This window comes from Segatella paludivivens DSM 17968 = JCM 13650, assembly GCF_000373185.1.
Lineage (GTDB): Bacteria > Bacteroidota > Bacteroidia > Bacteroidales > Bacteroidaceae > Prevotella > Prevotella paludivivens.
In genome coordinates this window covers 1-57,671 of the sequence record NZ_KB890684.1, presented here as the reverse complement: position 1 = coordinate 57,671, position 57,671 = coordinate 1, and the positions used below count along the sequence as shown (strand labels likewise).

Below are 57,671 nucleotides of genomic sequence, written 5' to 3'. Positions count from 1 at the left end.
TATTTCAACCTTTACACCTTTTGGTATTTTTGGTGTCGGCCATTTACCGTCAATAACCAATACTTTATAAGTACGTCCTGGATGTAAAGCATTTATTGCTTCTTGCAAAGTGAGATGATTACCACGACCTTCCGTTGAAACGACAGAATCATAATGCCTTATGTAAGGTTTGAGTTCTGGAACAACCTCACCAATTGCATCAGCTAAAGCTCCGGCAACTACTCTTGCACCATATATATTATAATGTGTATTGTCTTTTCTTCCATTTGGAATTGCTGAACACTCACCAGGTTTCAACCACATGTGAAGGTAACGACTACCCTGTATGCCATATTGTTGCTCAATCCTTGTTGTTATGGCATTGGCATCAACATAAGCTACATTTAGTCTACGAGCCACATTAGAGGCCGATAGTCTGTATTTTCCGTGAGTGTCTACAAGAGTATCACTATTTATCTTTTCATCGCCATAGGCAACGTTACGCAAAGCCTCATCTTCAGTAACCGTGTCTACGACATTATAGAAAGATCTGCGTGCAACAGGACTCATCAAAATTGGTGTAGCCCCCTTTGCCCTAGTCTCAGTAACAAAGCGTTCCAAGTTAGCATCAAACGTAGTTCCCGGATCTGTATGTCGATCAGGAGAAGGCTTAGAATCATTATGTCCAAACTGAATGACAACATAATCACCCGGTTTGAGTGCATCAAGCACTTTCTGCCATCTTCCCTCATTGATGAAACTCTTACTTGAACGACCGTTTACTGCATGGTTACTTACAGTAACATCTTCGGTGAAGAATCCTTGCAAGACCATGCCCCATCCACGTTCTGGATTATTTTGAAAATCACGTTTCTCAGCAGCCGTAGAGTCACCTATTATATATATAACAGGATGATGATTGTCTGCCGACATCATTACCATAAGAATGGCAAACAGAAATAATAATCTTATGATTCGTTTCATAGTATACAGTTTGTTTAAAAAGTATGGGTAGCGGAAAAATCCACTACCCATTATTTTATGTAATCAAATTATTTAGTTACAATAGCGATAAGTTCATCAGGAGTAACCATAGTCTGCTCTCCTGTCGCCATGTTCTTAAGAGTCAATTTACCCTCATTGATTTCATTCTCACCAGCAAGCGCAACAAAAGGAATGTTCTTCGCATTTGCATAGCCCATCTGCTTCTTCATCTTTGCACCATCAGGATACATTTCTGTTCTGATACCTGCCTTACGAGCCTTTGTTACAGAAGGCAGACAATATGCTGTTTCCTTCTCACCAAAGTTAATGAAAAGAAGTTGTGTTGTATTTACGGCTTCCTTAGGATATAAGTCGAGTGTATTCAACACATCATATATTCTGTCTGCGCCGAAAGAAATACCGACACCACTAAGTCCCGGCATGCCGAATATACCCGTAAGGTTGTCATATCGTCCACCACCAGTGATACTTCCCATAGGAGTATCAAGAGCTTTAACCTCGAATATGGCACCTGTGTAGTAATTCAAACCACGAGCAAGCGTAAGATCCAATTCGATTTCATTGTCAAGACCAGTCTTCTCTAATGCATCAAGAATGAAACGAGTTTCCTCAACACCTTTGACTCCTATCTCTGAATCTGCAAGAATCTTACCTATAACATCAAGCTTCTCACTGTTAGAGCCACTTAAAGAAATTATAGGCTGCAACTTCTCAATTGCCTCATCTGAAATACCATCTTCTTTAAGTTCGGCATTTACACTTTCAAGTCCAATCTTATCTAACTTGTCTATGGCTACAGTGATATCGACTATCTTCTCAGCCTCACCGATGATTTCTGCTATACCTGTAAGAATCTTACGGTTATTGATCTTAATCTGAACTCTGACGCCGAATTTAGTAAATACTGTATCAACAATCTGCATCAATTCAACCTCGTTAAGAAGAGAATCTGAACCTACAACATCAGCATCACACTGATAAAATTCACGATATCTACCCTTCTGAGGACGATCTGCACGCCATACTGGCTGAATCTGGTAACGCTTGAACGGTAGTTGCAATTCTTCGCGATGCATAACAACATAACGTGCGAAAGGAACTGTCAAGTCGTAGCGCAATCCCTTTTCACAAAGTTTTGCTGCCAGATGAAGTGAATTACTCTCGCGCAATTCATCATCTGATACCTTATTCATGAAGTCACCTGAATTAAGCACCTTGAAAAGCAACTTATCACCCTCTTCACCATATTTTCCCATAAGGGTCTGAAGGGTTTCCATTGCAGGTGTTTCTATCTGCTGAAAACCATAAAGGGCGTAAACGTCCTTTATGGTGTTAAAAATATAATTTCTCTTAGCCATTTCCATTGGCCCGAAGTCACGGGTTCCCTTTGGAATGGAAGGTTTCTGTGCCATATAATATTTATTTATAATACAATTGTCTGATCTCTGTCAGGACCTATTGAAACAACCTTTATTGGAGTTTCAAGGAAGTCTGCAAGGAACTTGATATAATTAGAGAATGCTTCTGGGAATTGCTTCTTATCAGTAAACTTAGTCATATCTGTCTTCCAACCTGGAAGTTCCTTATATACAGGTGTTACATCATCAATCTCGTATGGTAATTCTTCGGTTACTGTACCGTCAGGCAACTTGTAACCAACACATGCCTTAATTGTATCGAAAGTATCAAGAACATCGCTCTTCATAAGAATAAGCTTTGTTACACCATTGATCATGATTGAATAGCGTAGCTGAATCAAGTCAACCCAACCGCAACGACGCTCACGACCAGTAACAGCACCATACTCATGACCTAGGTCACGGATAGTCTTTCCTGTCTCGTCAAAAAGTTCTGTTGGGAATGGTCCTGCACCAACACGTGTGCAATAAGCCTTCATGATGCCATAAACATCGCCAATTCTATTAGGACCGATACCAAGACCGATGCAAGCACCTGCACAAATAGTATTTGATGATGTTACAAAAGGATAAGAACCAAAGTCAACATCAAGCATTGTGCCCTGAGCACCTTCACAAAGGATGTTCTTGCCAGAACGCAAGATATTATTGATTTCATGCTCAGAATCAACGAAATGGAACTGACGCATATACTCTATGCCCTGCATCCACTTCTTCTCAACTTCCTCAAATCCTTCAAAATCGTCCCATCCAAGAGCCTTAAGCATTTTCATGTGACGCTCTTTATGAGCAGCGTATTTCTTGTCGAAATTGTCAAGGACATCACCTACACGGAGTCCGTTACGACTTACCTTATCGGTATATGTAGGGCCAATACCCTTACCGGTTGTGCCAACCTTATTCTTACCCTTGGCAGCCTCGTAAGCGCGATCAAGAATACGATGTGTAGGCATGATTAGATGAGCCTTCTTAGAAATGTGCAGACGATCTTTCAATGCATGACCGCTCTTTTCCAAGTCTACGGCTTCGTCCATAAACAAATCAGGAGCCAAGACTACACCGTTACCGATGATATTCACTTTACCACCCTGGAATATTCCAGAAGGGATAGAACGGAGAACATATTTCTCTCCTTCGAATTCAAGTGTATGACCAGCATTAGGACCACCCTGAAAACGTGCTACGACATCATAGTTTGGCGTTAAGACGTCAACTACCTTACCTTTACCTTCATCGCCCCACTGGAGACCGAGCAGGACATCAACTTTTCCTGTTGTGTTCATTTTATTTGTAGATTATTGCTTTTTAGACTTATCCGACTTTCGAGTTTTCAGTCTTGCAAGCTTTGATTGACATTTACTGCACACACCGTTAACATAGAGCATGAAACTGTCTTTATGAAATCGTCCATATTTAGTTTCGTCTATTGCTTGTTTAATTTCGGGTGAAATGATCTCTGTTACCTTTCCGCATACGTTGCATACCAAATGTATGTGTCCGCTGTCTGTGTATGAAGCTTCGTACTTTATACCTTCAGGAAGATGATGTCTAACAACGAGCCTTAGTTTTAAAAACAGCTTTAGCGTATTGTATAAAGTGGCTCTGCTAACTCTGAAGTTCTTTTTTAATAACTGTTCACTGAGACTTTCAATGGAAAACCGTCCTTTCATAGCAAACACGGCATCAAGAACAGCATATCGTTCCGGAGTCTTGCGGTGCTTGTTTGTTTCTAGATATTTATCTAGAATTTCATGAACTGCTTGTATGACCTCTTTTTCCATTAAAACGCTTTAGTAACTTTAAGACGCACAAAATTACGAATTTTAAATCAAAATGAAGAATATAACAACACTTTTTTGAATTTAAATTTCTACAATGCCTTTTAACGTGACACGTGCTGCTTTTTCAAATGCATCTCCCAATTCCACAAATCTCATTACACTGTTTAGTGCGGCATGCTTCAAACCAGTATTATCTCCTCGCAAAGCAACAGCTACCTGATCAAGATATTCATCAACTCCTCTATCATTTGGTTCCTGACCATTCATGAAAAGACGTGAAAGAATACTATAACCACATATCTGATAAACATTGTTGTCTGACGCAATCCATTTATACGCTATTGCAGGCGCATAAGGTGTATGTTGCAACAGATTAAACGCCAACATCTCTGCTAGTTCCTGATTGTCTGTCTGCTCCATCCATAAATCAGCCAAGTCAGCTTCAAACTTCTCAACTGGCATTATCATTGTGGCAAGAATCTTACATTCTCTGATATTCTCTTTAAACAGGGCTATAGCTAAATCGTAATCTTTGCCATACTCTGCAGCCATATCACGCAATGTTGTGAAAGGAACGCCCCAATTAATCTTGTAGTTAAGTCCTTTCTCACGCATTGACTGCGATGCAGGTCCATTCATTACAAGTCTGAAACTCTGCTTTATATTCTTTAATTTATCGTTAGTTTCCATATTAATTGATTTCATTTATTAGTATTCACCAGAATATCTGAGCATCTGATGTGAATAGGTTTCAGTGTAATCTAATACAATATCCTTAATATTTCCATCAGCATCATATTGAGGTTTCATCCATGGATTAATGAATCCCTTATATGGAGCGATATTGAGTGACGCATATCTATCCAGTACTTCACGATGAAGATTCTGATTGAGCTTGATACCATATTTCTCTACAAGGCTCTTTGCCGCATCGAAATCGCCTTCACTCTTTATTCTCTGAATTTCATGAAGTTCCTGAGCAAAGATATTTCGTAACGCCTCATAGTCTTTGATTTCAACATAATGCTTACCATCACGTTCCACAATGCTAACAACGCGATTATCCTTATCCAAGTCAAGAGCCCAGTTTGCTATAAGAGCACGATTTCTCATGTGAGCCTCTTCAATATCAGAACCAAGACTAATACGCACCGACTGAGTAAGCAGACCATTCTGCATATAAGTATAATACTGGCTTTTATAAGCCTCTTTGTTTGGTACGAGTCCAAGCTCTATCAATTTATCATCAGCGATATAATAAAGTCCGAACAAATCTGCCCTAGCCTCCTCTATCGTATTTCCATAAGCCTTTAGTGCATCAGGATCTGTACCTTGGCGCAATCTTCCGCTACCATGTCCAAGACATTCGTGAAGGTCGGTATGTAAGTCATCACATATATCACCATATTTCTCAATCAAATCGTTTGTAGCCTTATCAATAACAAACTCCGACATGAAACCATTTCCATGAGCAGCCTTGCTATAAGCTTCGGTAAGATTACAGATAGTGATACTTTTTGATCCATGCTCCGCCCTAATCCAATCTGCATTAGGAAGATTGATGCCTATAGCAGACGCTGGATATTCATCACCGCCAAGCATTGCAGCACAAATAACGTTTGCTGTAACACCCTTTACCTTAGGTTTGCGGAATTCTGGTGCTACAGGAGAATAATCCTCAAACCACTGAGCATTATCACTAATGGATTTAGTACGCTTAGTAGCCTCAATGTTTTTATATTCTACAATACCTTCCCAAGAGCCTTTTAGACCAAGCGGATCACCATACACCTCAATGAAACCATTGATAAAGTCAACCATGCCATCCTGCTCTTTCAACCATTCAATAGAATATTCATCGAATATTCTTAAATCTCCTGTTTTATAATATTTTATGAGCGTTGATATAACCTTTTTCTGCTGATCGTTCTCTGCATATTCTGAAGCCTTACTAAGCCAATGAATTATATTGCATATCTTATCACCATACAAAGAATCAGCTTTACAAAGTAATTCTTTAATCTCTCCATTCTGCTTCACTAGCTTTGTGTTAAGTCCGTAAGATACAGGATGCTTATCATCTGAATCCTTCAACTTAGCATAGAACTGTTCAACTTCGTTTTGGTTGACTCCCTCATAATAATTGCAAGCAGATGTTTCAATCAAATCAGCACCATCAGCCTGATTAACTCTTTTAGACATAAAGTCTGCATCAAAGATTACTGGCAGAATATCTTTAAGAAGAGTCTCTCTGTCTTCGTCTGAATTTATGCCTAACTGTGAATCAGAAAGAGACTTAAAGGCATTAACAAAAAAGTCACGGGTAAACTCAGGAACGAATTTATTACATCCATAATGATGATGAATTCCACTTGAAAACCAGACACGCTTCAAATACACAACAAGAGACTTGAACTCTTCATCATCTCTATTGCCTGCATAGTTGATATATATAGACTCAAGAACTTTTCTTATTTTCAAGTTATATTTTCCGAATTGCTGGAATGTTATATCACGTCCGGCAAGAGTAGCTTTGGAAAGATAGTATATATATATTTTTTGTTTTAATGATAAATCTTCAAATCCTGAAAGCTTATATCTCAACATTTGCAAATCTGCAAATCTTTCATCATTATAATTCATTTTATTAATCACCTATTTAATTATAATCATTATTAACTCAAAAAAGTCCGCAGGAAAAGTTATTAACCCTTACCTGCGGACTCATTATTCAATTATTTTCTTCGCATTAATCTTTTGCGGAAGACTTTGCTTTGTTTTTAGAACCTGGCTTACGTCCACGTTTTTTAGGTTCTTCCAACAAAGTTGGATGCTGTTTAAGATGGAGCAGCTTGTAGTCTCTTGGAGTGCATCCATTCAACTTGAAAAAAGATGCATAGAAAGACTGTCTGTTTGAAAAGCCGACCATATCTGAAATATCTTCCATATTCAAATCTTTAAATCTTCTATCAACGAGCAGAGTCATAGCTTCTTCTATCCTATACTTATTGACAAAAGATGTATAGTTCATGTGAAATCTCACATTTACAACCGCAGAGATATAGCGAGTATTTGTTCCCAACTCCTCAGCCAATTTCTTGGCAGAGTAATCTTTATCCTTGTATTTTTTCTGAATCAGAATAATATCAAGAATCTTCTCTTTAAACTCATCCATGAGCCCGGGGCTAACAAGCGTGCGATAAGCAGCCTCTTTCTCCTTTTTCTCGGTAATGTTATATTTTGCCATAATTATTTAGATTAATTACCTCCTTTACATGTTGCAAATTTAAATATAAATAATTAATAAATCAAGTTTTAGTGCAACTTTTTTACAAAAAAAGCATTATCTTTGTTGAAATTTTAACTTTTATGGGTATTAAGGACATCTTAAAGAAGTATTTCGGGTATGATTTTTTTAGACCAAATCAACTAGAAATAATAAATAATATAATTTCAAGTAAAGACACCGTTGTTTTGATGCCTACAGGGGGTGGTAAGAGTCTATGTTACCAAGTTCCCGCACTGGCAATGAAAGGCACCGCCATTGTGGTTTCACCACTTATAAGTTTGATGCACGACCAAGTTGAGGCTCTTAAGGCAAACGGTATTCCGGCAGAAGCTTTGAACAGCGGAAATGACGAAAGTGAAGACGTGATTATCAGGCGAAGATGCATAAGCGGTGACCTTAAACTAATTTATGTTTCACCCGAACGTCTTATATCAGAAATTCCATATCTGTTTGCAAACATAGAAATAAGTCTGTTTGCAATTGATGAGGCTCATTGCATAAGCCAGTGGGGGCATGACTTCAGACCCGAATATAACCAACTTGGAATATTGCATGAGAAATTTCCAAATGTACCGGTTATGGCACTCACCGCTACTGCTGACAAGATAACTAGACTTGACATAATTAAGCAACTAAACTTAAGGGTTTCAGAGAAAGATATATTCATCAGTAGTTTTGACAGACCTAACCTATCACTAGACGTAAAGAGAAACTTTAACAAAAGACAGAAAACTAACTATATAGAGTCCTTTATAACTGGACATTCAAACCAAGCTGGAATCATATACTGCATGGCAAGAAAGACGACAGAAAGTCTTGCAACAGACTTACAAAAGATGGGTATTGAAGCGCAGCCATACCATGCCGGACTGAGCAATGATGAGCGAAACAGAATACAGAATCTATTTAAAATGGATCAAATTCAGGTTATCTGCGCAACCGTTGCTTTTGGTATGGGTATTGACAAAAGCAACGTGAGATGGGTAATACATTATAACCTACCAAAATCCATTGAGAGTTTTTATCAGGAAATCGGTCGTGCAGGAAGAGATGGTGCGCCAGCAGAAACGATTCTTTTCTACAGCATGGCTGACATAATAACTCTTAGAAAGTTTGCCCACGATAGCGGTCAGCAGCGCATAAACGAGGAAAAGCTTACCCGTATGCAGGAATATGCCGAAAGCCAAGTTTGCAGACGCAGAATTCTACTAAACTATTTTGGTGAACCAGCCGATCACGATTGTAATAATTGTGATGTTTGCAGTCATCCACCTAAGAAGTTTGACGGCACCACTACCATTCAAAAAGCACTTAGTGCAATAGTGAGAACCAACGAACAGGTACATGTAGGTACAGTCATTGAGATTTTAAGAGGCATGAACACTACAAGTGTATTGCGTAATGGTTACAATGCGATTAAAACTTACGGTGTGGGGAAAGACTTAAGCGTTTCTACATGGCAGGATTTTCTTTTGCAGATGCTTCAAATGGGATTCATCGAGATTGCCTACAACGACCATAACAAAGTGAAAATCACCACTTTAGGGAAAGATATCTTGTATGGACGTGAAAAGGCTTCTCTAATTATACCTCAACAAGAAACAACAAAATCACAAAATACAAAATCAACAGCAAAACGCAATAAGATTCCAGAATTGCACGTTTCTTTAATAAACAAAGCCTACATTGTTGAACCAGAAGATATTCAATTATATGAGGCTTTGAAGAAAGTGAGAAAAACACTTGCCGACTCACAAGGCTTCCCGGCTTATATTGTCATGTCAGACAAGGTGTTACATGCAATAGCGACCATTAAGCCTAAGAATATTGAGGAATTTGGCAACATACCAGGTATAGGTGAATACAAGAAAATTAAATACGGAAAAGTTTTTATAGACAAAATCAATAACAAAAAATAAAATATGAAAAAAATTCTTACACTGTTTTTTATCGTTATTTTTACAATACCGTCGTTGGCCCGTAAAAATTTCTACACTATTATAGTATCTTTAGATGGTTGTAGATGGGACTATCCTGAATTCTACGACACACCTTTTATTAATTATATGGCAGAAAAAGGGGTAAAATCAGGACTCATACCATCATATCCCTCAAAGACATTTCCTAATCATTATACATTGGCAACTGGTCTTTATCCTGACCATCATGGAATTATTGCCAATTCATTTGTAAATAGAAAAGACGGAGAAGTTTTCTCTTTGAGTAACCCTAAAACAAAGACTGACAGCAAATACTATAAAGGTGAACCAGTATGGATTACAGCGAAGAAACAAGGTAAAAAAGTATATACATACCATTGGCCAGGCTCTGACGTGAAACTTAAAGACGGATACCCTGACGTATTTTTCAACTACGACACCAATCATCTTTCTGTATCTGAAAGAATAACCCTCGCCTCACAGGCTATAAACAGTAAACAAGCACCAGATTTGATCATGGTTTACTTTGAGGAACCAGACCATAGCGGACACAATTTCGGACCACAGGATCCAAATACAAAGAACGCACTACGCAATATGGATGGAATGCTTCAAGACCTTTGGGACAATGTACAGAACGGCCCACGCAAAGACAGCGTAAACCTTATTGTGGTGTCTGACCACGGAATGACTCTTGTAACTCCAGAGAGAAAAATTGAATGCCGCAAATATCTAAAGCCATATTGGTATGAGCGCATTGAAGGAAACCTACCAGCACAGATATACTGCAAGAAGCAATATATTGATTCTGTGTATAATGCACTAAAGGACATACCTCATCAGCGAGTTTGGCGCAGAAATGAAATACCAGCTTATCTGCACTATGACAGCAACAAGAACATTGGCGACGTTGTTGTATCACCTGATGAAGGTTGGCTTGTATACGACCAAACGGTTACAACAGGAGGTATGCACGGATATGATCCGGAATATAGCGACATGCATGCAATATTCCGCGCAATGGGACCAGATTTTAAGAAAACAGAAATTCCACATTTCCATAATGTTGACATATATGATTTGTTATGTCATCTGCTGAAAATATCTCCAGCAAAGAATGACGGAAATCTTGAAGATATAAAAAGTATATTGAAAAATTAGGAACTACTGAATTACGTAAACCTTTACGCATGTTTTTTATGTAAATAAAGACCATCGTAAAGGTTTATTTGCTATCTTTGCAACACAATTAAAAATGAGTAAAATAAAAACAAAATAAATAGGAAACTAATCATGAAAGAATTAAAAGCTTTGAACAAGCGTACCGCTCCTAAGAGCGTCATGCCTGAGAAAATTATTCAGTTTGGTGAAGGCAACTTTTTGCGTGCATTTGTAGATTGGATTATTTGGAATACCAACCAGAAAACAGACTTCAATGGTAGCGTTGTCGTTGTTCAACCTATTGAAAGAGGTATGGTAGACTGGCTCAACGGACAGGATTGCCTTTATCACGTTAACCTTCAAGGTAAGGAAAACGGACAGCCTGTAAACACACTTGAGCGCATTGACGTTATCAGCAGAGCACTAAACCCTTACACTCAGAATCAGGCTTTTATGGCTCTTTCCGAGCAGCCAGAAATTCGCTTTGTTATCTCAAATACCACAGAGGCTGGTATTGCTTATGATGACACATGCAAATTCACAGATGCTCCTGCATCAAGCTATCCTGGCAAATTGGTTCAATTGCTATATCATCGTTATAAGACTTTCAACGGTGATCCTACAAAGGGATTGATTTTAATGCCTTGTGAACTTATATTCCTTAACGGTCATCACTTGAAGGAATGTATTGAAAAGTATATTGAACTTTGGAAAGAAGATCTTGGTGCTGATTATGCAGACTTCAAGGCTTGGTTTGAAAAATACAACTATGTTTGCGCAACTCTTGTAGACCGTATTGTTCCAGGTTTCCCTCGCGATACCATCAATGAGATACAGCAGAAAATTTCTTATAAAGATAATCTCGTTGTTAAGGCTGAGAGCTTCCATTTGTGGGTTATCGAGAAAGCAGAGAATATGACCGTAGAACAGTTAAAGAATGAATTCCCAGCTGACAAAGCCGGACTTCACGTTCTTATCACTGATGACGAGAAACCATATCACGCTCGTAAGGTTACATTGCTTAATGGTCCTCACACTGTATTATCTCCTGTTACATTCCTAAGCGGAGTAAACATTGTACGCGACGCATGTGAGCATCCTGTATTGGGCAAGTATATACATAAGGTTCAGTTTGATGAACTAATGCAGACTCTTGACCTCCCAATGGATGAACTTCAGAAGTTCGCTGGTGATGTACTTGAGAGATTTGAGAATCCATTTGTGGACCATCAGGTAACAAGTATCATGCTTAACTCTTTCCCTAAGTTTGAGACTCGTGATCTTCCTGGAGTAAAGATTTACTTACAGCGTAAGGGTGAACTTCCACAGGGACTTGTATTTGGTCTTGCAGCTATCATTACATATTATAAGGGTGGCAAGCGCGAAGACGGTACTGCAATCGTTCCTAACGATGATCAGAAGATTATGGATAAGTTGGCAGAGCTTTGGGCTACAAACGATACTAAGAAGATTGCAGAAGGTGTTCTTGCATTCGATTACGTTTGGCATGAAGACCTGAACAAGACGGTTCCAGGACTTGCAGAACTAGTAAAGAAAGATCTTGACCTGATTCAGGAAAAAGGAATGCTTGAAGCAGTTAAGACTATTCTTTAAAACAGAAATAAAGCAATTAGGTGAAAAGATTTTTTCACCTAATTGCTTTTTATAATATAATGGCATAAACAAAACTTATGGACCAATTCATTATACAATCTTTGAAAGAATACGCAGAACGATACGAAACAGAAACGTTCTTATTTGAAGACCCGTCTATATTCATGCACAAAGTACAAGGTGAACGCAATCAAGAGCTTATAGGCTTTATTGCTGCCGAACTAAGTTATGGTAGAAGAGATCTGTTTTTTCCAAAGATTCAGTATATAATTGATTGTTCACATGGTGATGTTGAGAAATGGATTCTTTCCAATGATTTCTGCAAAGATATTCCCGATAAAAACAATTGCTATTATCGCTTATATACAAACAAAATCATCAATACTCTTATCAGACGCATAAAAAGTCTGCTTGAAGAATATGGATCATTACGTCAGTTTGCCGTAAATAACACAAAAGATAACAACGCGCTTACACTTATAGAAGCGTTCACAAAATACTTTAATACTAATGAAGTATCACACGTTATCCCTAAAGACACAAAATCAAGTTGCAAGCGATTGTGTATGTTTTTGCGCTGGATGGTGAGAAATTCATCACCTGTTGATTTAGGCTTGTGGAGCGACATCGTTGACAAGCGCACGCTCATCATGCCAATGGATGTACACGTGATTCAGGAAGCCGTTAGACTTGGCCTGATGACTAGCAAAAGCGCAAGTATGAAGTCAGCACAGAAACTTACAAACATAATGCTTGATATTTTTCCTGAAGATCCATTGAAAGGTGACTTTGCACTATTCGGATATGGAGTAAACCATTAATAAGCTGGCTTACCCCAATATTAATTAATAAACTCTAAGAGAATCCCCCACTCTGATTTGGTAATCAGGTGTAAGATCGTTTTTCTTGTATAGGCTCTTTAGCTTCATGCCATAGAACTGAGCTATGCTATACATGCTTTCTCCTGGTCTAACAATATGCGGACGTCTCTTATATTCCTTATCAGCTTTAGATCGTTTTTTCTTCAGATAAACGACTTCTCCTTCCTGAAGTATGTCACGCTTATTGCGTTCATTGTATCTAGCAATCTTTCTATATGAGATATCAATCTCTTCGCCTATACTCTTGAAGGTATCACCCTTGCGTGCCTTTATATAATAGTTTTTGTTGTAGATATAGATAGGATGAAGAACCATACCACCACGACCATGAGAACTTTCTATGCCATGTTTTGCCATAAACCTATCATAAGAACTGGCAGTATCATATTGATATAATTTATAAAGTTCGATTATGCCAATAAGTTTTGGTGCATATTGCGGATTCGTTGCATAGCCGCATTCCTTTAGTCCATAAGCCCATCCACGATAATCAGTTCTGTCTAATGAGAACAGACGACTATATCTAACATTATTTTTGAGAAACTTGCTATGATCTTCATAACTCTGCAAAGCATTATCGTAAGCACGGAAACATTCATTCACAGCATCATCATTAGTATAAACGGAAGCTCCTAACCAGTCATGGCATTTAATACCAAAATGATTGTTGCCATTTACAGTCAAAGAGCTCCTTCCAGCAGAACTCTCAAATACACCCTGCGCCAGAGTTATACTTGCTGGAATATTATATTTCAGCATTTCCTCTATAGCAAGGTCCTTATATTGGTTAATGTATGACTGATATGCTGAATTCCACTTCATCTGCGCCACACCATTTATGGAATAGATGAAAAGGATGAGCAACAAAACGTTTAATTTCCTCATAATAATATGTATATTCTACAAAATTACGAAATATCATAAAAAATACAAAAAAAAACGGTAGCTTTAATAATTATTAGTAATTTTGCTTTATGTTTGACATGACAAAATTAATAATAGCTTTTGGGTCTAACTTTGAGCCGCAGATAAATATTGCAAAAGCAAAACAACAGCTTTCGTCTGTTTTTGAGACGACTGAATTTTCATCTGAAATATGGACGGATCCAATTAATATAAAGTCTGAAAAATTCATAAACTGTATCGCCATTGCCGAAACATCATTTGATTTAAACTCTGTGTTATCCTCTCTTAAGGATATCGAAGATTTATGTGGCAACACAATTGAAAAGCGCAAATGCGGTAAAGTAATTATGGATGTCGATATATTAAAGTATGGTAACACTATCCTGCACAACGATGATTGGAAAAGACCATATATAATACAATTACTTAAAGAACTTAACATCAACATAAAATGAAAAAAAACATATTATTGCTTTTTGCATTTGCTTTTTGTATTCATTCTTATTCACAGAAATTTGATGAATACTTCAATGATAGTACATTGCGTATAGACTATATCTTCTCTGGAGACGCAAAACAACAGCACATAAGCATTGACAAGCTAAACTGTTCTCCACGTTGGTATGGAAAACGAAACAAACTTTCTGAAATACCTGTTGAAGGTAACGGACAGATTACCGTACGTGATCATAAATCACATAAAACAATATACAAGAACTCTTTCTCAACTTTATTTCAGGAATGGCTTTCTTACGATGAAGCAAAGACGACAAGTAAGAGTTTTCAAAATGTTTTCATCGTGCCGATGCCAAAAGATACTGTTGACATCACTGTTGATTTAAGAAACAACAGACGAGAGATAATGTCAACCTTCACGCATCAGGTAGTTCCTACAGATATATTGATACGAAAAATAGGATTCAAGGATCGCACAAAATTTATAAATATTCTGCAACCAGAAGATACATCTAACTGTATTCACATTGCTTATGTAGCTGAAGGTTACAGGAATAGCGAAATGAAAACATTTGTAGATGATGTGAATAAAGCTGTAGAATCATTATTCTATTACGAACCATTTAAAAGTTTGAAATCAAAATTCAGCATCGTTGCTGTTGAAGCTCCTTCTATAGAAAGCGGTACTAGTGAACCAGGTAAAGGAATATGGAAGAAGACCGCACTTAGCAGTCATTTTGATACATTTTACAGTGAAAGGTATTTGACTACACTAAATCTTGAAGACCTGCATGATTGGCTCGCAGGAATTCCTTACGAGCACATCATAGTACTAGTTAACTCTTCACGTTATGGTGGTGGTGGCGTTCTTAATTCATATAATCTCACTACCGCTCACAATCCACGTACTAAACCAGTTGTAGTGCATGAATTCGGACATAGCTTTGCAGGACTTGGTGATGAATATGGATATGATTTTGAACTTATTCCTATGTACCCTAAAGATGTAGAACCGTGGGAACCGAACCTCACTACCCTAACTGATTTTCATGGAAAATGGGAAGATATGATTTCACATAAAACGAAGATTCCTACACCTATAAACGAAAAGACTAAAAAGCAGGTAGGAGTATTTGAAGGTGGTGGATATGCCGTGAAAGGTGTGTATCGTCCTATGTTCGACTGTAGAATGAGAACAAACGAATATCCTGAATTCTGCCCTGTTTGCCGCCGTGCAATTACCAGAATTATTAATTTCTATACAGAAAAATAAATATAAAGTAAAAATAAAAAAGTCTGTCGTATAATATATTACGGCAGACTTTTTTTTATTGTTATTTCTTATTTGTGACCATGTTTATGAAATACTCATGAACAAATGTCGATTCATTTAGTTCTGGATGAAAAGACGTAACCAATTGGTTTCTCTCTCTGGCAGCAACAATGTGATTATCAACATTCGACAATACTTCGACATCTTTGCCCACACCTTTTATATATGGTGCCCGAATAAAAGTCATCGGAATCTTATTGCCGGCAAACATATCTTCAGTATAAAAACTTCCAAGCTGTCTACCATACGCATTTCTGCAGACATTAATATCCATTGTTGAAATTCTGTCAAAGTCTTCATTTTCAACCGTCTTAGCTAATAATATAAGACCGGCACATGTTCCAAATACTGGCAGTCCGCTCTCTATATCATTCTTTATCGGTTCAAGGAGTTCCAGTTCATTAAGCAACTTAAACTGTGTAGTACTTTCACCTCCGGGAATAATCAGTCCGTCCTTTTCACGTGACCAGTCCTTTATGTTACGGATTTCAAAGCTGTCTACACCTATTTTGTTCAAGATGCGTTCATGCTCTATAAAAGCTCCTTGTAATGCAAGAACACCTATTTTCATTATTTACCGCGTTCTGCCATCAGGAGTTTTATTTCCTGTTCATTTATACCAACCATTGCTTCACCTAAGTCACAGCTTAATTCAGCCAACATCTTTGGATCGTTGTAGTTGGTTACAGCCTTTACAATTGCAGCGGCACGCTTTGCAGGGTTTCCACTCTTAAAGATTCCACTTCCTACAAACACACCTTCAGCGCCAAGCTGCATCATTAACGCAGCATCAGCAGGAGTTGCAACACCACCAGCAGCAAAATTCACAACAGGCAATTTACCATTATCATGAACAAACTTAACTAGTTCGTAAGGTACCTGTAATTGCTTAGCAGCCTCAAACAGTTCATCTTCGCTAGTAGCTGTGAGATTACGCATTTCTTTCTGAATCTGACGCATGTGTGTCACAGCCTGAACTACATCACCAGTTCCCGGCTCGCCTTTAGTTCTTATCATTGTGGCACCTTCAGAAATACGTCTCAGGGCTTCGCCCAAATTCTTTGCTCCACAAACAAATGGAACGTCAAACTTAGTCTTATCTATATGATATACATTATCAGCAGGTGAAAGAACTTCACTCTCATCAATATAATCAATTTCTATTGCTTGAAGAATCTGGGCTTCGGCAACATGTCCTATTCTGCACTTAGCCATTACTGGGATTGAAACAGCTTCCTGAATACCCTTAACCATCTTTGGATCGCTCATTCTTGACACACCACCAGCTGCTCTAATATCAGCAGGTATTCTTTCAAGTGCCATAACAGCACATGCACCAGCTGCCTCTGCAATCTTGGCCTGTTCAGGAGTTGTAACATCCATGATAACACCACCCTTTAGCATCTGAGCCAAATTGCGATTTAATTCTTGTCTCTTTTCATTCATAATCTTTATATATTTTTTCTATAATCACTAGGTGATTCTCCCTTCATCTTACGGAAGAATTTTGCAAAATGTGCCTGACTCAAGAATCCAAATTCATAAGCCACCTGCTGTATAGTGTCTGTAGAAGTCTTTAACTTGGCACAAATCTTATCAATAAGAAAATCATCAATAATAGTCTTTGGTGATTTATCAGCTATCTTTTTACAGACCTGTGCGAGATATCTACTGCTTACATTCAGGCAATCAGCATAAAATGCAACATCACTATTTGATGTATGATACTGTTCTATGTAATCCAAAAAATCATTATAAAGTTCACTACTTCTACCCTTCAAATCACTTGTAATAACCTGTTGCTGATTAACGTAATTCTTTGCTTTAGAGATAGAATCCTCAATAGAAAAACCTTTACTTAGATACAGTGATACGGCACTTGAGAATGTATTTGCCATACCATGCATGCCATTATCATCCAAGAAATATACATTAGCTTCTTTGTTGTCACCAACAACAACATCAAAATCTTTTTTACGTATGATAATCAGCGAACATAATGGCAAAAGTTTCTGACGAATACTTTCTATGACTTCAGTAGTCATCAATTTTTCACCAAGACTGGAATAAACTATCGGGTCATATACAACATACTTTGGTCCATACTTAACTATTGCTTCAACAACAGCTTGCAACGTGCTGTTATTCCTTATCATACCAACTTTGATTACATCTAATTTGATATCATTAATAATAGCTTCTATCTGCCCAGAAACTATTGTTCCGGGAACATCATAAAATTGCTGAATACCCAAAGTATTCTGAACAGTTATGGAAGTAATAGCCGAAAGCGCATAGCCGCCCAGAGCAGATATGGTTTTAATATCAGCCTGAACACCGGAACCTCCTGTGCTGTCACTACCAGTAATGGTCAAAATGGTATATTTCTCCATATAATAATATGATTACATTGCAAAGTAAACTAAAAATTATGACATAAAAAAATGATGTTCCCCTTTTGACAAAGAAAACATCATTTTGTATAAACTTCTTTATTGCACAACTTTAAAGCGAATTCTAAATGTATGAGTCATCTCATCCCAATTAGTGCCTAAAAGTTCAAACCTTCCTATCTGTGATGTTGACCTTACGTGCTTGCCTATACAAGGACATGCATCATAATCACCAATTCTCACAATACGAAGCATTTCTGATGCATCCTCTGGTAATCTGTCGATCTGTATATCATCAGGAATATGATATCTGTCCACATATTCATATCTGATATCAATGTCTTCATCAATCAGCATATTCATCTTGCGTTCTATCTCATGTTCTTCCTGACGTGAAGGCTTATGATCCAGAACATAGCTGATCTTACTCTTTTTGCGTTCAATGTGGGCATTTCTGCTTCTTTCACATCGAAACATGCGAATCATCAACTGGTTAAGCAGATGTTCAGCAGTATGAGCAGGAGGAAATTCATCCTTGTTATGCTCATTGAATATATAGTCATTATTATTCATCTTCGTACTGAATTTATATACTCTGCCACCATAGGCAGGAACTTTTATGGATATCGCCCCATCTCGCTTGAAGTCTGCCAATATACTTTCGTCAGAAAACAAATCAAACAGCATAAATTTTCTTTCGGGGATTTTGCAGAAATCAAAAGCATGTGAAGGAATTACAACATCCGTGAGTATTTCCTGAGAAGAGAAGTTTGCTACAACAAGAATTACAGTGTCATCCTTACTGCGCAGAAACGCAAACTCGCGTCGTGTATTAAATGTAGGTCTGTTTGGATTAACATACATCAAATCAAAGAAATCACCTTCACGCATAGCATCCTCACTATTCGCAATAAGCAACAAATGCCTATACGATATAGCCAATTGCTTTTCAGCAGCCGTCATCAATCTGCGATCAGAATATCCACGGCTCAATGTATCTGGTGCCCAGTAATCAAAGATAGATGTTCTTCCGTCTTTTCCACTGAAGCCTTCCTTGTCCATACCTTTCTCGCCAAATTCCTGTCCGCTATAAAGCATGAAAGGATTACTACGCATCAGTATGCTCACCATAGCTGCAGGAACAGCCTTATACCCATCACCGGCATAATAATCACTGGCTATTCTCTGTTCGTCATGATTTTCAAGGAAATAAAGCAAATGATCGTGTATATCATCAGTATTCTGCCACTCATAAGTAAGAGCTGAAGCAGGGCGTTCATCCCTAATGATAGATCTTAAACAGTCATACATTCCTACCTTATCGTACAGATAGTCAAAGCCATTAGCTATATAAGTGCGATAAAGGTTTGTATCATACACCTCACCGATAAAAATAACTTTAGGATATTTCTTCTTTACTATATTTATTGAATAGTTCCAAAATTCAGTAGGAACCATTTCAGCCATATCGCATCTGAAACCGTCAACGCCTTTTGAAGCCCAAAACAATAGTATATCTGTCATCTTAACCCAAGTATTTGGAATTGGATTGAAATGGCGACTGCGCCCTCCAGCGTCACAATAGTCTATACCATAGTTCAGTTTAATGGTTTCATACCAGTCGTTTACATAAGGTTTAGATGTAAACTTATCATTTCCGGTAGCTTTTGCGGGATTTTCAACATAGTTAGTAGCTACAGAAACATCACTCAAATCCAATGACTGACCGTCACAATAATAGAAATTATTGTTAGTCGAAAAATTAATCGTTACGTCATCATCTTCTCCTAGGTCACGTATTCCTAAAGGCTTACATATCGACTTATACTCGCGTGCAACATGATTCGGCACAAAGTCCATTATAACTTTCATGCCCGCATTGTGCGTTCGCTTAATCAAATTTTCCCATTCAGACATTCTTTTGTCAACATCCTGAGCCAAGTCAGGATCCACATCATAATAGTCTGTTATCGCATAAGGAGAACCGGCCTTTCCTTTTACTATTTCAGGATGCTGAACAGGAATACCGTATGAAGAATAATCAGTCTGTGTAGCATGGCGAATGACACCTGTAAACCAAATATGGTTAAATCCCATATTATGTATTCGCTTTAATACAGACTCATCAAAATAATTAAACTTCCCACAACCATTTTCGGCAATCGTGCCGAATTCTTTTAGAACTCTATTACGATTGCCGAAAAGTCTGGGAAGTACCTGATATATTGTTATCTTATCCTTCATTATGCAATGCCATGCGCACTAACATTTTTATCGATGCGTCCAATCATGCCCTGAAGAGCCTTACCTGGACCACACTCAGTAAAATCAGTAGCACCGGCAGCAATCATAGCTTGTACACTTGAAGTCCATCTTACTGAACTTGTCAACTGTGCGATAAGATTACTCTTTATTTCTTCTGAATCAGAGTGAGACTTGCCATCAACATTCTGATAAACAGGACATTTAGGTGCTTTGAATGTTGTTGCTTCAATAGCAGCCTGAAGTTCGTCCTTTGCTGGTTGCATAAGTGGTGAGTGGAAAGCTCCACCAACCTTTAGAGGGAGAGCACGCTTTGCGCCAGCTTCCTTCAACTTCTCGCATGCAATATTAATTGCGTCCATGTTACCAGAAATAACAAGCTGACCTGGGCAGTTGTAGTTTGCAGCAACAACGATGTTACCTTCTGTGCTTACCTCGCTGCATATTTCTTCAACCTTTTCGTCTGGCAAACCGATAATAGCAGCCATAGTTCCAGGATTAGCCTCACATGCTTTCTGCATTGCATTTGCACGTGCTGCAACAAGCTTCAAACCATCTTCAAAACTCAATGCACCTGCTGCAACAAGAGCTGAAAATTCACCTAGTGAATGACCTGCAACCATTTCTGGTTTAAAGTCTTCGCCCATGCACAAAGCAGAGATTACGCTGTGCAAGAATACAGCTGGCTGTGTAACATTAGTTTGCTTTAGGTCTTCATCAGTACCAGCAAACATTGTATCGGTAATTTTAAAGCCTAGAATTTCATCAGCTTTATCGAAAAGTTCTTTTGCAAGAGAATTATTATCATATAGGTCTTTGCCCATACCTACAAACTGAGATCCCTGACCAGGGAATACAAATGCTTTCATTATTTTCTTAGTTTAATTATAATTATATATATGTTCTGCAAAATTACAAAAAAAAACGCAAAGCAAGAACTATATAATAAAAAAATGGTTCTTAACTACCTTTGTAATAATTAATTTGGCATAAAGCACAAAAAATCCCAAAAGCAATATAGCTTTCGGGATTTATATAAATTTGCTTTACAGTGCAATAGTATATTACTACAATATTATTCTGCGGCAGCTTCCTCAGCCTTAGGAGCTTCCTGTGCAGGAGCCTCTTTAGCAGCTTTAGGAGCGTTCTCTGAAACAACAGTTACAGGAACTTTGATTTCAACTTCCTTGTGGAAGTGAATAGTTGCCTCAAACTCACCAACTTTCTTGATGTCGTGCATTGTGATGATCTTACGATCAACTTCAATACCCTTCTTTGCAAGCTCGTCAGCTACGGTTGCAGTAGTTACAGAACCATAAAGAGCACCTGTAGTACTAACCTTAGCAGCGATAACAAGAGCAACGCTATTCAAAGCCTCACCCTTCTTTACTGCTTCAGCCTTGATAGCTGCAATCTTATGTGCCTGCTGTCTCAAGTCCTCTGCAAGCATTTTCTTTGCAGAAGCAGAAGCGATAATAGCTTTACCTGTTGGGATAAGATAGTTACGACCGTAACCACTCTTTACATTTAAAATATCGTTCTTGTATCCAAGACCGATGATATCTTCTTTAAGTATAATCTCCATATTGTCTATTCCTCCTTAAATTATTTCATCAAATCGGTTACATATGGAAGCAAAGCTATCTGGCGAGCACGCTTAACAGCCTGAGCTACACGACGCTGATACTTCAAAGATGTTCCTGTGATACGACGAGGAAGGATTTTACCCTGCTCGTTCAAGAATTTCTTCAAGAACTCTGGATCCTTATAGTCGATATACTTGATACCACTCTTCTTAAAACGACAATACTTCTTCTTACGGGTATCGATAGAAGGAGCTGTCAAATAACGGATTTCTGAATTTTTCTGATCTGCCATAATTAAGCCTCCTCTTTTTTACCTAGTTTATTTCTACGCTTCTCAGCATAAGCTGCTGCATACTTGTCAAGACGTACAGTCATGTGACGGATAACTTTCTCATCACGGCGGTAGCCTGTTTCGAGAGTATCGATAACGGTAGGCTCAGCCTTAAACTCAACTAGACAGTAGAAGCCTGTTGATTTCTTTTGAATGGCATAAGCCATTTTTTTGAGTCCCCAAGCCTCTTCATTCAAGATTTCTGCACCGTTGTCGGTAAGAATCTGCTTGAATTTAGCGACCGCTTCCTTCATCTGTTCATCAGACAAAACGGGAGTCAAAATGAAAACGGTTTCGTATTGATTCATACTAATTAATAATTAAAAAAATAATTGTTATTTAAATACTTAAATGCATATCTTCTAAGTCATGATCGACTTTTTCTCAAAATGCGCTGCAAAAGTACTGTTTTTTTATGATATAAACAAATAATTCAGCACTTTTGTACCAAATTATTTCAAATATCGGCAAAAAGTTCTGGCGCTTATCGTTATTGGTATAATTTGTTACACCGCAAACCACAAGCGCCAGAGCATATTTTGATGTTATTTATGATTTATTCCTCTTCAGGGGTAATCAACTTATATCCTTTTCCGTGTATGTTGATAATTTCAATCTGTTCATCATCCTTTAGATGCTTACGCAATTTTGTGATATACACATCCATTGAACGAGCGTTGAAATAGTTGTCATCAATCCATATTGTCTTCAGAGCGAAATCTCTCTGTAGTATTTCGTTTGCGTGTGAGCAGAGAAGAGCCAAAAGCTCATTTTCCTTTGTTGTAAGTTTTGTCTGCTTATCACCGATAACCAATAATTGCTTTTGAGTATCAAATGTGAACTTGCCAATATGATAAAGAGTACTTTCCTTATTCTTCTTACCACGTACACGACGTAAAATTGCCTCTATACGGAATACTAATTCTTCCATTGAGAATGGTTTTGTGATATAATCATCAGCTCCAATCTTGAAGCCTTCAAGAATATCATCCTTAAGAGTCTTGGCTGTAAGGAATATGATTGGAATTTCAGCGTTTGCCTGGCGAATTTCCTGTGCAAGTGTGAATCCGTCCTTCTTAGGCATCATGACATCAAGAACGCAGATATCAAACTTGTTTTTCAAGAATTCACGATAACCTACTTCGCCGTCAGGACAAAGTGTAGCACTAAATCCTTTAGCCTGAAGGTATTCACGCAAAAGCATTCCTAAATTTTCATCATCTTCACACAAAAGAATTTTTAGTTTTTCTTCCATAATCTTATATTTTAATGTTAATACTTCATTTATATAACTACAACCTAATTTTCATCCATAAATGGTAATTTGATCGTAAAGACTGTGCCCTCGCCAAATTCACTGTCAACATGAATCTCGCCTTCATGCAGGTCAACCATTTTCTTCACGTATGAAAGACCAAGTCCGAATCCCTTCACGTCATGCACGTTACCGGTATGAACTCTGAAGAACTTATCAAACACTTTCTTCAAGTTGTCTTTCTTTATTCCAATTCCATTATCCTTTATTGACACACACACCTTCTTACCTTCGTTCCATGTCTTTATATAGACATTCAATGGCTCATCTGGCTTACGGTATTTCACAGCGTTGTCCAATAGATTAAAGATGACATTCTGGAAATGCATTTCATCAACATATATCGTTGAGTCTATAGCTTCAATCTCTGTATATACTTTACCACCAGTGTGCTCAACACGCAACGAGAAAGAGTTTCCGATGCTTTCTACCATTTCATTAATATCTATATCACGCTTTTTGAGCACAGCTTTTTTCCTTTCATACATGCTCATCTGCAACACCTTCTCTACAAGAAATCTCAATCGTTTGCTCTCATCGCTTATCACACCACCAAGATGTGTCATCATCGATTCGCTCTTTGTTACACTCTTGTCGTTCAGCATCTGCGCTGCAAGAGATATACTTGCTATAGGCGTCTTCAGCTCATGCGTCATATTGTTTATAAAGTCATTCTTTATCTCGCTGTAACGCTTTGAACGGAATATTACTACTATTGTGAATATGAATGTTACTAGCAGTACCAATGTAAAGATTATACTAGGAATCATGAATCTCACACTAGAGAATATGTAACTGTTCATGTCCGGGAAATGAATTTTCACAACTCCCATCTTTGTCTGTGGGTCGTTTCTGAACAGCACCTGTGAATATGTATATTCCTCACCGTCTTCATTATAGTCTGGACAACGATATACCTCACGTCCGTCCTGTGTTGAAACAGTAAAGTGGTATGGAATGTTTATTCCGTTATTCATCAATTCGGCTTTCAAGTCCTGATCGAGCAACTTGAAGTTGATGCGTTCCTTCAAAGGTTTGTCTGAAGCTGAATAAAGTATTGAATATACCACCTCATCCAATAGAGCCTTTTGATATACATATCTATTTTTTACAATTTCCTGCAAAGATCTTGATGCCTCAGATATTGAGTTCTTATCTGTCTTCAATATCATTGCTTTTGGCATTGAAGATGGCTTTGTTGCTATTGTCTTCAATTCAAATGAAGAATATACTGTTCCATCTTTTCCTACAGTCGAGTATTGATGACTTTGCTGAAAAGTTCCGTCATTAGGTCTACCTGAACGTGTGCCAACAGAATCCTGACTAGAAGAACGACGTTCTGTCTCTTTCACATCCTTTTCAAGAAATCTAAGAGTCTCGTTTAGTTCAAGGTTACGTGAAGCCTGATAGAGCGAACGATTGACTGATTCGTCAAACTGTTCTTTCTTCATATCTGCCATTTCCTGTATATAACTCAATTGCAGGAAAAGCAGCCCCATAAATGAGAGCCCCATTATTATGGCTATCGTCCATATCGTTCTTTTCTTCATATCGCAAAGATATACTAAATCTTAAATCGTTAACATTAGAATGTTAAACTTTTGGGTTGATTTTATTATAATTAACAATACAACACATTTATAGTTACATATAAGTAACTACAAAAGGTAGAGGACTAGCTCTACCTTTTTATTGTTAGTAATATTTTTTAAACTATTCTTCATTTTCATGAGCAAGTTCAGCCTCATGTTCTGAAATAAGTTCAGTCTGAATGTTACTAGGAACTAGTTCATAGCTAGCAAACTTTGTTATAAACGAAGCTCGTCCACCAGTGATTGAACTTAATGAGATACTATAGTTGCTAAGTTCCTTCAATGGCACCTTAGCAAGTAGTTTCTGATAACCAGCTTCAGAGTCCATTCCAACTATCATCGCACGTCTACCCTGCAGGTCGCTCATTACTTCGCCCATAAAATCAGCAGGTACATAAACCTCCAAGTCATAGATTGGTTCAAGTATCTTAGGACCAGCATTCTTGAATGCATCAGAGAAAGCATGGCGTGCTGCGAGCATAAACGAAAGTTCATTACTATCTACAGGATGCATCTTCCCGTCATACACTATAACTCTCACGTCTCGGGCATAACTACCTGTAAGTGGTCCATGTTCCATACAATCCTGCACTCCTTTTAATATGGCTGGCATAAATCGTGTGTCGATAGCACCACCCACAACTGAGTTAATAAACACGAGCTTTCCGCCCCACTCCAGATTTACGACTTCCTTGCCTTTAATATTTATCTTAAACTCCTGACCGTTAAAGTTGTATGTAGTAGGATCTGGCATGCCGTCTGCATAAGGTTCAATAATCAAGTGAACCTCACCAAACTGTCCTGCGCCACCACTCTGTTTCTTATGTCGGTATTCTGCCTTAGCCTTTTTGGTAATCGTCTCCCTATATGGAATTTTTGGATCACAAAACTTAACTTGCAGTTTCTCATTATTTTCAAGTCTCCATTTAAGAGTTCTCAAATGGAATTCACCTTGACCATGAACAATAACCTGTCTCAATTCCTTACTCTGTTCCACAACCCACGTAGGATCTTCCTGACGCATCTTCAGCATTGCAGCCATAAGTTTCTCTGTGTCCTGAGAGTTTACTGTCTTTATGGCACGACTATATTTTGAATTTGGATATTTAATAAAATTGAATTTCCAGTCACATCCCTTACCGTTAAGAGTATTTCCTGTCTTAACGTCTTTCAGTTTCACGGTGCAACCTATATCTCCGGCATTCAGTTGCTCCACAGCAATTCTGTTAGCACCTGCTCCAGCATAAATCTGTCCTATGCGTTCCTTACTGCCTCTGTCAGAGTTTGTAAGATCCTCTCCAGGTTTGATGCTTCCGCTCATCACCTTGAAATAACTAACCTCACCGATATGCGGTTCCATTCCTGTCTTAAAGAAATACAGACTAGTAGGTCCGTTAGCATCAGGTGTAACCTCTTCGCCTCTTGTATTATGCAGTTTAGGCATTTCATTAACAAAGGGCACCACGTTGCCAAGAAATTCCATTAGTCTTTGCACGCCCATATCCTTACCTGCACATACACAGAATACTGGGAATATATTTCTTGTTACAAGTCCTTTACGAATACCTTCCCTCATCTCATCCTCTGAAAGAGTATCTGAATCGAAGAATTTCTCCATTAAAGTCTCGTCATTCTCAGCTGCAGCTTCAACTAATTCCTTATGAAGTTCCATGGCCTTGTCCATTTCCTCTGCAGGAATATCCTCAATTATAGGTGCACCACCCTCTGGTTTCCAAGAATACTTCTTCATCAGAAGCACATCAATAAGAGCATTGAAGTTTGGTCCGGTAGTAATAGGATATTGTATTTGTACGCACTTTGAACCATATATTTCTTTCATACTTGAAATAACAGTATCGAAGTCACATTTGTCACTATCAAGCTGATTGATTAAGAAGATAACAGGTTTCTGTAATTTTTCAGTATATCTAAAGTTATTTTGTGTTCCGACTTCCGGACCATATTGGCCGTTAATCAGTATAACCGCCTCGTCGGTAACATTGAGCGACGTGATAGCGCCTCCCACAAAATCATCACTTCCAGGGCAATCAATTATATTAAGTTTTTTATTGTTCCACTCAACATGAAAAACGGTTGGGAATACTGAGTAGCCATATTCCAACTCAACCGGAAAATAATCGCTTACTGTGTTTTTGTTTTCTACACTTCCACGACGCTTTATAACACCGGCTTCAAAAAGCATACTTTCGGCAAGAGTTGTCTTGCCGCAACCCGCACTGCCAAGCAATGCAATGTTTTTAATCTCGTTAGTTTGATAAACTCTCATATCAAAAGATTTAAAGTGTTAGTAATATTTCATGGTTTATAAAGGTTTAATATACCTTTATAGGGCTCTAAGATATGAAATAATCCAATAACATCCAAGTATATTTTAAGAAAATTATTAATTTTGCACAAAAATAAGATTATGGCAGGTTTATACATTCACATCCCCTTTTGCGCAAGCCGTTGCATATACTGCGGTTTCTACAGCACCACTAAGACTAATCTTCAGGATAGATACGTCGATGCACTATGTAAGGAGATGGATTTAAGGAGTAATGAACTTGTTTTAGCTAACGAGAAAATCAATACTATATATATAGGTGGGGGTACTCCAAGTCAACTTTCGCTTGCTAACATCACAAAGATATTCACGCATATATACGATGTATGGGGGCCTAGGGTAGACGTCGAAGAAGCTACTATTGAATGCAATCCCGATGATATAACCGACGAATTTGCAAAAGCCATAGCCCAACTTCCTATAAATCGTGTAAGCATGGGAGCACAGACTTTCAACGATGACAGGCTCAAATTTCTGCATCGCCGTCATTGTTCCGACGAAGTGGGATCTGCCGTTAACCGACTTCAGAAATATGGCATCAAGAATATCAGCATCGACCTCATGTTTGGTTTTCCCGATGAGAGTATTGCCGACTGGGAAAGCGATATAGATGAAGCCGTATCTTTGGGAGTACAACACATTTCTGCCTATAGTCTTATGTATGAAGAGGGCACTACCCTTTTCAAACTTCTCAATCAGAATAAGGTTAAGACCATCGACGAGGAAACAAGTCTTGCGATGTATAATATGCTTATCGATAGATTATCTTCTGCTGGATATGAGCAATACGAGATAAGTAACTTTGCCAAACCTGGATTTCAGAGCAGACACAACAGTAGCTATTGGCACGACATACCATATATTGGAATAGGTGCCTCTGCACATAGCTACGACATAAAGAGCAGACATTGGAACATCAGCGACATTACTAAATATATCAGTAGCATAGAGAGTTGCACGCTACCGTTCGAGGAAGAGATTATCGACAAAAACACAAAATACGATGACCTCATAACTACAGCTATGCGTACACGTGAAGGAATAGATATCGAAAAACTTAAGGCAGATTTCGGCAATGACCTATACACCTATTTTATGAATGAAGCCGACAAGCATATCAACAACGGTACCTTGAAGAATGTAAATGGCAGGATTTCTCTCACCCGTAAAGGCTTGTTTGTTTCAGACGACATCATGAGCGATCTCATGCATGTTTAGTCATTCCCTGCTATAAGCCCAATACAATCTATTTTATTTCAATCAATTTGTATTTTTCACTTCCAAGTCCAATCTTCTGAGCCCAGTCAATGGTATGAGTACCATGCTGCTTGTTTATGCGTTTCAGCATATCAGTAGGGTCATTTTCTGCAGTCACTTTCTGTTGATTAATAATGTCAACACATGCCTGGTCAAGAGCTACAGGGTCTGTACTAGCAAGTATTCCATAATCTTTAAGTTTCACTGGTTGTGGATGAGCCACACAGTCACAGTCAATACTCATATTATTCATCACACTGATATAGATTATTCCATCTCGCTTTTGAAAGTAGTTCACCACTGCCTGAGCAGAAGCTGCCATACTCTCCAAAAAGCCATCTTGATCACCTACATTTTCCTTTGTCCAAAGATTATCAGGAGTTGTAATCTTTCCAGCAGAATGAATATAAGCTTTACCGTTTCGTGATGCACAGCCAATAGATAGGTTTTTCAGAGCACCTCCATAACCACCCATCGGGTGTCCCTTAAAGTGATTAAGGCAAACCATGAAATCATAGTTAGCCATGTGTCCTCCCACGATGTCATATTTCAGATGTGTATGATCTTTCACTGGTATTCTTATTTCGTCATATTCATCCATCAGGTCAACGGCAAACAAAGAGTCGAATCCATGTTGATGTATCACTTCCCAATGGTCCTTCGTTTCCATACGGTCACCTGGATAAGCTGTTCTGTTTTCTACAATAACACCATCAACGTCGTCAACAAGTTTTTGGATCAATGTTGGTTTCAGATAATTAGGGTTAGAACCTTCGCCCGTACTTATTTTCACAGCTACCCTACCTTTAGCCTTCACTCCTAATGCATTATATGCTTTCACCAGTGCATCTGGTGATATTTCTTTTATCAGATACACTTTAGTTTGTGCGTTAACCGCTATCACGGCAAGCAGCAATGTCAAAGTCATTATTATTTTCTTCATATTGCTTGATTATTTTTGGTACGATGCAAATATACAAATTTTATTTGTTTTTGCATATTCCTTCCTACATTTATTCACATTATTTATTCTCACACTGATATGATTAATTCCCGCTGATGTATTTTCATGCGAGAGAATATCTCCGCCTCGATTATCAGTAAAGTGATACGAATATGGCAAAAATATGACATATATAGCAATATTATCACATTTAAATACTTACTTCAACTTATTTTTAATAATTTTGCGACTAAATGAATATAGATAATTTTCATCCGCTCATCCTGAATGTGGGAAAGGCTGTACTCAATGCCGATTGGAACTGGCATAATGTGTGCAGTCCTTTTGCACGCATTTACTATATTGTAAAGGGAGAAGCTGATGTAGAGATAGACGGGATTAGTCATAAATTGATTCCAGGCAGAATGTATCTCATACCTCCCTTCACTACCCATTCTACTAAATGTAAAGGACTCTTTATTCATTATTATATTCATATTTACGATGACAGCATAACAGGTAATACTCTCTTCGAAGAATATGACTTTCCGTTTGAGATTAAATCAAATCATGGCGAGGAAAACCTATTCGAGCGTCTTTGTAATCTAAATCCATCAATGATACTTCGCCGAAGCAACCCTATAGAGTATGACAACAATCAGACTCTCGCACGCTCAATAATTCATAATAAGCAACGCTCTGAATGGCTAAAAATGGAGTCAAGAGGTATTCTATTCCAAATCTGCTCTAGATTCCTTGTTAATGCTACAACTAAGGCTGTTATCAAAAATGAGCGCATACTGAAAACTACAAAACTCATACACACCAACCTTGCTGGCAATATCACAATAGAGCAGTTGGCAGCAGAGGCAGGAATCTCTCAGGAGCATTTCATCCGTCTGTTCAGACAGACTACCGGAACCACTCCCATGCTCTATATAAATCAGAAACGCATTGAGAAAGCAGAGCTACTATTGCTTACTACCGAAAAATCTATCCGAGAAATAGCACTCACGCTTGGGTATGAAGACAATTCTTACTTCGTCAGAGTTTTTAAGAGGGTCACAAATACCACGCCTAGCGAATATCGTAGACAAAATAAACAATAAATAATAAGAAAAGGATCATGAATAAGAAAACGCTTATTTTATTAGGTGCTTTGATGCTCACCACAACAGCGTTGGCACAACATTACAAAACTGACAAAAATGGTCTTATACTTGAAAAAAGTATGCTACCCGAAATGCCAGCCATACCTGCTCCTAAAGAAATAGGTAGCGTAAAAATGGGCGACAGTAAAACTTTTGAAGAGGTGCAACTCGACATCCCTATCACAAAGGGACCGTTCAAGCCCAACTGGCAATCAATAGAAGCTAACTATCCTGGCACTCCACAATGGCTTAGAGATGCTAAGTTCGGTATATGGGTGCACTTCGGCCCTCAGGCAGCCGGAGAAAGTGGTGACTGGTATGCGCGTAATCTATACAAGCAAGGACACTTGGCTTACAATAACCATCTTAAGCGCTATGGACATCCTTCTGAGGTGGGATATAAAGAAGTACTACACAATTGGAATCCCGACAAGCTCAATCCCGAATATCTCACAAAGCTATATCAGAAGTCGGGTGCTCGCTTTCTCATGATACAAGGTGTACATCACGACAACTACGATCTTTGGAACTCAAAGTTCCATCCATGGAACTCTATGAGCGTGGGTCCAAAGCGTGACCTTCTACGCGAATGGGTCAACGCCTGCAAGAAATACAAGATGCACTATGGCGTAACTTTCCACCACGAGTACACTTGGTGGTGGTGGCAGACTGCTTTCGGCAGTGATGCTACGGGCGATAAAGCAGGTATTCCTTATGACGGCAATCTCACTCTTAAAGATGGAAAAGGTAAATGGTGGGAAGGTCTAGATCCACGCCGTCTATATGGTATTGATCTGCGCGAATATGAAGATGTAGATAAAAATGCACATACAGGATGGTCACCTCCAAAGGCTGGTATCTTCTCTCGTCATCTCGACTATTGCAAGTGGTATACCACAGAGTGGGCACTTCGCATGATGGATGTTACAGAGAACTACGACCCTGATTTCATTTATACCGACGGAACAGCTGAAGGACCTTTTACAGGTACAGGCACTGGTACTGGATATAAGTGCAACGCCATGCAAACTGTGATAGCCGATTATTACAATCGTCAGTTATTAAGAAAAGGTAAAGTTGATGCATTCAGCATTGTCAAGTTCCGTCACCCTACTAATGGCACAGTAAACACTGCTGAGTTCGATTTCCCAGACACTATCAACACATCTCAGGCTTGGATTCGCGAGGCACCTGTTGGCGACTGGTTTTATGCTCCTGACTTCACCTACGATTCTAATAGCATGATACGATTTATAATTGAGGCAATAGCTCGTGATGGAAACGTAGCCCTAAATATTCCTTTGCGTCCTGATGGCAGCATTGAGGATGCTTGTGTCACAATGCTTGAAGAGGTTGGCAAGTGGATGAACACCAATGGTGAATCCGTCTATGGCAGCAAAGCATGGAAGACTTTAGGCGAAGGTGAAATCATAAATGGAAAATTGAAGAAACTTCCTGGTGGAGGTTTGGGTAAGAAGCATGCACAGTTCAAGTTCAATGCTCAGGATATCCGTTTCACTGAAGGTAAGAATGACGATCTTTATGCCTTTTGCATGAATGTACCTGATGTTGGTCAAAAGGTGATTATCCATGCTCTGAGTACAGACAAAGCATTGGTAAACCATCATATCAAGAAGGTTACCCTGCTTGGATACAAAGGCAAACTATCATGGAAACAAACTGCAGATGGACTTGAAGTTACTTATCCTAAGGATGCCAAACTTAAAACAGCTGTTGTATTCAGAATAGAATAATTACTATATGCAATTCATCATTGATAATATTTTAATGCTATTGTATTATATTATCAATGATGAGTGCAATTAAACATAATCAATAATTTAAGCAAGCTTGCTTAAGCTATGCCAAGCGCAACCAAAAATTTCTCGCCACGCATAGTAAGCAAGCTTTCTTTATTCATGACTTAGCGGAAAATTTCTTGTATTTTTTTCTAGACACCTTTAAGTGCGTTTCATGCCAGTTTGCTAAAAAATACGTGAACAATACTAGTCAATAATATAGTTTCTGAAATATACAAACATCAAAGTGTATCTTAACCTTAATTATAAATACAAAAACATGCGCGTTATAAGCATAAAATTGTATTTATAACGGATAAACATGAAACCACAATACCCCATTTTTACTATTTTATTAGTTTTTCATACATAAACTTTCAATTTGATACTATTATTAGTTAAAACATGCAATATCAAAATAAAAAGCAATACCATATATTACAATATGACACTTTTAACAAATACGTAGAAACAAAAAGATATAAAAACAACGCATTAGCTTACATTTTGCATATCTTTGTACCGTTATTATAATCAATATGATTTAATTTCGCGGTGTTTTCATACAGTTTGATGTCAGGATGACAACTTATAAATGCAGATAAATATTATACAATAACAAGTATACATCATATATTTTAATCATTTAATTGTAATTAGTTATGAAAAAAATCGAAGCAATTATTAGGACTTCCAAGTTTGAAGAAGTTAAGGACGCACTACGCCAGGTAGGTATTGATTTCTTTTCTTATTCAGATGTTACAGGAGTTGGAAACGAAATTAGAAAAGGCGAATTATCTTATCGTGGTACAGTATATGATACAAGCTACATACCACGGCAGCTTCTAACGATAGTTGTGCGCGATATGAATGCGAAGAAGACAGTCGACGCTATTTTAAAAACAGCGAGAACCGGTGTTATAGGCGATGGAAAGATATTTGTATCTTCAATTGAAGAGTCTTATCGTATAAGGACAGGTGAAGAGGGAGATGATTCATTGTATAATAAATAAAATATAATTGTTATGAGAAAATTTGTATTAATATTACTGATGGTGATAACGGTTTCAGTAGCTAACTTTGCCTATGCTGGTACTACTAGGCTCCCTGATCCATCTGGAACTACAACAGGAAATGTAAATGATATAACTGCGGTTACCCCAGGAAAACCTACGCAGAGTGAACTTGCAGATCAGGTAGGTCACAACAAAGTGGCAATAAATATGGTATGGGTTTTGGTAACAGGATTCCTTGTTATGTTTATGCAGGCAGGTTTCGCACTTGTTGAAACCGGACTTACAAGAGCCAAAAACGCTAATCATACCATGGCTATGAACTTTATGGTTTATGCACTAGGTATGCTTGGATTCTTTATAAGTGGATTTGCCATCATGTTTGGAGGAATAGGAAGTCTGGGAACCCTAGGTGGATTTGGCGGATTATCTCATGAATTTGCCATTAGTCTCTTTGGACATACTTTTGGACTATTCGGCACGACAGGCTTTTTCCTTAGTGGTGGTGTTTATGATGTTGCTGTCTTTGCCCTTTTCTTGTTTGAGATGGTATTTATGGATACAACAGCAACAATCCCTACAGGATCAATGGCTGAACGTTGGAAATTCTCTTCTTTTGCAATATATGGAATTATAGTTGGAGGTCTTATTTATCCTATATTCGGTAACTGGGTATGGGGCGGAGGCTGGCTCTCACAACTAGGAAGCATGTTTGGACTTGGACATGGAGTTGTAGACTTTGCTGGTTCTGCTGTTGTTCACATGACAGGTGGTGTTTTAGCGCTAGTTGGAGCAATGATGCTAGGTCCTAGAGTTGGAAAATACAACAAAAACGGAACGCCAAACGCTATTCCTGGTCATAATATACCATTAGCTATTGTTGGTTGTTTTATATTAGCTTTCGGATGGTTTGGATTTAACTCAGGTTCATCTTTAGCAGGTGGCGATTTAAGAATCAGTGTTGTTGCCGTTAATACAATGATTGCATCTGCAACAGGAGCTTTCGCGTCAATGGCATATATGTGGTGGTTTAAGACAAAGAAGCCAGACCCAACAATGATGATGAACGGTATGTTAGCAGGTCTTGTAGCTATCACTGCTCCATGTGCTTTTGTCAATGTAGTGAGTGCAGCTATTATAGGTCTTGTTGCTGGAGTTTTGGTAATTGAAGCATCTTTCTTCTTTGAGCGTAAGCTGAAGATTGACGATCCAGTAGGAGCTATTTCTGTACACGGCGTGAATGGAGCTTGGGGAGTATTAGCTTTAGGCCTATTTGCTGATGGTTCATACGGCAATGGTTGGAATGGTGTGAAAGGCACTGTAACAGGACTTTTCTATGGAGATGCTAGTCAATTTTTTGCACAGCTCATAGGTGTAATCACCAACATAATCTATGTAGCAGCCATTGGTTGGGTTGTATTCAAGATTATCGGATTCTTCACTCATGGAATGAGAGTTAAAGTTGATGCAGAGCTTGCAGGACTTGATGTTCCAGAAATGGGTATTGAAGGCTATTCAGGTGTGAAATTGGATAAGAATTCAGAGACACCACTTTCAAGATAATATGATGTATATTGATGTGCCCTGAAACAGCATTGTGCTTTACAAAGCTATATCAGGCACATCAATGCTTATACGCTATTCATCATTGATAATCTTTCTAATGCAATTGCATTACATTATCAATGATGAGTGCTATAAATAAAACCAGATAAATATTATTGGTTTCTCTGTATAAATTGCAATAATCCTTATCTTTGCTTATCTTCGTTACGTTTTCAAACATATACCTTTGGAACAAGGTACAAATTAGCCCTATTGTAAATACAATTATATAGATATCTTCTCTCATAATTTTATTTATTATTAGTTACGTTATTCACTTTCAAATCCCCTACTACGCATGCATCTGCATTCTGGGATTACAATCTTAATTACGATGCGTTCAGCTGTTTGTTTATCAGTTTTGGCAACGATTTAATCTAAACCGAAAATCTGTTGTTTGCACCGTAATCAACATGTACATACGCACGAAAGAATTTGTTATTTTTCATTTTAAATCTATTTTAGTTATGTCTCTAGTTGTTATTTGATACGTAAATTTATATATATAAATTCATTTGTGCAACTTTCGTCTTGCATATTTAACTTATCTTATACAACCACGACTAAAGCTAATTGTGTTAACCAACATCTTTTTGACTAAAAACGTCTATTGTTGTTCAGCGATATAGTATCACTAATCTATGATAGCATCCAGTTACTTGAATAACTTTTTATCTCTAAACCAGGCAATGCTAATATGTGAAATAAGATAAATAAATAATAAAATGCAGTAATAAAAATACCGATTGGTATATTTTTATATTATATTTGCAACAAAAATAATAATAGAAACATGTCAAAGGCTGAAAAAACAAAGGAATATATTATAGAAAGAACAGCATCTATCTTCAATACAAAGGGCTATGCTGGCACTTCTCTAAATGACATGACCGAAGTAACTGGTTTAACCAAAGGAAGCATTTATGGCAATTTCAAAAACAAAGATGAAGTGGCTGTAGAAGCTTTCAAATACAACTTCAGTGTAATGTCTAATCTCTTTTCCTCTGAAATGGCTAAGAAAAAGACATATAGAGAGAAACTTTTAGTGTATCCCCACATACTTGGCAATTTCTCAGAAACAAGATTTCCTGAAGGTGGATGCCCTGTTTTAAATACAGCTGTTGAGTCAGATGACACTCACCCACTACTTAAACAGCAAACGATATTTGCATTTACCAAATGGAAAAACGGAATAATCAATTTATTGAAAGATGGAATTGCTGCAAATGAATTTCGCCCTGATATTCACTTGGAACAAATTGCCCTCACTATGCTATCTATGCTAGAAGGCGGAATCATGATACGTAAACTCACAAATAATCAAAAGTATATAAATCATATTATTAGTTCACTGCAAGACTATATAAATAGCTTGTAATTTTTTTATCTAACAATATACCAATCGGTATAATATAAAACAAATATTTAAAATGAAACGAGTAGTAATCACAGGATTGGGCGCAATAACCCCATTAGGAAATAACATCAATGAGTTTTGGGAAAACATAGTAAATGGGAAAAGCGGAGCTGCACCACTAACTAAATTTGATTGTTCAAAATTTAAAACACAGTTTGGTTGTGAAGTAAAAGACTTCCATCCTGAAGAGTTTTTAGACCGCAAAGAACTTCGTTCCAACGATCTTTTCACTCAATATGCTATCGCTGCGTCAGATGAAGCTATAAAGGATTCTAAATTACATCCTGAGAACATGAGCGAAGCTGAACGCTCTGAAATAGGTGTGATCTGGGCTTCAGGAAATGGTGGTATAGGTACGCTTGAAAAAGAACTCAAAGAGTATTATGCAGGAGATGGAACACCTAGGTTCAGTCCTTTTCTGATTCCTAAAATGATAGTCAATATGGCAGCAGGAGTTATTTCCATTCGCAATGGATTGCTGGGCACTAACTATGCTACGGTCTCTGCTTGTGCTTCGTCAAATACAGCAATTATAAATGCTTTCGACACGATAAGATTAGGAAAAGCAACTGCCATGATTTGTGGAGGTTCTGAGGCTGCTATTACCGAATCCTCAATAGGAGGTTTCAATGCACTACAGGCTCTTTCAAAATCAAATGACGATCCCCAGGGAGCATCACGTCCTTTTGATGAAACACGTAACGGATTTGTTATTGGTGAAGGTGCCGGAGCATTAGTTCTCGAAGATTTAGATCATGCACTGAAGCGTAATGCAACGATTTATGCCGAAATAATTGGTGGTGGTATGGCTGCCGATGCCTATCACATCACAGGAACTCATCCTGAAGGTTTAGGTGCTAAGCTGTCCATGCAGAAGGCACTCGCTGATGCAGGTATCTCATCTGATAAAATTGATTATGTAAATGCTCATGCCACTTCTACGCAGATGGGTGACATTAGTGAATTAAAAGGCATTAAAAAAGTATTTGGTGATAGGTCAATTAAGGTAACAGGCACAAAATCCATGACAGGTCATCTTCTTGGAGCTGCCGGTGCAATAGAAAGCATCATTTCTATTCTGTCAATCAGAGATAATGTTATTCCGGCAACTATCAACACAGAGAATCCTGACAAAGAAAATCCTGAAAACATAGACTTGGTTTTGCATCATTCGCGTTATGAGCCTGTAAACTATGTGCTTAACAATACGTTTGGTTTCGGTGGACATACTGCTAGTTCTATTTTTAAGAAATACATATAACGCTACAGATCAAACACGTTTGCACCTTCAGTAATGATCAATGCAAACCATGATCTACCGCTAGCAGGATACTCTTTATAGTAGCATACTAATGGAGTATCCTGCATAGCAAAAAATAATTCTATATAGTTTGTAATTTAAAAATTTGACAATTATGAAACAGACAATTTTAGTAACAGGGGCATCTTCTGGTATTGGATTATATATAGCCAACAGACTCCACGAAAGCGGTTACAACGTTATTGGTACAAGCCGTAGCCCAGAGAAGTATCAATCAAAGATACAATTCAAGCTGCTAGCTCTTGATATTACTGATAGCAACTCTATTCAGTCTTTCACAAAAGAACTTTTCAGCCAGATAGACACTCTTGATGTAGTCATTAACAATGCAGGGTTTATGGTTACCGGACTTGTTGAAGAAACTTCTATTGAGTTAGGCAAACAACAATTTGAAACAAACTTTTGGGGAACAGTTAGCCTCACAAACGAATTACTACCTTACCTCAGAAAACAAAGACATGGAAAGATAATTACCACTGGCTCGTTTTTTGGTTTAGTCGGGCATCCGAGTGTAGCCTATTACTCTGCTTCAAAACATGCTTTGGAAGGCTATTTCAAGTCATTGAGGTTTGAGTTGAATCAATTCAATATTAAGGTAAGCATGATTGAGCCGATGTATACCAAGTCAAATATTGAAAGTCACGGTGTTGTTGGTGATGAAAGAATTGCAGATTACGATACACTAAGGCGAAACATCAGCTCTATGTATAGCAGAGAGTTTGCTAAAGCCCCCGAACCAACAAATGTAATAAAGGCAGTGATGAAAATTATAAATGAAGCGAACCCTAAATTCAGTTATCCTGTTGGTAAAGGCACATCGCTTATTCTTATATTGCAGCGTTTTGCTTACAAGACATTTGAAAGTGTTGTCTTAAAGCTTATAAACTCTATAAAAAAATAGCCAAAGAATAGCTAAAAAGAGCATCTGCTAAACGGTATATTCTCACGCAGATAGCGCAGAGATTTCCCCTTTGCATGCAACCATACTATTTACTATGAGCAAATTCATCTTCCCGAATTGTCGGGAAGATAAGAGCTCTAACAATTTTACAAGATATCAATTGCACTAACAACAAACCTATTGTAAGAGTTAAATACGCACTAAGTTAATTCTGCCTATAGCTTAGTTTCTTTATAAATATGAAACTCAAGTAATAAATTAGATGGAATGCGATTATACAGTTGAAGATGATAAGTTCCGTCATATTACCTGCATCAGATTTATGATGCACATAGGTGAAGAATGCCAATAAGATGCAGAGAACCAAACCGCAGCAGGATGTAACATTTCTTGTCTTTTGTTTTTCCTCAAGTGAATCATCTTCTGACAACTTGCTGTGATTGGGACTACGTACGATATATATATCAAAACCTACCATCATCCATACAACCAGACGTATCCATGTGTCTATACTTAATGAAACCATCATCGATAGACAGATAATAGCTCCAAGTATGGGGATGAACGGAACCCAAGGTGTTTTGAATGCTGGTTTTACTCCCGGATTATTCCTTCGTATGATGATAATTCCTATGCAGACCAGAATGAAAGCGAATAGCGTTCCGATGCTGCTCATTTCTCCAATGATTTTTCCAGGAACAAATGCAGCAATCAGACTGACAAAAACCATAAATAATAGATTTGACTTTGCTGGTGTTTTGTATGTTTCATGTAGATGTGAGAATATTTTGGGAACCAGACCATCACGGCTCATAGAATAAAAGACTCTGCTCTGACCGAGTAATAATACCATAATCACAGAAGAATATCCTAAAAGAATTGCAACCATAATAATCCTGTTGAGCCACGGAAAGGCTGGGATGATATGCCCATCCGGACCAGCCGTACCCATGTGATTGATAGCTGTCGCTACAGGTGCCAGATCATTTCCAGCACCGCTGAACGACTTGTAATTGGCAACTCCGGTAAGTACATAAGCGAATAATACATAGAGTATGGTGCATATCAGTAATGACCCTAATATGCCATAAGGCATTGACTTCTGAGGGTTCTTGGTTTCCTGAGCTACTGTTGACACGGCATCAAATCCCATATACGCAAAGAATATCAGCCCTGCAGCTCTGAATATACCTGTCCATCCAAACTTTCCAAAACTTCCTTGGTTGGCAGGAATAAAGGGCGTGAGGTTGCTCTTGTCAATATAGTGAAATCCAATGACGATGAAAAGCAAAACGATGCTGACCTTTAACACGACGATTACGTTATTTAATCGGGCTGACCCTTTTGTTCCGCGTATAAGTATCATAGACATAAGCGTGACAATAAAAACTGACGGGAGATTGATGATTCCGTGAATCACCTCACCGTTGGACATCGTCACACTTTCAAAAGGAGTCATCATCAACTGCCGCTGTAAGGTAAATCCCAGTGAGTGTAACAATTCATAAAAATAACTTGACCAACTGGATGCAATCGTTGAAGCTCCTACGGCATATTCAAGTATCAAGTCCCAGCCGATAATCCATGCAACAAATTCACCCATTGTCGCGTAAGAGTATGTGTAAGCACTGCCTGCTACAGGAATAGAAGAGGCAAATTCGGCATAACATAATCCTGCAAAAGCACAACCGATAGCTGCAATTACGAAAGAAATGATGATGGCAGGCCCCGCATAATCAGCAGCTGCAATACCTGTAATTGAAAACAATCCGGCTCCAATGACAACACCAACTCCCAATGCAACCAACGCACCCGTTGACAAGGTCTTCTTCATTCCGTGCTTCTCAGAAGATTCTGCCAGAAGATCGTTAATACTCTTCTTCGTAAATAATCCCATACCTATTTATTTTATGCCTTTAATATTTTGGCACAAAGATAGTAATTATTGATAAAACAACATCATATTGTATTGTATTTTTTAATATATAGATACAAAATGATAATATTAACCAATAAAAACTTTCATTTTAAAACAAATTCTTATATAAGATAATACCGATTGGCAAGTATCTATTTTGCAAAGATGCACTAATTAATAATCGTTATTTACCTGTTTCTATGAAATATTTTCAAAGAGTAACCAGAGGTTTAATATTGTGACAATGCCAGCAAGAGAATACAGGAAAGCTGAATTCCATGGTCTGTTTGCGTATTTACCCATCACCTGCTTGGAAGATGTAAGACTCACCTGCAGAAATACCGTGAACGGTAGTTGAATGCTAAGTATCATTTGTGATATCAGTAGGCACTTAAATGGATTGCTGATAAAGAAAATTATCAATAGCGATATGCCGAGAGATAGACAGATACCAATGATTGAGTGAGAGTCATGGATATTGTATGACTCACCAAAAAGACCTGCAAAGATGCTGCCAGCAGCCATGCCGCTGGTAATGGTGCTTGATATGCCGGCTAGCAGAAGCGCTACTGCAAAGATGTTAGCTGCGCTATTGCCAAGTAAAGGCGTGAGTAGCGACTGTGCCTGAGACAGTTCTTCTACATGGATACCATTGTGAAAGAATGTAGCTGCTGCAAGCAAAATCATTGCGCTGTTTATCGCCCACCCCACAATCATTGAAAATAATGTGTCAAAAAACTCATACTTCAATGTCTGTTGAATATACTTGTCTGATCGTTTCTGGATTTGACGACTTTGAATGATTTCTGAATGCAAAAACAGATTATGAGGCATAATCACAGCGCCGAGCACGCTCATTATAATCATCATACTACCTTGCGGTATGCTTGGCACTACCCATCCGTGTGTAGCTGCACCCCAATCTATATGCACAAGGAAAAGTTCATAGATAAATGAGAGTCCTATCACGGATACAAATTCGATGATGCCACGTTCCATTCTTTTATATGAATTCGTGAAAATCATGATCATTACTGTTACCGTGGTAAGTATAGATCCCCAGATAATAGGTATATTGAATAGCATCTGTAGGGCGATGGCACCTCCTAGAATCTCTGCCAGTGATGTTGAGATACTGGCGAGTACTGCAGTGATGATAATCGGACGTCCTATATATTTAGGCGTATATTTATCAGCAGCCTCACTAAGGCACAAACCTGTGACAATGCCAAGATGAGCCACGTTATGCTGTAGTGCAATCAGCATGATTGTAGAGAGGGTTACTACCCAAAGAAGTGAATATCCGAAGTAGGAACCCGCAGCGAAATTACTTGCCCAGTTACCCGGATCAATGAAACCAACAGTGACTAACAGTCCTGGTCCAATATATTTGAAGATGTCAAAACCACCCAACACTCGCGGGTGTGTCTTGCTCTTTAGTTCTTTTATTATATTCATCATAGCTGCGAAGATACAAATAAATTTTATATGATATGTAATCTTTGCAGAAAAATACCAACTATTGGGGATGTGAATTGGTTGAAAGTAAACAATGACTTGCCCAATAACTAATTCATTTGTTCCCCCCTACTACATTTTCTCTGCATCATCTGCGCTATCTGCGGGAGAATAAATAGGCTAAAACGATAATCTGTTGTGATTCATTAAGCCAACTTTATGCAAGTGCATAAATAATCAGAATGTTATAGAGCAAACAAGGCCCTTATTCTCCTTGGAATAATAAGGTACAAGATATGCATTTTTTAAAGGATGCTTATGATAAATGATTCTTGCAATGCTTGGATACAGCCAATATGCAGCTTTAACACTCATTATACCTATACCCGCACCTGCCAGCACATCAGTAAACCAGTGGCGGTTGTTATACATTCTGAAGAATCCCGTACCTGCTGCAACAGCATATCCGGCAACTCCTATCCATGGAGATGTATCTTGGTATTCTCTTCGCAATAGTTCTGCCCCCAAGAACGCAGTAGCTGCATGACCTGAAGGAAATGAATTTCGGCCACTACCATCGGGACGTTCCACTTTGGTGGTAACTTTTAATATATTTACAGTAGCTCCCATTATTGCATAGGCAGTCGCAGAAATTATAGTTTGGTCTCTTAAGTTGTGTTTACTTTTAATTCCCAAAAAGTTCAATCCATAAACAGATACAATTGGAACATATTGGGAGAAATCATCTATTGATATCTTTCTGTCAATATTCTCCTGCAATTCATTACGTATTTCTTTGTTCTGATATTTCATCCAGTCACTTTTCAGTCCTATTACACCAACACCTATTAATACAGAGGGTATAATGATTTGTTTCAATTTAAAACGGTATGGAGAAAAATTCTTCGCACAGAATCGAGACGTGTCATTGATACATTTATCCTTGCATGCGTAACTATCATTAACAAGAATCAGTTTGTCCATAGGCTTGCTTGGAATGAGAGTGCTTTGCGCCATCAAATTCTCTTGTTGAAGGCACGCTAATAGTATGATAATAATTCTAAAGATTTTCATCATATTCAAGTTTTGTGTTATGTTTATTTGCTTTACTCCCAAAAGTATAAGACGCTCCTATATAAAATATTCGTGGATTTCGACGTGTGTTTACTTTCTGTTTCAGTTCTGGCGTATCCAGCGTGTATGCCTTGCGATATGTATCAAATAGGTCTGTCACAGAAGCAAGTATTGAAAGATTGATACTTGGAATATCATATTTCATCCCTAAATTGACGCGAAAATCTGCATTGCGATATCCTTGTGGCACTAGTGTTTTGGAGTGATAGCTGGTATTAATCTGCAACATATAATGACTGAAGGGCATGAAGTTAGTATTCAGCAGCGTACTCCATGAAAAAGTATCCTTATGACTACCATAGCCCAATTTTTGAGCGTTTATCTGATCATAGTATCCGTTAACGTTCCAGTTGAATGACATCCAGCGACCAACAGAATAGTCCCATATCATTTCTATTCCTGAATTGTAACTAGACTCTAAATTCTCTTTCGTCGTTAGTAACACGCCATTTGATATATAGCGTGATACACTTGTAATCTGATTTGTCAGATAACGGTAATAGAGTGTGGTCATCAACGATGAGTTTTTGTTATTATGCCATAGCCATGTTGCTTCCAATGAGTGTATTTTCTCTGGCTTCAGATTTGGATTTCCTGTAGAGAGACTTAATGGGTTGATACGCTCGGCAAACGGATTCATGTCTTCTCCTTCTGGACGGTTGACACGTAGACTGTAACTGAGTTGTAAATCATGATAAGCATTCAACTTATATGATGCGTGAATGGTGGGATAGATATTGATATAATGCTGCGTCATCGTACTGTCAAGCGATAATAGTTTGTTGCTTATTAACGCGTATTCTCCACGCAAGCCCCACATAAGACTCCATTTTCCAAACGTTTTTTCGAGTGTTGCATATACAGAATGCATTGTACGGTAATGCCTAAAATCACTAGATTCGGTTGCATTTGTCACAAAATTCGTGCCGTCCCAATCTTGTGAATGGTAACTCTGCTCAGCTTTCAGTGCTTCTAGTTCATAGCCGGCAGACAGTTTGCACGTCTCCGACAGATTGTATTGTTCATGCAATTTAACTATATGTAGATAGTTGGCATCCCATACATGAATATTGTCCAGTGTAGGTTGAGTTGTTGCTGTATGTATCGTGGAATACCGGTTCATCTCGTCTTCGCTTTCCGATGAATAAGTATAATTAATGCCCCATTCATTGCCATTGCCGTAATTGTGGGTATAGATAAAATTGCCCTCCCACATATTTTCTTTGGCATCGGCATCCCTGTGGCGATGATAGTAGTCTGTCTGACTATGATTCAAATCTTCTGTGACAGATTCAATATTTTCGTTGCGGAGAAATTTTCGATGATTGTAACTGCCGTTTACTTCTATGTAATCTTTGGCTGAGAGATTGATGCCAGCTCCCAATCGAAATAGATGAGAAACAGGTCGTCCTACTCCCAGTGTGGTCTGGTCTATATAATTAGTGGTAGACTGTCTGTTATCATACGTACTGCGATCATAACGGTCCTGACGAAAGGCATATCCGCCGAATACATTCACTTTTCCCACAGTATAATTCATATTGATACCAGCATTGTATCTGTCATGGCTACCAGTATTGACAGTCACAGAACTATTAAATCCTGCCTTTACATCTTTCTTTGTCACGATATTGATAATGCCACCACTGCCATCGGGCTTATATTGTGCTGAAGGATTTGTGATAATCTCTATACGATCAATAGTACTGGCTGGTAATTGTTGCAGTGTATTTGAACGCACCTTACTACTCATCATTGTTGACGGCTTACCATTGATGAGAATGGTGACATTACTGTTTCCTCGAAGACTCACACCACCATCCATATCAACTTCTACAGACGGTATATTCTGCATCAAATCGCCTACAGATCCCGAACTGCTCATGATATCCTGCCCTACATTAAAGACTTTTTTATCAAGTTTAGGAACAAAGACAGGTCTGCGTCCAGATACTACGACCTCAGCTAATTGCTCACTATTCTCGTCCATCCATATAGTCCCCATGTCGATAGATTTTTTTTCTTTCGTCATGGTTAAATGCAATTTTACATCCTTTAATCCAATGTAACTACATAATAAATAACAGTTATCCCTAAAAGGGATGTTTTCCAAATGGAACATACCTAGTGAGTCTGTCACAGTACCAGAAAGCATTTTATTGCCACTGGTGGTGTAAATACTCACCGTGGCATATTCGATAGAAGCCTTGCTTGATCTGACTTTTAATTGACCAAAGATTTCGCCATTATTTTCAGCCGCCATTGATGTAGCAGCTACAATAAGCGACACAATGAACATAAAAATTATTTTTTTCATACCGATTATATTTATTAATCGGTGACAAAAATACAATCAGATTTAGGAGAGAATTAAAATTTTGTATTGCAAATGTGTTACTTTTCATTCTTTAACATAACAGTAAATGTATGTTTTCCTAACAAAAAAGAATAATTAATAATCCACCTATGATAATCACAAATTGCTTTGACAATGGAAAGTCCAAGACCGTGACCTTCCTTATTATCCTCACTAGAATGGAATCTTTGGAAAAGAGTGCTTTCATCAAGTGCTTTATTTGAACCATTATTACTTACCGAAATGTAATTATCTCCCAATTCAATTTCAATTTTTCTATTTTTAGGCATACTATGACGTATAGAATTGACAATGAGATTATTAAACATACATTCTAACAAAATACGGTTAGCAACAATTATTAATTTATGATTACTCTTATTTATAAGCTTTATTGAAGTATTCACATGAATAGCCTCAAACATATTTAATGACGAATTTACGAATTCAGAAACATCTATTTTCTCAGTATTATTATATTGAGAGTTTTCTATTTTCGCAAGTAGTAAAAGACTTCGATTAAGATGTCTCATACGTGTGTTTATATCATAAATCCCTGACACCAGTTTTGTTTGCTTCTCAGTAAGATTCTCCTGCATAAGCAAATCTAGTTTACTACATATTATAGCTATAGGTGTCTGTAATTCATGCGAGGCATTCTCTGTAAATTCTTTCTGTATACGATAGCTATCCTTGTCTCTTTTCATCAGTTTATATATAGCCTCATTAAGCTGCTCAAACTCTTTAATTTTTGTAGGCATAAAATCTGGTATCTCATTTTGGGCAAGATTAAATTGTTCTATTTTATACAATGTATCATCAAAAGGGCGCCAAATATTATGAGTAATAAAACGCATAGTGATAAGCAGTGATACTGATAGAATTATAAATATCAACGAAAACTGTATGAGCATACCAATCTTTATATCCCTCCCTAAATCTAAAGAGGGTATAGACTTTCCATTATGAATGGACTTCAAAATATCTGTTATGTCTTCTGCATAAAAGCCTTTTGTGAGAAGATAAAATAATGGGATGGAAAAAAGAAATAAAACCGCAGCGCAAATCAGAAACTGAGACAGTGTTCTATTTACCAGACTCTTCATCTTTAATCCATTTATAACCTGTTCCATAATATGTTTTTATACAATTTGTAAGACCTACTTCTAAGAGTTTTGACTTAAGATTTTTAATGTGAGCATATACAAAATTAAAGTCATCCATCATATCTGCCATTTCACCGCTAAGATGTTCGGCAAGTGCGCTCTTTGACACTACCCTGTGATGATTTTCTATAAGGAAGAGGAGTAACTCGTATTCTGATTTCGTCAAGTCTAGAATAACTCCGCTCACACTTGCACATTTGCTTAGGAGATCTATGCTTAGCTTACCACTATGTAGTATATTGTCATTATCAAAACATTTACGTCTCAAAATTGCAAATACTCTCATGCCTAATTCTGGTAAATGGAAAGGTTTAGCAAGATAATCATCTGCGCCTATTCTTAGTCCCTCAATCTTATCTTCGAGAGAATCTTTTGCAGATACGATAATAACACCAGTCTGTGGTGATTTAGATTTAAGCTTGCGTAGTATATCCAAGCCATTGCCTCCTGGAAGCATCAAGTCAAGTAATATGCAGTCATATTCATACACGCCTACTTTCATTGATGCTTCATTGAAACTAAAAGCTTGTTCACAAAGATAGTCATCATGACTAAGATAACTCACGATGCTGTCTGATAGTTCTTTTTCATCTTCTACTATTAATATTTTCATCTTTGCAGTTAATTTACATAATTGCAAAGATAATTATTATTTTTGTAGAAAATCTGAATATTAGAAAAATTACAAAACAATTTATATATAAGAAACTTATAACACATTCTTAGCATTATACATTTGAAATATACAACTGCAATCTCATAATGATGTCAATTTATAAAGTTATAATAAAACAAATAGGACACCTCTGACTCACACACGTTTCTTAAATATTACAACTATAAACCATCTTTCTTTTTCTGCACTTTGTTTTCTTCAGCGAGATCTGCGGGAGAATATTCACACAAGCGTACTCAATCTATAAGCAAGAAACCCCAGTGTCTCCCACAGATCACGCTGATTTATGCGGACAAAATCACCATAGCTACAAATAAGAAGCCTCTGGGCTATCTGTGGCATTAGCGTGAACATCTACAACACGGCACAAATCTTTCTGATATTATCAAGGCGTTCAGATAATTTGTTACTTCTACAAGATAATGCCATATTGTAACGAGTTTGCATATTAATAAGCATCTCTGGATTAATACCCAGCGAAGCTTCTACAATCAGAGCAAAGTCTGTAGTTACAGGGCGCTTACCATTCAATATTTCATTAAGCATGGTGTAAGAAACTCCAGTCAGTTCAGAATAATATTTCTGACTGATTCCCCTACTCTCAAGTTCTTCTTTGAGTACATCCCCAGGGTGAGTTGGTAATCGTTTTATTTCGTTCATTGTAACTTTATTTTTTATAATGATTTGTCAAATCAGTCAATTCACATACCGTTATCTGTTGCTCTCCATCACTGATTCTTTTTCGGAATTCCAAGCGATATTTGCCATCTACTCTTATCGAGCATTCTTCACAGTTTTCTAAAGATTCGAAGTTCAAAGAATTAAGTACGAAAAGATCTTCTATACGCATAGCACCAATAAGTGTATCCACTCGCTTCTGATATTTCTTAACTACCTGCGGCTGAAATCTAAACTTTTTATTCTTGCACTTGCCTTCTTCATACAGTTCGCGCAGATAATCCTTTTCAAATACTATTTCCATGTTTTCGGTATCTTTACGCTACAAATATAATAAAAAGATATTTGAGATTCACTAAATAAGTGAATTAATTAAAATAATTTAAGACACCTTTCACGCCCTCTTTTTCTTTTTAGTGCAGCCTCTCGCTGATTTCTCCTGATGTCTCTTCTCTGAGAGCCCCCTATGTCTCCCGCTGATTTACGCCAATAAACGACAAAACCATAATAACCAATCTGTCTTTCTCTGCGATATAATGCAGCCTGCTGCATTCCTCTGCGTCATCTGCGTGATCTGCGGGAGAATATTCACGCAAGAGTACTCAATCAATCAGCACAATCAAACCCCAGAAGTCTCCCGCAGATCTCGCTGATTTACGCAGACAAAACCCAAAACAACATTAACTACAAACTGTCTTTTCTGCGAAATAATGCAGCCCTGCTGCATTCCTCTGCGTTATCTGCGTTATCTGCGGGAGAATATTCACATAAGCGTACTCAATCAATATACACAGAAGAAACCCCAACAGTCGCACAACAGCCTTTTTATGAAAGTAAGAAGTTATTCTACTCCTTCACACAACGAATAAACGACTTTAAAGTTAATTATCACCAATAGTAATTGCATATATTCAACTTTATTCATACATTTGCCAAAAATAATCAAGTATGATAGATTACAGAATAGCCAAACAATTTGCATCTCATTCCATTTAGCAGAACATAACATGCAATACCCATTTAAAGATTGAAACAATGAAAAGTCCATTCATAGGAGGAAACGCTATACTTAAAACAGAAAAAGCAGAATTAGAATTTCGCAGAGAGAAATTCCAGTATATTTCATTGTATTATTTGTGTGAAGATACAAACGAAAGATTTACAACGACTGAAATTGACACCCTAAATCTATCTCAGGTTTACAACCAATATAGAGTTAAATACGGAATTCCTTTTCCTGACGAAATACAGAATATAAGACAGTCGTATGGCCTACCGGCATCTAAGATGTCTACTATTCTTGGTTTCGGAGATAATCAATATCGCCTATACGAAAATGGCGATATCCCTAGTGAGGCTAACGGAAAGATATTGAGTCTGATAAAGAATAAAGAAGTCTTTCGTTCCTTCGTTGAGAATGCAAAAAATCAATTTGAGCCAAAAGAATACCAAAAGATTCTTACGTCCTTAAATAAGGTCGTCGATGATCACCAACATACGATGGAAGAAAAGATGATCTTCTCCGCTAATTCACGAAGTTTGTTGAACGGGTATGCCATGCAGTCCTATGATAAATTAAAAAATGTCATTCTCTATCTATTAGATAAATGCGGCAACACCTCTAACACGAAGATGAACAAGTTGCTGTTCTATACAGATTTCTTGTCATATAAGCAATATGGTAAAGGCATTACTGGTTTATCATACAAAGCAATACAATATGGTCCAGTGCCATTAAGATGGGATCGAGTGTATAGTTTAATTGATGGTGTAGAATCAGAATTAGTTGAGTTTAATTCAGGTGTCTGTGGAACAGAATTGCATATTTCTGAGCAACCAGATTTAGAAGAACTCACTCCACAAAAAATTGGAATACTGAATATTATCGTTGATAAATTCAAAGATATGTCTTCAGCTGAGATCTCAGCAATGAGTCACAAAGAAGATGCTGGAAAGAATATCATGACTGCGACAATCTCATTTCATATAATGAAGCGTTCAAATTGAGTACGATTTAGCAGCCACATCAGGGCTGTGTACAAAATGAAAGCAAGTGATAAATATCAATACTTTCGATAGAATCCGGCCGTTTCATGAAATAATTGTGTTTTAACATTTAGCGTGGTATGAACATTTCTTCTTGCCGTATATTCTTAAATTATTCTAATGAATTACTCTTGGCCCAACAGTTCATAATTGCTGTTACAAAAATAAATAAAACTAATATAGGAATTAACTGTAATATAACAATATCATTCATCGCTTGTGAATCATGGACATTACTAATTAATTCAATATTATTATAGTCTATTGCGCATATTATTGCTAATACTTGACAAATAAAAGCATTAAATCTTGATACAGAATAAGCTCCAGTCAATTTACTTAACAAAGTACTTTTATTCAAACAATTCAGAACTACTATTACAAAACAAAATAATAATATATAAATTGAACTTGATGGATTTTTGACAACATTAATTAATCCAATATAATCATTGCCCATCATAATTTCTATCACCAATATTACTAATATAATAAGAGCATTTGATTCTAATCTCGAATAGGCTCTTTCCGATTTACTTAGCAAACTATTCTTTGCCCTCAAATTAACAGTTACCATTACAAAACAAAATAAATATAATTCAGAAATTGATTTTAATATACCTATTTTTATTATCACTTCTAAATGTTTCATAATATTAAATATTTCAACATAATGTATTATAATTACTATCAGCCATATTAGTACTAATATTTGACCAATAAAAATATTTAATTTAGATACCGAATAGGCTCCTGCTGATCCATTTAACAAGTTACTGTTTAATGACCATGGTTTACACTCTGCTGTCTGCATAGCGTATTTTTGACAAATCTTTAACTCTTTTTCTTTCTCTATTTCGCATATTCTTCTTTCGTAAACTTCAAACCAAGCTTTAGAACCTTTTGCCATCATAACCCAAATAATAGAAAAGACTAAACCTATTATAGATATGCCTGAACATATTTCGTTAATCAACAACAATTGTGCTTGTGGACGAATTATCTCGGATATCATATATCCGTATCCAGTAAATAATAAGACTATCATTGCAGATAGAAATATAGATCTTTGCCATAAATTTGAAATTTCAAAACTTCTTAGTTTATAAAACTCCTCTCTGAGTTCTTTTAAAGTAACTTCGTTTATATTTTGTTTTTTATCTTCTGCCATATCACGAATTTGCTATATTAGTTTATAGTATTTAAATTATTCTACAAACTATTTTTAGTATAATTTTCTATTGGGGATAATTTTCATTTTATTTATAAAAAAGCATTGACAATAAAAATATATAAGCTACTTTTTTACACTAAATCATCAATAGTTTTCTGTTTTGGAACTTGTATATTAGCTGAAAAAGTTATTATTCAGTTGTGATGCTTTCCCATGGAATAATCTCATTTTCTTCAAACCATTCATTGTTTATCATATTTCTCTTCACCATATCTACATCTGTTGTATACATTACTAAGACTAGTGATTTTTTTGCGCGAGTACAAGTAACATATAAAAGCCTCATGGTTCTATCAACGGTGGTTTCTTTTCCTTCTTCTTCATTTTTTCTATCGGTTTCTGATATTTTTTTTACTCCAAACAATTTATCATAGCTAAACCATTTTCCTTTGGATTCTGAATCATCAATAATCACCATAACACGGTCAAACTCCAAGCCTTTTACTCCCTGATGAGTGTCGTAGTTTGTCTTTTGAGTAAGATAATTATCTAACATACGCATCTCACTTATTGGCAATTCCATCAACCTAACCCATGCCATCAGTTCTTCGTCAGCATCATCTTCGTTCTCTTCAATTTCATGAATAGACAAATTTAAAGCGTTTAAAATTACACCACTAACAGTTAGTAATTGAGTTTCTTTAAGTAATGATACAACTTCTCTTATACTAGCATCAGCGTCAATCAATTCCGTTAAACGACAAACTGCATCTTGGCATTTTTTCAAATCACCGTAAGCATCTTCTCTTGATTCACGTGATAATAATGGCGAATACTTCTTTAATATGTTCAACGCTTCTATTGATTTTTCTTTTTCAGAATCAACGATTGGGAAAATACGCTTTGTGAATAATTCTAATTCAGAAAGTTTCCCTTGCAACAAAGTCATGGAATATTTCTTAACTTTTGAGAGTATTTCATATAATGAAGCGAAACCTAAACGCTTTGCGGCCATAAGATGTTCCAAAGTCAATACTTTCACATCATTTACAGGATCTTTCCAGCTACTATCTTCAGTAAAATGCCCCATCTGTTCTCTTATATTCTTTTCTATTAATTCTTTATCTTGCCCTTCAGTCATATTAACCAGAAACAACCTTACGCACCCTTCAGGTGCATCATCTTTTGGTTCCTGTTCAGCCATTGCATCAATTCTTAATCCTATTTTATTAGCTAATGTAACAATACGCTTGCTACATCTATAATTCATATGTTTTACAGGAAGTTCCCAGTCTTGTGGAATAATACTTGCAAGATTTTCCTTGCCATCCATATAAATACGTTGTTTTTGGTCTCCTAAGAGTCCTAAAGTAAAAATACTCGAGAATTTTTCTTGAATCTTAAAGAAAGCATCTATCAACTCTTTTTTAGTGTCTTGACTTTCATCAATAAACAAAAAGGGATACTGCTGAGCAATAATTTTTTGTAGCATCTCATTCTTAAGAATCATTTGAGATGAAATTGTAATAACGTCAGAATGGTTTAATGAATTATACTCCAAATTATTACCGTTAGGATTATATATAAACTGTTTTATTGATGGCGCTTTCTCTATTTTTTTCTGAATTTTATTGATTTTATCAGTATCTGAAATATAAGTTTTAGTCGTTGTACTTTTGGAACTTGCGTGTTTAATTTCTAATTCGTTTAACTTATCTTTATTGTTTTTAATGTACCAATATCTTATATCCTCTTGATATGGCTTTATCACATCCCAAACAAAACTATGAATAGTTGAAACATGAAACAGAGGACTATAATTAAGTCGATTAATTATTTCATTTGTAGCTGCATTTGTGTATGTAATAACAGCCACATGTCGCCCTTCTGACATTAATGTTTTTCCCCATATTTCACGTGTCTTATTCAACAACTGTATTAATGATTGTGTTTTCCCAGAACCTGCACCTGCAAACAAAAAGAAACTGGTTCTATTTTGCACACAATTATAGAGTTGCTCATCAGCATGCTCATCAACATTATTCACCATGTTATTATTCGTTTTTATTTTTCAATTTTTCAGATAACCACATTAATCCTTCTGCTATATAATCTGGCGTTTTCAGATCTTCAAAAACATCCTCATAAAGTAAGATATTTGCAAACTCAGCTTTGCTACAATTTGTAGAAGCTAGCTGATTATATATTTTTTGTTGCAATTCCTTTGGGGTGATTGCATTTTTTACATCATTATAGAATGTCGTAGCTGGTCCCATCTTTTTTATTTTTTCACCACGGAAAAGATCTAAATTTTTGAATATCAAGGCATCTTCAAAAGTATAGGGATATACTATGTATTGATTTCCATCACTCCATTCGATTTGAATTTCTGTTTGATATGCGATACGAACATTAGATTTAATTTTATTATCTGGCGGCAAAGCTAACAAGTCATCAATATCGGCAAGTCCCAACCATTCTTTTATACTATCATTATTAGTCTGTTGCTCCTTACCTTTTTCTGTTATTTCTGATGACCATTTTTCTTTATTTTCCTTAACAGACTTTTTCATTGCATCAATATCTGTTACTATAAGAGTATAGATACCTAGTTTTTCAATAAGTTCCTTAAAACGATGAGCATGACTTCCGTTCACTTCTATTATTGCTATATAATAATTGTCAAAACCTTCATCTTCTAAAAACTTTGGCATAAGCATCTTTTCTGCGGCGCCTTCAACCAAGATAACCGCATCAGCGAAAAATATATCACAATGTGTAAGTCGAATATATCTTGTGACGAATTTCCTCGTTTCATCTTCACCTTTAAATATCCCCGATAAATTAGCTATCTTAGAAACAGGGATCTTTATAATTGAATCTACTATACGCCTAAAATATCTTAGACAGTTCATATCCAACTCATTGACTATATGATTTGAATGGGTGCTTATAACTAACTGTGTCTTGAGATTATTATTATCTTTAATTAGCTCATTATTTGTCAAAGCATCTAGTGCCTTTTTAATAAACACTTGTTGGGCTTGAGCATGCAAATGTGCTTCCGGCTCTTCTACAAATACTAAATGGATGCAAGGTATAATACCTTTACTAGAATGTAAAGGTTCTAACCATTTTTCTCTAAACTGAATAAGACGGAAATACATAGAGATTAAATTTCTGTAGCCCATTCCATTATATTTTTCTGGCAAACTTAAAGCATCATTACCTTGAAGCGAAAATTGAACTGCTGATTCATGGCTAATAGCTTGTCCTATATCTATCTTGCCTCTTACATCAATATTAGGATTTTGAAATCCAGGATAGTTAATATTAGATAGTTCTTCAATAGGACTTGAGAAACTTTGTCTCAATTTTTCATCATAAGACTTATTTGCCAAACAAAGTTCACTCACAAGTTTTAATTCAGTAGCTTCAGGAATATCTTCATCTTGATTGCTTTCTCTATAATATTGCTGTAATTGCTTAGAAAGAGTATCAATATCATTGTCTTTTGCACCTTCTGAATCAGAACATTCCCTTAAAGCCCCAATATAGTCTATCTTAATCAATTTACCAATAGGATTCTCGTCAAGGAATAGGTCTGGAGTTTTTTGAGATAATTCATTGTCAGTAGGTATCAATGCAGAATTCAATACATAAAATTTTATATTGAAATATCGTTGCAAGTTATTCCTATGAGAAAGAAAATCATATAGATCTTTAGGATATAGTTCTAAAGAATCATGTATCTTTTTCCATTCTTCCGTTTCTTTAAGTTCTGCTAATTTTGTACAAGCTTCTTTATAATCAGAATACAAAGTTTTTATGTCCTTAGGTTCAAAACGAGCTCTACATCCAACCATTTTACCATCCCATGCCAAAGATGGTATTATGTGATTAACTAGATATGATTCTGTTGATTCCACATCTAACCAAACGTCTAACGATGGTAAAAATGCATCCCAGAAATCAGGTCTTAATTGTTCTTCATTCAACTCATCTGATTCAACCCAGTTTTGACCTATTTTATTTATTTCAGACCAATTCGTAAGCGTAAATTCTCGTGTAGAGAACTTTGCATTATCACCTGACAGGAACCATACAATAGCACTTATTGCTGAAGTTTTTCCACTATTATTTGCACCAACAAGTAAAGTCTGTTTTTTATCGAAATCAATACGGCAGTTTTTAAGCTTTCGAAAATTTCTTATGTGTACATTATTAATATTCATCTATATATTTTTAAAGTGATATTTAAAATTTTATATTTGTTTCATTAAGCATTACATGAGTTCGGATATATCCATTACATCTCATATTACAATTCACGTATTTCAGAATAAATTCATCGATATTAGATCTTGTATTTTTCAATGTTCAATTTATAAAACATTATTATTGACGACAAAAATACAAAAAAAATCAATACATGGTATAAAAGTTAGGACTAAATTATTCCACTTATGTCTTTCTCTGCGTAATAATGCAGCCTTGCTGCTTCTCTCTGCATTATCTGCGGAAAAATACCCACGCAAGCATACTCAATCAGCGAGACAACAATAATCTGCGGAATAATGCAGCCTAATTCATTCTCTCTGCGACCTCTGCGCCATCTGCGAGAGAATATTCACGCAAACTTACTCAATCTATCAGCGAGAACCCACAAATATATTTCCCGCATATCTCGCTGATTACAGAGAGATATAGCAATATGCATTATGGAGAATATATAAGAGGTTTTGCACTGTCCTAAAAAGGATACTTACAATAAAAATAATATAAAATTTGTATATCCTGAAATTAAACGCTATATTTGGCAATCATTTAATTTAAAAATAATACAATTATGAATTTACAATTCGCACTTAATCGTTTGGTCAATAATATTAAGGAGGAGTCTAAAACTAAAGAAAATTTTAAAAAAAAATTATTAACTTTGTTCAAGACTCAGGAATTAATAGGAATGATAGAATCTGAAAATGGTTTTGATAATCTTTTGCCAGATTTTACTAAAAAACAAGTTAAGAATATACTATCTGTATTTATATCTGATGAAGATATTGATATATTGTTAAAAGCTGATAGGTGGAATGATAAGTGTGAGCAACTTATTTCTGATATTGTTGATAAATATAAGTTTGAATATTCTGCCGTTTGTTGTGTTATTCGTTGTATAGCTTCTAGCATAAACCTTATTCCTATAGAGTGTTCAATTAATTATTCAACGAAAATAGGACTAAATGAGAAAGAAAAGAACAAATTATTTAGAACGCCAACATGTTGTTTTGACCTTTTGGATAAGACTTCTAGATATTACTACAAGATCATTGCAGAGGAATACCTTCTTAGCATCATTCAAAAGAAATTTACAAAAAAAGACGCTTGGGATCAAATAAAAACAAGGGTTAAATTCTGTCCGACTGTAACAATCGACGAATCGGGAAATGTTAGTGCAATATTTAATGTTGATTTAATTGATAAAACAAGGCCAGAATCTTGTAAAATAAACGAATTTGGATATTATGATTATAGAAGTATAGAATTCTTATTTAAAGTGCATCTTGCTAAAAAAGGAGATACTACTTGTACAACTCGCTTTGGTTTTGATGGAAAAGAAAATTATAGTTCTGAAACTTACGCTATGCCTGATTGTTTTCTAAGAGACCTAACAATAAGAGTTTCGTGTAGGCTTTTATATAGAGAAGCAAATTCATAAACATAAATAGAAAACACGTATTACAATAAAACACTAAAGAGAGGGATGCGCTTTAGCGCATCCCTCTCCTATTATCCTGCAATCCATACCGTGCAGCTAAGTAGCGCTGTGAGCGCTGCGATTAACCATATTAAGTTGGTTATGATTTTAATTAAGTCGTTGAAATCGTGATAGCTCATTCAGCTATTCCTGTGTTTCACTCTGTTGCGTTCCGAGCAACCCTAGAAGACTGGAAGCGATAGCGATTACTATCTTGATTATCCATGAAATGTTTACTTTGTTCTTATCCATTGTTTCTGTTTTTAATTCGTTGTTTTTGTGTGTTGTTAAAACAAATTCCCCTCTGCTGC

Annotated in this window: 48 protein-coding genes (1 of these 48 running past the window's edge); 16 read left to right on the top strand and 32 right to left on the bottom strand. The window is 36.9% G+C overall.

Annotated features, from left to right (window positions below; genetic code table 11):
- From B045_RS0112540 to B045_RS0112510, 7 genes are all read right to left on the bottom strand, one after another.
- Positions 1 to 963, bottom strand: partial view of a rhamnogalacturonan acetylesterase gene (locus B045_RS0112540; RefSeq protein ID WP_025883319.1) — the 5' portion only. Its footprint begins 30 nt before the window's first position; the window shows 963 of its 993 coding nt (coding positions 1-963); its start codon is at positions 961 to 963; the stop codon falls past the left edge of the window.
- A 68-nt stretch (positions 964 to 1,031) separates the two neighbouring features.
- On the bottom strand, positions 1,032 to 2,396 hold the full coding sequence (gene hisS, locus B045_RS0112535; RefSeq protein WP_018464608.1) for a histidine--tRNA ligase: 1,365 nt from the start codon (positions 2,394 to 2,396) through the stop codon (positions 1,032 to 1,034).
- 11 nt (positions 2,397 to 2,407) lie between these two features.
- Positions 2,408 to 3,685: an adenylosuccinate synthase gene (locus B045_RS0112530; RefSeq protein ID WP_018464607.1), complete on the bottom strand. Its 1,278-nt coding sequence runs from the start codon at positions 3,683 to 3,685 to the stop codon at positions 2,408 to 2,410.
- 12 nt (positions 3,686 to 3,697) lie between these two features.
- Positions 3,698 to 4,183: a Fur family transcriptional regulator gene (locus B045_RS0112525; RefSeq protein WP_018464606.1), complete on the bottom strand. Its 486-nt coding sequence runs from the start codon at positions 4,181 to 4,183 to the stop codon at positions 3,698 to 3,700.
- Positions 4,184 to 4,264: 81 nt separating this feature from the next.
- The gene (locus tag B045_RS0112520; RefSeq protein ID WP_044067851.1) at positions 4,265 to 4,873 is read right to left on the bottom strand and encodes a DNA alkylation repair protein; all 609 of its coding nucleotides are present in this window, start codon (positions 4,871 to 4,873) and stop codon (positions 4,265 to 4,267) included.
- A gap of 18 nt (positions 4,874 to 4,891) precedes the next feature.
- Positions 4,892 to 6,826, bottom strand: a complete 1,935-nt coding sequence (locus B045_RS0112515) for a dipeptidyl-peptidase 3 family protein (protein WP_025883313.1) — start codon at positions 6,824 to 6,826, stop codon at positions 4,892 to 4,894.
- A 106-nt stretch (positions 6,827 to 6,932) separates the two neighbouring features.
- Positions 6,933 to 7,430, bottom strand: coding sequence for a helix-turn-helix domain-containing protein (locus B045_RS0112510; RefSeq protein WP_018464603.1), 498 nt, complete (start codon positions 7,428 to 7,430; stop codon positions 6,933 to 6,935).
- 122 nt (positions 7,431 to 7,552) lie between these two features.
- On the opposite strand from B045_RS0112510, the gene recQ reads away from it, so the two are divergent.
- The 4 genes from recQ to B045_RS0112490 all read left to right on the top strand — a co-directional run bounded on the left by recQ (position 7,553) and on the right by B045_RS0112490 (position 13,008).
- The gene (gene recQ, locus B045_RS0112505; RefSeq protein ID WP_018464602.1) at positions 7,553 to 9,391 is read left to right on the top strand and encodes a DNA helicase RecQ; all 1,839 of its coding nucleotides are present in this window, start codon (positions 7,553 to 7,555) and stop codon (positions 9,389 to 9,391) included.
- A gap of 3 nt (positions 9,392 to 9,394) precedes the next feature.
- Positions 9,395 to 10,573 carry an alkaline phosphatase family protein gene (locus B045_RS0112500; protein WP_018464601.1) on the top strand — a complete coding sequence of 393 codons (1,179 nt, stop codon included), beginning with the start codon at positions 9,395 to 9,397 and terminating at the stop codon, positions 10,571 to 10,573.
- Between the two features lie 132 nt (positions 10,574 to 10,705).
- On the top strand, positions 10,706 to 12,187 hold the full coding sequence (locus tag B045_RS0112495) for a tagaturonate reductase (protein ID WP_025883309.1): 1,482 nt from the start codon (positions 10,706 to 10,708) through the stop codon (positions 12,185 to 12,187).
- A 77-nt stretch (positions 12,188 to 12,264) separates the two neighbouring features.
- Positions 12,265 to 13,008 (top strand): TIGR02757 family protein, encoded by a 744-nt coding sequence (locus B045_RS0112490; RefSeq protein ID WP_018464599.1) that lies wholly within the window; start codon positions 12,265 to 12,267, stop codon positions 13,006 to 13,008.
- Between the two features lie 24 nt (positions 13,009 to 13,032).
- Here the strand turns inward: B045_RS0112490 and B045_RS0112485 are convergent, their stop codons facing one another.
- Positions 13,033 to 13,953, bottom strand: a complete 921-nt coding sequence (locus B045_RS0112485; RefSeq protein ID WP_018464598.1) for a glucosaminidase domain-containing protein — start codon at positions 13,951 to 13,953, stop codon at positions 13,033 to 13,035.
- A 98-nt stretch (positions 13,954 to 14,051) separates the two neighbouring features.
- Between B045_RS0112485 and B045_RS0112480 the strand changes: the two genes are divergently transcribed.
- Together B045_RS0112480 and B045_RS0112475 are read left to right on the top strand one after the other, a co-directional pair.
- Entirely contained in the window at positions 14,052 to 14,429 is a 378-nt protein-coding gene (locus B045_RS0112480) for a 2-amino-4-hydroxy-6-hydroxymethyldihydropteridine diphosphokinase (RefSeq protein WP_162163155.1), read from the top strand.
- A complete protein-coding gene (locus tag B045_RS0112475; protein WP_018464596.1) occupies positions 14,426 to 15,703 on the top strand; it encodes a M64 family metallopeptidase in 1,278 nt (425 codons plus the stop codon). Before B045_RS0112480 ends, B045_RS0112475 begins: the two co-directional genes overlap by 4 nt.
- A 61-nt stretch (positions 15,704 to 15,764) precedes the next feature.
- Here the strand turns inward: B045_RS0112475 and pdxT are convergent, their stop codons facing one another.
- From pdxT to B045_RS0112420, 11 genes are all read right to left on the bottom strand, one after another.
- A complete protein-coding gene (pdxT, locus tag B045_RS0112470; RefSeq protein ID WP_018464595.1) occupies positions 15,765 to 16,334 on the bottom strand; it encodes a pyridoxal 5'-phosphate synthase glutaminase subunit PdxT in 570 nt (189 codons plus the stop codon).
- Positions 16,334 to 17,209 (bottom strand): pyridoxal 5'-phosphate synthase lyase subunit PdxS, encoded by an 876-nt coding sequence (pdxS, locus tag B045_RS0112465; RefSeq protein ID WP_018464594.1) that lies wholly within the window; start codon positions 17,207 to 17,209, stop codon positions 16,334 to 16,336. Before pdxS ends, pdxT begins: the two co-directional genes overlap by 1 nt.
- A 5-nt stretch (positions 17,210 to 17,214) precedes the next feature.
- On the bottom strand, positions 17,215 to 18,156 hold the full coding sequence (locus B045_RS0112460) for a hydroxymethylpyrimidine/phosphomethylpyrimidine kinase (RefSeq protein WP_018464593.1): 942 nt from the start codon (positions 18,154 to 18,156) through the stop codon (positions 17,215 to 17,217).
- A 99-nt stretch (positions 18,157 to 18,255) separates the two neighbouring features.
- Positions 18,256 to 20,400 carry an alpha-amylase family glycosyl hydrolase gene (locus tag B045_RS14720; RefSeq protein ID WP_018464592.1) on the bottom strand — a complete coding sequence of 715 codons (2,145 nt, stop codon included), beginning with the start codon at positions 20,398 to 20,400 and terminating at the stop codon, positions 18,256 to 18,258.
- Entirely contained in the window at positions 20,400 to 21,287 is an 888-nt protein-coding gene (fabD, locus tag B045_RS0112450; protein ID WP_018464591.1) for an ACP S-malonyltransferase, read from the bottom strand. The genes B045_RS14720 and fabD overlap by 1 nt, the downstream gene beginning before the upstream one ends.
- A gap of 206 nt (positions 21,288 to 21,493) precedes the next feature.
- A complete protein-coding gene (gene rplI / locus B045_RS0112445) occupies positions 21,494 to 22,003 on the bottom strand; it encodes a 50S ribosomal protein L9 (RefSeq protein ID WP_018464590.1) in 510 nt (169 codons plus the stop codon).
- A 20-nt stretch (positions 22,004 to 22,023) separates the two neighbouring features.
- Positions 22,024 to 22,296, bottom strand: a complete 273-nt coding sequence (gene rpsR / locus B045_RS0112440; protein ID WP_018464589.1) for a 30S ribosomal protein S18 — start codon at positions 22,294 to 22,296, stop codon at positions 22,024 to 22,026.
- 2 nt (positions 22,297 to 22,298) lie between these two features.
- Positions 22,299 to 22,643 (bottom strand): 30S ribosomal protein S6, encoded by a 345-nt coding sequence (gene rpsF / locus B045_RS0112435; protein WP_018464588.1) that lies wholly within the window; start codon positions 22,641 to 22,643, stop codon positions 22,299 to 22,301.
- Between the two features lie 248 nt (positions 22,644 to 22,891).
- Entirely contained in the window at positions 22,892 to 23,590 is a 699-nt protein-coding gene (rprY, locus tag B045_RS0112430) for a response regulator transcription factor RprY (protein ID WP_018464587.1), read from the bottom strand.
- Positions 23,591 to 23,634: 44 nt separating this feature from the next.
- Positions 23,635 to 25,200, bottom strand: a complete 1,566-nt coding sequence (locus tag B045_RS0112425; protein WP_018464586.1) for a sensor histidine kinase — start codon at positions 25,198 to 25,200, stop codon at positions 23,635 to 23,637.
- Between the two features lie 163 nt (positions 25,201 to 25,363).
- On the bottom strand, positions 25,364 to 27,529 hold the full coding sequence (locus B045_RS0112420) for an elongation factor G (RefSeq protein ID WP_018464585.1): 2,166 nt from the start codon (positions 27,527 to 27,529) through the stop codon (positions 25,364 to 25,366).
- 141 nt (positions 27,530 to 27,670) lie between these two features.
- Between B045_RS0112420 and hemW the strand changes: the two genes are divergently transcribed.
- A complete protein-coding gene (gene hemW, locus B045_RS0112415) occupies positions 27,671 to 28,807 on the top strand; it encodes a radical SAM family heme chaperone HemW (protein ID WP_018464584.1) in 1,137 nt (378 codons plus the stop codon).
- A gap of 28 nt (positions 28,808 to 28,835) precedes the next feature.
- Here hemW and B045_RS0112410 read toward each other — a convergent pair whose 3' ends face one another.
- Positions 28,836 to 29,789, bottom strand: coding sequence for a DUF362 domain-containing protein (locus B045_RS0112410; protein WP_018464583.1), 954 nt, complete (start codon positions 29,787 to 29,789; stop codon positions 28,836 to 28,838).
- A gap of 254 nt (positions 29,790 to 30,043) precedes the next feature.
- Between B045_RS0112410 and B045_RS0112405 the strand changes: the two genes are divergently transcribed.
- From B045_RS0112405 to B045_RS0112365, 7 genes are all read left to right on the top strand, one after another.
- Positions 30,044 to 30,898, top strand: a complete 855-nt coding sequence (locus tag B045_RS0112405; protein WP_018464582.1) for an AraC family transcriptional regulator — start codon at positions 30,044 to 30,046, stop codon at positions 30,896 to 30,898.
- A 17-nt stretch (positions 30,899 to 30,915) separates the two neighbouring features.
- A complete protein-coding gene (locus B045_RS0112400; RefSeq protein WP_018464581.1) occupies positions 30,916 to 32,694 on the top strand; it encodes an alpha-L-fucosidase in 1,779 nt (592 codons plus the stop codon).
- 707 nt (positions 32,695 to 33,401) lie between these two features.
- Entirely contained in the window at positions 33,402 to 33,752 is a 351-nt protein-coding gene (locus B045_RS0112395) for a P-II family nitrogen regulator (protein ID WP_018464580.1), read from the top strand.
- Between the two features lie 12 nt (positions 33,753 to 33,764).
- Positions 33,765 to 35,315 (top strand): ammonium transporter, encoded by a 1,551-nt coding sequence (locus tag B045_RS0112390; protein ID WP_025883300.1) that lies wholly within the window; start codon positions 33,765 to 33,767, stop codon positions 35,313 to 35,315.
- An 835-nt stretch (positions 35,316 to 36,150) separates the two neighbouring features.
- Positions 36,151 to 36,735, top strand: coding sequence for a TetR/AcrR family transcriptional regulator (locus B045_RS0112380; protein ID WP_018464577.1), 585 nt, complete (start codon positions 36,151 to 36,153; stop codon positions 36,733 to 36,735).
- A 52-nt stretch (positions 36,736 to 36,787) separates the two neighbouring features.
- Positions 36,788 to 38,035 carry a beta-ketoacyl-ACP synthase II gene (gene fabF / locus B045_RS0112375; RefSeq protein ID WP_018464576.1) on the top strand — a complete coding sequence of 416 codons (1,248 nt, stop codon included), beginning with the start codon at positions 36,788 to 36,790 and terminating at the stop codon, positions 38,033 to 38,035.
- Positions 38,036 to 38,189: 154 nt separating this feature from the next.
- A complete protein-coding gene (locus tag B045_RS0112365; RefSeq protein WP_018464574.1) occupies positions 38,190 to 38,996 on the top strand; it encodes an SDR family NAD(P)-dependent oxidoreductase in 807 nt (268 codons plus the stop codon).
- Positions 38,997 to 39,201: 205 nt separating this feature from the next.
- Here B045_RS0112365 and B045_RS0112360 read toward each other — a convergent pair whose 3' ends face one another.
- The 8 genes from B045_RS0112360 to B045_RS0112325 all read right to left on the bottom strand — a co-directional run bounded on the left by B045_RS0112360 (position 39,202) and on the right by B045_RS0112325 (position 48,686).
- Positions 39,202 to 40,893 (bottom strand): amino acid permease, encoded by a 1,692-nt coding sequence (locus B045_RS0112360; protein WP_018464573.1) that lies wholly within the window; start codon positions 40,891 to 40,893, stop codon positions 39,202 to 39,204.
- Positions 40,894 to 41,112: 219 nt separating this feature from the next.
- Positions 41,113 to 42,375 (bottom strand): Nramp family divalent metal transporter, encoded by a 1,263-nt coding sequence (locus tag B045_RS0112355; RefSeq protein ID WP_018464572.1) that lies wholly within the window; start codon positions 42,373 to 42,375, stop codon positions 41,113 to 41,115.
- A gap of 234 nt (positions 42,376 to 42,609) precedes the next feature.
- A complete protein-coding gene (locus tag B045_RS14715; protein ID WP_238312047.1) occupies positions 42,610 to 43,449 on the bottom strand; it encodes a phosphatase PAP2 family protein in 840 nt (279 codons plus the stop codon).
- The gene (locus tag B045_RS0112345) at positions 43,433 to 45,823 is read right to left on the bottom strand and encodes an outer membrane beta-barrel family protein (protein ID WP_018464571.1); all 2,391 of its coding nucleotides are present in this window, start codon (positions 45,821 to 45,823) and stop codon (positions 43,433 to 43,435) included. The genes B045_RS14715 and B045_RS0112345 overlap by 17 nt, the downstream gene beginning before the upstream one ends.
- A gap of 77 nt (positions 45,824 to 45,900) precedes the next feature.
- A complete protein-coding gene (locus tag B045_RS0112340; RefSeq protein WP_018464570.1) occupies positions 45,901 to 46,995 on the bottom strand; it encodes a sensor histidine kinase in 1,095 nt (364 codons plus the stop codon).
- Positions 46,949 to 47,641, bottom strand: coding sequence for a response regulator transcription factor (locus tag B045_RS0112335; RefSeq protein WP_018464569.1), 693 nt, complete (start codon positions 47,639 to 47,641; stop codon positions 46,949 to 46,951). Before B045_RS0112335 ends, B045_RS0112340 begins: the two co-directional genes overlap by 47 nt.
- 417 nt (positions 47,642 to 48,058) lie before the next feature.
- The gene (locus tag B045_RS0112330; RefSeq protein WP_018464568.1) at positions 48,059 to 48,364 is read right to left on the bottom strand and encodes a HigA family addiction module antitoxin; all 306 of its coding nucleotides are present in this window, start codon (positions 48,362 to 48,364) and stop codon (positions 48,059 to 48,061) included.
- Positions 48,365 to 48,371: 7 nt separating this feature from the next.
- On the bottom strand, positions 48,372 to 48,686 hold the full coding sequence (locus tag B045_RS0112325) for a type II toxin-antitoxin system RelE/ParE family toxin (RefSeq protein ID WP_018464567.1): 315 nt from the start codon (positions 48,684 to 48,686) through the stop codon (positions 48,372 to 48,374).
- 731 nt (positions 48,687 to 49,417) lie between these two features.
- Between B045_RS0112325 and B045_RS14710 the strand changes: the two genes are divergently transcribed.
- Entirely contained in the window at positions 49,418 to 50,389 is a 972-nt protein-coding gene (locus B045_RS14710) for a type II toxin-antitoxin system antitoxin SocA domain-containing protein (protein WP_018464566.1), read from the top strand.
- A 151-nt stretch (positions 50,390 to 50,540) separates the two neighbouring features.
- On the opposite strand, the gene B045_RS15555 is transcribed toward B045_RS14710, so the two are convergent.
- From B045_RS15555 to B045_RS0112305, 3 genes are all read right to left on the bottom strand, one after another.
- Complete coding sequence (locus B045_RS15555) at positions 50,541 to 51,599, bottom strand: RipA family octameric membrane protein (protein WP_018464565.1); 1,059 nt, start codon at positions 51,597 to 51,599, stop codon at positions 50,541 to 50,543.
- A 193-nt stretch (positions 51,600 to 51,792) separates the two neighbouring features.
- Positions 51,793 to 53,652 (bottom strand): UvrD-helicase domain-containing protein, encoded by a 1,860-nt coding sequence (locus B045_RS0112310; RefSeq protein ID WP_018464564.1) that lies wholly within the window; start codon positions 53,650 to 53,652, stop codon positions 51,793 to 51,795.
- Between the two features lie 4 nt (positions 53,653 to 53,656).
- Positions 53,657 to 55,837 carry an ATP-dependent nuclease gene (locus B045_RS0112305; RefSeq protein ID WP_018464563.1) on the bottom strand — a complete coding sequence of 727 codons (2,181 nt, stop codon included), beginning with the start codon at positions 55,835 to 55,837 and terminating at the stop codon, positions 53,657 to 53,659.
- A 614-nt stretch (positions 55,838 to 56,451) separates the two neighbouring features.
- On the opposite strand from B045_RS0112305, the gene B045_RS0112300 reads away from it, so the two are divergent.
- Complete coding sequence (locus tag B045_RS0112300) at positions 56,452 to 57,321, top strand: hypothetical protein (RefSeq protein WP_018464562.1); 870 nt, start codon at positions 56,452 to 56,454, stop codon at positions 57,319 to 57,321.
- Between the two features lie 183 nt (positions 57,322 to 57,504).
- On the opposite strand, the gene B045_RS15880 is transcribed toward B045_RS0112300, so the two are convergent.
- Complete coding sequence (locus B045_RS15880; protein WP_238312045.1) at positions 57,505 to 57,612, bottom strand: DUF6486 family protein; 108 nt, start codon at positions 57,610 to 57,612, stop codon at positions 57,505 to 57,507.
- Positions 57,613 to 57,671: the final 59 nt, after the last annotated feature.

Excerpts from the sequence above, each read along its gene's own strand:
- hisS (WP_018464608.1), bottom strand. The coding sequence starts at position 2,396 with ATGGCACAGAAACCTTCCATTCCAAAGGGAACCCGTGACTTCGGGCCA.
- B045_RS0112530 (WP_018464607.1), bottom strand. The coding sequence starts at position 3,685 with ATGAACACAACAGGAAAAGTTGATGTCCTGCTCGGTCTCCAGTGGGGC.
- B045_RS0112525 (WP_018464606.1), bottom strand. The coding sequence starts at position 4,183 with ATGGAAAAAGAGGTCATACAAGCAGTTCATGAAATTCTAGATAAATAT.
- B045_RS0112520 (WP_044067851.1), bottom strand. The coding sequence starts at position 4,873 with ATGGAAACTAACGATAAATTAAAGAATATAAAGCAGAGTTTCAGACTT.
- B045_RS0112515 (WP_025883313.1), bottom strand. The coding sequence starts at position 6,826 with ATGAATTATAATGATGAAAGATTTGCAGATTTGCAAATGTTGAGATAT.
- B045_RS0112510 (WP_018464603.1), bottom strand. The coding sequence starts at position 7,430 with ATGGCAAAATATAACATTACCGAGAAAAAGGAGAAAGAGGCTGCTTAT.
- recQ (WP_018464602.1), top strand. The coding sequence starts at position 7,553 with ATGGGTATTAAGGACATCTTAAAGAAGTATTTCGGGTATGATTTTTTT.
- B045_RS0112500 (WP_018464601.1), top strand. The coding sequence starts at position 9,395 with ATGAAAAAAATTCTTACACTGTTTTTTATCGTTATTTTTACAATACCG.
- B045_RS0112495 (WP_025883309.1), top strand. The coding sequence starts at position 10,706 with ATGAAAGAATTAAAAGCTTTGAACAAGCGTACCGCTCCTAAGAGCGTC.
- B045_RS0112490 (WP_018464599.1), top strand. The coding sequence starts at position 12,265 with ATGGACCAATTCATTATACAATCTTTGAAAGAATACGCAGAACGATAC.
- B045_RS0112485 (WP_018464598.1), bottom strand. The coding sequence starts at position 13,953 with ATGAGGAAATTAAACGTTTTGTTGCTCATCCTTTTCATCTATTCCATA.
- B045_RS0112480 (WP_162163155.1), top strand. The coding sequence starts at position 14,052 with ATGACAAAATTAATAATAGCTTTTGGGTCTAACTTTGAGCCGCAGATA.
- B045_RS0112475 (WP_018464596.1), top strand. The coding sequence starts at position 14,426 with ATGAAAAAAAACATATTATTGCTTTTTGCATTTGCTTTTTGTATTCAT.
- pdxT (WP_018464595.1), bottom strand. The coding sequence starts at position 16,334 with ATGAAAATAGGTGTTCTTGCATTACAAGGAGCTTTTATAGAGCATGAA.
- pdxS (WP_018464594.1), bottom strand. The coding sequence starts at position 17,209 with ATGAATGAAAAGAGACAAGAATTAAATCGCAATTTGGCTCAGATGCTA.
- B045_RS0112460 (WP_018464593.1), bottom strand. The coding sequence starts at position 18,156 with ATGGAGAAATATACCATTTTGACCATTACTGGTAGTGACAGCACAGGA.
- B045_RS14720 (WP_018464592.1), bottom strand. The coding sequence starts at position 20,400 with ATGAAGGATAAGATAACAATATATCAGGTACTTCCCAGACTTTTCGGC.
- fabD (WP_018464591.1), bottom strand. The coding sequence starts at position 21,287 with ATGAAAGCATTTGTATTCCCTGGTCAGGGATCTCAGTTTGTAGGTATG.
- rplI (WP_018464590.1), bottom strand. The coding sequence starts at position 22,003 with ATGGAGATTATACTTAAAGAAGATATCATCGGTCTTGGATACAAGAAC.
- rpsR (WP_018464589.1), bottom strand. The coding sequence starts at position 22,296 with ATGGCAGATCAGAAAAATTCAGAAATCCGTTATTTGACAGCTCCTTCT.
- rpsF (WP_018464588.1), bottom strand. The coding sequence starts at position 22,643 with ATGAATCAATACGAAACCGTTTTCATTTTGACTCCCGTTTTGTCTGAT.
- rprY (WP_018464587.1), bottom strand. The coding sequence starts at position 23,590 with ATGGAAGAAAAACTAAAAATTCTTTTGTGTGAAGATGATGAAAATTTA.
- B045_RS0112425 (WP_018464586.1), bottom strand. The coding sequence starts at position 25,200 with ATGAAGAAAAGAACGATATGGACGATAGCCATAATAATGGGGCTCTCA.
- B045_RS0112420 (WP_018464585.1), bottom strand. The coding sequence starts at position 27,529 with ATGAGAGTTTATCAAACTAACGAGATTAAAAACATTGCATTGCTTGGC.
- hemW (WP_018464584.1), top strand. The coding sequence starts at position 27,671 with ATGGCAGGTTTATACATTCACATCCCCTTTTGCGCAAGCCGTTGCATA.
- B045_RS0112410 (WP_018464583.1), bottom strand. The coding sequence starts at position 29,789 with ATGAAGAAAATAATAATGACTTTGACATTGCTGCTTGCCGTGATAGCG.
- B045_RS0112405 (WP_018464582.1), top strand. The coding sequence starts at position 30,044 with ATGAATATAGATAATTTTCATCCGCTCATCCTGAATGTGGGAAAGGCT.
- B045_RS0112400 (WP_018464581.1), top strand. The coding sequence starts at position 30,916 with ATGAATAAGAAAACGCTTATTTTATTAGGTGCTTTGATGCTCACCACA.
- B045_RS0112395 (WP_018464580.1), top strand. The coding sequence starts at position 33,402 with ATGAAAAAAATCGAAGCAATTATTAGGACTTCCAAGTTTGAAGAAGTT.
- B045_RS0112390 (WP_025883300.1), top strand. The coding sequence starts at position 33,765 with ATGAGAAAATTTGTATTAATATTACTGATGGTGATAACGGTTTCAGTA.
- B045_RS0112380 (WP_018464577.1), top strand. The coding sequence starts at position 36,151 with ATGTCAAAGGCTGAAAAAACAAAGGAATATATTATAGAAAGAACAGCA.
- fabF (WP_018464576.1), top strand. The coding sequence starts at position 36,788 with ATGAAACGAGTAGTAATCACAGGATTGGGCGCAATAACCCCATTAGGA.
- B045_RS0112365 (WP_018464574.1), top strand. The coding sequence starts at position 38,190 with ATGAAACAGACAATTTTAGTAACAGGGGCATCTTCTGGTATTGGATTA.
- B045_RS0112360 (WP_018464573.1), bottom strand. The coding sequence starts at position 40,893 with ATGGGATTATTTACGAAGAAGAGTATTAACGATCTTCTGGCAGAATCT.
- B045_RS0112355 (WP_018464572.1), bottom strand. The coding sequence starts at position 42,375 with ATGATGAATATAATAAAAGAACTAAAGAGCAAGACACACCCGCGAGTG.
- B045_RS14715 (WP_238312047.1), bottom strand. The coding sequence starts at position 43,449 with ATGATGAAAATCTTTAGAATTATTATCATACTATTAGCGTGCCTTCAA.
- B045_RS0112345 (WP_018464571.1), bottom strand. The coding sequence starts at position 45,823 with ATGAAAAAAATAATTTTTATGTTCATTGTGTCGCTTATTGTAGCTGCT.
- B045_RS0112340 (WP_018464570.1), bottom strand. The coding sequence starts at position 46,995 with ATGGAACAGGTTATAAATGGATTAAAGATGAAGAGTCTGGTAAATAGA.
- B045_RS0112335 (WP_018464569.1), bottom strand. The coding sequence starts at position 47,641 with ATGAAAATATTAATAGTAGAAGATGAAAAAGAACTATCAGACAGCATC.
- B045_RS0112330 (WP_018464568.1), bottom strand. The coding sequence starts at position 48,364 with ATGAACGAAATAAAACGATTACCAACTCACCCTGGGGATGTACTCAAA.
- B045_RS0112325 (WP_018464567.1), bottom strand. The coding sequence starts at position 48,686 with ATGGAAATAGTATTTGAAAAGGATTATCTGCGCGAACTGTATGAAGAA.
- B045_RS14710 (WP_018464566.1), top strand. The coding sequence starts at position 49,418 with ATGAAAAGTCCATTCATAGGAGGAAACGCTATACTTAAAACAGAAAAA.
- B045_RS15555 (WP_018464565.1), bottom strand. The coding sequence starts at position 51,599 with ATGGCAGAAGATAAAAAACAAAATATAAACGAAGTTACTTTAAAAGAA.
- B045_RS0112310 (WP_018464564.1), bottom strand. The coding sequence starts at position 53,652 with ATGGTGAATAATGTTGATGAGCATGCTGATGAGCAACTCTATAATTGT.
- B045_RS0112305 (WP_018464563.1), bottom strand. The coding sequence starts at position 55,837 with ATGAATATTAATAATGTACACATAAGAAATTTTCGAAAGCTTAAAAAC.
- B045_RS0112300 (WP_018464562.1), top strand. The coding sequence starts at position 56,452 with ATGAATTTACAATTCGCACTTAATCGTTTGGTCAATAATATTAAGGAG.
- B045_RS15880 (WP_238312045.1), bottom strand. The coding sequence starts at position 57,612 with ATGGATAAGAACAAAGTAAACATTTCATGGATAATCAAGATAGTAATC.